This is a genomic window from Frigoribacterium sp. VKM Ac-2836, assembly GCF_013248995.1.
Classification (GTDB): domain Bacteria; phylum Actinomycetota; class Actinomycetes; order Actinomycetales; family Microbacteriaceae; genus Frigoribacterium.
Genome location: NZ_JABRPK010000002.1, coordinates 111470 through 169140 on the forward strand (window position 1 = coordinate 111470; position 57671 = coordinate 169140).

Below are 57671 nucleotides of genomic sequence, written 5' to 3' on the forward strand. Positions count from 1 at the left end.
CGGGATCACGGGCCGCGATCGCCTCGAAGACCGCACGGTGCTCGCGGTAGGCGGCCTCGGCCTGGTCCTTCTCGCTGAGCCCCCGCTCGACCCACAACCGCAGCAACGAGCGGGTGCTCTGCAAGAGGTCCTTGAGCACGACGTTGTCGGCGCTGACGGCGATCTGCAGGTGGAACCTGATGTCCGCCTGGAGGAAGGCGTCGAGGTCTTCCAGCGACGAGGCCATGACCTCGATGTAAGCGCGCAGCTTCTCGACGTCGGCGTCCGTGGCCCGCTCGGCGGCGTAGGACGCCGCCTGGATCTCGAGCCCGCCCCGGACCTCGATGAGCTCACGCGTGCGTGCCGCGTTCAGCATGAGACCCCAGCTGAGGGTGGTCGGCAGCAACTCCGAGGTCTGGTCGCGCAGGTAGGTGCCCGAGCCCGGACGCACGGTGACGATGCCGAGGATCTCGAGGGCGGCCAGGGCCTCGCGGACGGCCGACCGTCCGACGCCGAGACGTTCGGCGAGCTGCCGCTCGGGTGGGAGGCGCGACCCGGGGGTCAGTTCGCCGGCCGTCAGGAGGGCCACGAGCTGCTTGACGACCTCGCTGACCGCCGTGCCGCGCGGGACCATCTCGAGCTCGAGATCGAGGCTCGTGGGGTCGCTCTCTGGGTATGCCGGCACGGTGCGAGCTTAGTCAGCGGGGCCCAGGGGTCCACCTCTTCGGGCGCTCCCTCCGTCTCGTCACGTCGCTAAATTGGTCAACCGGTTGACAGATATCGGGGAAAAAGGCACGATGGTCCCTGCGCGCCACCGGCACCGGTCGAAGGCGTCATCCAACAACGTCGTTAGATCCGAAGGAGTCGATGTGGACACCACCACCCGAACGAGCGCGCCACAGAGCGCGGTCGAGAAGTCCGCGATCAAGAAAGTCGCCGTCCGGCTCGTCCCGTTCGTGGCGTTGATGTTCTTCATCAACTACCTCGACCGCACCGCCATCGGCTTCGCGGCGCCCAACGGCATGGAGTCCGACCTGGCCCTGTCGGCCGCCCAGTTCGGCTTCGCCTCCGGCGTGTTCTTCATCGGCTACATCCTGTTGGAGGTGCCGTCGAACCTCGCCCTGCACAAGTTCGGTGCCCGCAAGTGGCTCGCCCGCATCATGGTGACCTGGGGCATCGTGGCGTTGCTCTTCACCTGGGTGCAGAACTTCGAGCAGCTGGTCGCACTGCGCTTCCTGCTCGGCGTCATGGAGGCCGGCTTCTTCCCCGGCGCGATCCTCTTCCTGAGCCTGTGGGTGCCGGCCGCCCACCGCAGCAAGATCCTCGCCCTCTTCTACCTGGCGCAGCCGCTGACCACCGTCATCGGCGCCCCGCTCGCCGGCTGGTTGATCAGCCACGACGGCATCTTCTTCGGCCTCGAGGGCTGGCGCTTCATGTTCATGGGCGTGGCCATCCCCGCGATCGTCGTCGGGATCGTCGCCTGGTTCTACCTCAAGGACAAGCCCGCGGACGCCAAGTGGCTCACGAAGGAGGAGCAGGTCTGGCTCACCCAGGCGCTGGTGAAGGAAGCCTCGACGAAGACGGGTGCCGTCTCGACCACCGGCAAGCACCCGGGCCTCGGCGTCGTCTTCAAGAACGGCCGTGTCTGGATGCTCTCGTTCATCTACTTCGGCTTCATCTACGGCCTCTACGCGCTCGCGTTCTTCCTGCCCACCATCATCGGCGGCTTCCAGGAGCAGTTCGGCACCGAGTTCACCGTCACCGAGCGCGGCTTCATCACGGCCATCCCCTACGTCCCCGCGGCCATCGCCCTGTACTTCTGGTCGCGTGACGCCTCGCGTCGCGGCCTCAAGACCTGGCACATCGTCATCCCCGCCGTCGTGGGCGGTCTGAGCATCCCGCTGGCGCTGTACGCGCAGTCCCCCGCCCTCACCATCGCGGTGATCGCGGTCACCGCCATGGCGATCTTCGCGGCCCTGCCCAACTTCTGGACCCTGCCCACGCAGTTCCTGACCGGCGCCGCGGCGGCCGCGGGCATCGCGCTCATCAACACGGTCGGCAACCTCGCCGGCTTCAGCGCCCCGTACATCACCGGCCTGGTCACCGACGTCACCGGCGACTACCGGGCACCGATGTTCATCGTCGGGTTCTTCATGCTGCTGTCGGCGGCGCTGATGATCGCGCTCAGCCGGATGAAGAAGCCCGAGGGCACCCTCAGCCCCCGCGAGCAGGCCGACCTGGCGGCGACCGCCGGGCTCGACTGACCGACGCTCGCCCCTCTCCCCTGCGGGGCCCGGACGATCACCGACCCGGGCCCCGCCCCTCTCCGCACCCCGTCGTCGTGTCCGCGCGCCGTCGACCGGACCACCGCCTCCTGGAGTTCTCATGACACGCCTCTTCAACGATCCGGGCGACTTCGCCGACGAGATGATCGACGGCTTCGTGGCCGCCAACCAGCGCTGGGTGCGACGGGTCCACGGCGGCGTGGTCCGGGCGACCCGCTCGGCCCCCGGCAGCGTCGCGCTCGTCGTCGGCGGTGGCTCGGGTCACTACCCGGCCTTCGGCGGACTCGTCGGGCAAGGGCTCGCCCACGGCGCCGCCCTCGGCAACCTCTTCGCCTCGCCCTCGTGGCAGCAGGTCAGGTCGGTGGCGAAGTCGGCCCAGAACGGCGGGGGTGTCCTGCTGAGCTACGGCAACTACGCCGGTGACGTCCTCAACTTCGACAAGGCCCAGCAGAAGCTGATCGACGAGGGCATCGAGACACGCACGGTCGCCGTCACCGACGACATCTCGAGCGCGCCGATCGCCGACAAGCACAAGCGTCGCGGCATCGCCGGCGACCTCACCGTCTTCAAGTCCGCCGCGGCCGCCGCTGAAGAGGGCGCCGACCTCGACGACGTCGTCCGCGTCGCCGTCAAGGCGAACGAACGCACCCGCAGTGTCGGCGTGGCCTTCTCCGGCTGCTCCCTGCCCGGAGCCGACGAACCGCTCTTCACCGTGCCCGAGGGCCGCATGGCCGTCGGCATGGGCATCCACGGCGAGCCCGGCATCGGCGAGACCGACGTCCCCACGGCGGACGGCCTCGCCGAGTTGCTCGTCGAGGCGCTGCTCGCGAACGACGAACTGCCCGACGGGGTCGACGAGGCGCGCGGGCGCAAGGTGGCCGTGCTGCTCAACGGACTCGGCTCGGTCAAGTACGAGGAGCTCTTCGTCGTCTACGCCCGGGTCGACGCCCTGCTGCGTGAGGCGGGCGTCGAGGTCGTCGAACCCGAGGTCGGCGAGCTCGTCACGAGCTTCGACATGGCCGGCGTCTCGCTGACCCTGTTCTGGCTCGACGACGAACTCGAGCGCCTCTGGGCGGCCCCGGTCGACGCCCCCGCCTACAAGAAGGGCTCCGTCGACGTCGCGCTGCGGGCGGACGACGCCGAGCAGGAGGCGCGGGTCGCGGTCACGATCCCGCCCGCCACCCCGGCGTCGCAGCAGGCCGCCCAGCTGGTGCTGAGCGCCCTCGAGGCGGTGCGGACCACGGTCGAGGAGAACGTCGACGAGCTCGGACGCATCGACGCCGTCGCCGGGGACGGCGACCACGGCATCGGCATGCAGCGCGGGGTCCACGCCGCCGTCTCCGCCGCTCGCGAGGCCGTGCTCGCCGGCGCGGGGGCGGGCACCGTCCTCGACCTCGCCGGCGACGCCTGGTCCGATCGGGCCGGGGGCACCTCCGGGGCCCTCTGGGGCGCCGCCCTCGCGAGCCTCGGCGCGGCCGTCGGCGACGAGGCGGCCCCGGACCGCGCCTCCGTGTCCCGCGGCGTCTCCGCCGCGACCGAGGCGATCCTCGAGTTCGGCGCCACGGTCGGCGACAAGACCATGGTCGACGTGCTCGTCCCCTTCGAAGCGGCCCTCACCGCGGCGGTCGACGACGGGGCCGACCTCGCCACGGCCTGGGCCACCGCGGCCGAGGTGGCCGTGACGGCGGCCGCGGCGACCGCCGACCTCCTGCCCAAGATGGGCCGCGCCCGGCCGCACGCCGAGAAGAGCCTCGGCACACCCGACGCGGGCGCCACCTCGCTCGGGCTCATCACGCGGGCCGTCGGGCGCGTCCTCGCGCCGCAGCCCGCCGCGTGACCCCTCCCTCCCCACCCTCCACGAAAGGCACCACCATGGTTGACCAGCTGCGCATCGTCGTCGGATCGGACGACGCCGGGTACGACTACAAAGAGGTCCTCAAGACGGACCTCGAGGCCAACGACGGGGTGGCGAGCGTCACCGACGTCGGGGTCGCCTCCGACGGTCACACCGCCTACCCGCACGTCGCCGTCGAGGCGGCCCGCATGGTCGCCGACGGCCGCGCCGACCGCGCGATCCTGATCTGCGGCACCGGACTCGGCGTCGCCATCGCGGCCAACAAGGTGCCCGGCATCCGGGCGGTGACCGCGCACGACACGTTCTCGGTCGAACGCGCCGTCCTCTCGAACGACGCCCAGGTGCTCTGCATGGGCCAGCGCGTGATCGGCGTCGAGCTCATGCGCCGTCTGGCGAAGGAGTTCCTCACCTACCGCTTCGACACCTCGAGCGCCTCGGCCGAGAAGGTCGCCGCCATCTGCGGCTACGACGGGTCGGGCGAGCCCGTCGGCATCGACGCGGCGTGAGCGACCTGGTGACCGCACCCGTCCGGCCCTCCTCGGCCCGCTTCACGATCGGGGTGAGCCTCAAGATGTACTTCTCGCACGCGAGGACCCTCGCGTGGAGCACCGAGCTGGCCGAGATCGCGCGGCGCCACCCGGCCGTCCGGCGGGGCGTCGTCGACCTGTTCGTCGCGCCGACGTTCCCGTCGCTCGTCCCCGTGCAGGAGGCGCTGGCCGGCACCTCGGTCCGCCTCGGCGCGCAGGACCTCGCGACCGATGACACCGGCGCCTTCACGGGCGAGGTCAGCGGCGTCGAGCTGGCCGAGATCGGCTGCACCCTCGCCGAGATCGGCCACGCCGAACGACGGACTCTCTTCCACGAGGACGACGCGGTCGTCGCGGCCAAGACGGCGGCGGCGCTGCGCCACGGCATCACCCCGCTGCTCTGCGTGGGTGAGGCCGATCAGACGTCGCCCGCCCTCGCGGCACTCGAGGTGACGGAGCAGATCGACCTCGCCCTGGCTGCGGCCGACGAGGCCGGCCTCCCGGGTGCCCTCGTCGTCGCGTACGAGCCGCTCTGGGCGATCGGCGCTCCGGTCCCGGCGTCCGCGGGACACATCACCGCGGTGGTCGCGGCCGTCGAGCGACACCTCGCCGGGCTGCCCGACCGCGCCGGCAGCCGGGTGATCTACGGCGGCAGCGCCGGTCCGGGGCTCTTGACCGGTCTGGGCGGCCAGGTCCGAGGGTTGTTCCTCGGTCGCTTCGCCCACGACGCCTCCGCGGTGGAGCGCATCCTCGACGAGGCGCTCGCACTCGACGAGGCGCTCGCGCTCGACGAGGCGCCGACTGCCGACACCGAACTCCGAGACGAGGTGGCGTCGTGATCGGCCTCAGCACGTACGCGTACTTCTGGCGGGGCAGCGACCACGTCCCGCAGCCGATGACCCTGGACGACATGCTGCGCGACACGGCCGCGCAGGGCGTCCGGCTGTTCCAGATCTGCGACCACGAGGCCCTGACCGGCTACGGCGACGAGCAGCTCGCCACGCTGCGCGACCTAGCCGACGAGCTCGGGCTGACACTCGAACTCGGCACCCGGGGCACCGGGCCGACCGTCCTGCGGACGTGGCTGCGACTCGCGGTCGCGCTGCGCGCCTCCGTGGTCCGCAGCATGTGGACGGCGGGCGACGACCGTCCCGACGCGGCCGAGACCGAGCGTCGCCTGCGCGAGGTGCTGCCCGAGTACGAGAAGGCGGGGGTGACCCTCGCCCTCGAGACCTACGAGCAGGTCGCCTCGACCGAGCTCGTGGCCGTCGTCCGGGCGGTCGCCAGTCCACGGCTCGGCATCGTGCTCGACCCGGCGAACACCGTGGCGAACCTCGAACATCCGGCCGACGTGACGGCCCGCTGCCTGCCGTTCGTCGCGAACTGGCACGTGAAGGACTTCGCGTTCTCGCGGAAGGACGGCTGGGTGGGTTTCGCCCTGACGAGCACCCCGCTCGGCGAGGGCCGGCTCGACTACGACGGCATCCGGGCGGCGCTCGACGAGCGCGACGGCGGCGCGACGAGCGTCAACCAGGTCGTCGAGCACTGGCTGCCCTGGCAGGGCGACCCCGAGACCACCACGCGGCTCGAAGCCGAGTGGACGACACGAACCATCTCTGAACTAAGGAGCAAGAACAATGACTGACACCCTCGACACGACCGCCCCCGAGAGCACCGTCACGTACGCCGACGGCCAGGGCTCGGCCGACGTCACCGTCGCCGTCATCGGCGCCGGCGGCAAGATGGGCCAGCGCGTCTCGAACAACCTCGCCAAGAGCGCGTACACGACCCTCTACAGCGAGGCGTCGCCCGCCGGCGTCGAGCTGATCGAGTCGCTCGGCCGCACGGTCACCGCGACCGACGTGGCCGTGGCGGACGCCGACGTGGTCATCCTCGCCGTACCCGACGTGGTCCTCGGCACGGTGTCCGAGCAGGTCGTCCCGGCGATGAAGACCGGCGCCGTCATCCTCACCCTCGACCCGGCGGCCGCGTACGCGGGCCTTCTCGCCGTGCGCGAGGACATCCACTACGCGGTGGCGCACCCCTGCCACCCCAGCGTGTTCCTCGAGCGGACCACGAAAGAGGAGTGGGCCGACACCTTCGGTGGCGTGGCCGCCCCGCAGGAGGTCGTCGCCGCGCTCGAGGGCGTGGCCGAGGACTCGCCCGTCCGCGAACTCATGACGCAGGTCATCTCGACGATCTACGCGCCCGTCATCGCCGTGCACTACGTGACGGTCAAGCAGCTGGCCGTGCTCGAGCCGACGCTGGTCGAGACGATGGCCTGCATGATCGGGGCGTTCCTGAAGGAGGCGCTCGAAGAGACCGTCGGCGGCGTCGGGGTCCCCTACGAGGCCGCCCGCGCCATGCTCTACGGCCACACCTGGATCGCGCTGACGAACGGTCTGCGCGGTTCGAACCCGTTCAGCGACGCCTGCCACATCGCCATGGACTACGGCCGCGAGTCCATCGTCCGCGACGACTGGAAGAAGATCTTCGACGACAGCCAGCTCGACTCGGTCATCGCGCGCATGCTGAAGATCGACGCCGTGCGCCGCTAGGCGACTCTCGTTCGGCCTGTCGACGGGCGCCCCTGCACCGCGGGGGCGCCCGCCCTCGTCGCAGGATGCCGCTAACGTAGGCGGCTGCCCCGCTCTCGAACGACAGGAACCCTCACGTGTCGCGACCCGACGACAGGACCACCCCGCCACCCGCCGCCCGCCGCCCCGTGCGGCGCGTGATCCGTGAGGTGATCGACCCGGACCCGATGCACCCCGCCCTGATCCCCGGCATCGGCGTCGAGTCGACGGGTCGCACTTTCCGCACGAGGCGGACCGTTCTCGGCATCGCCGGGGCCCTGACCGTGGCGGTCATCCTCTGGGCGATCATCTCGCCGGACTCCATCTCGACCGTCGGGGCGGCCTCGCTCGACTGGGTCACCGAGAGCTTCGGCTGGCTCTTCACGGTGCTGACGATCCTCGTCGCCGGCTTCATGCTCGTCGTCGGCTACGGCCGCACGGGCGGCGTCCGCCTGGGCGCGGACGACGAGAAGCCCGAGTTCTCACGGGTCTCGTGGATCGCGATGCTCTTCTCCGCCGGCATCGGAATCGGCCTGCTCTTCTACGGCCCGATGGAGCCCCTCACCTTCTTCTTGACCCCACCACACGGTTTCGACGTCGAGCCCGGCAGCGTCGACGCCATGCAGACCGCCCTCGCGCAGACGCTGCTGCACTGGGGCCCGATGGCCTGGGCGTACTACGCGCTCGTCGGTGGGGCGATCGCCTACGCCTCCTACCGACGGGGGCGCGCCCCGCTCATCTCGTCGATCTTCGACTCGGTGTTCTCGCAGCGGACGCAGGGCGTCTTCGGCCCCGTGATTGACATCTTCGCCATCGTCGTCACGCTGTTCGGCACGGCCGTGTCGCTCGGCATCGGCGCCCTGCAGATCGCGTCCGGCACCGAGATGGTCACCGGCATCGGCGAGCTCGGCAACGGGTTCCTGATCGGAGCGATCGCGGTGCTCACCGCGCTCTTCATCATCTCGGCCGTGTCGGGCGTCAAGCGAGGCATCCGAATCCTCTCGAACGTCAACATGGTCGTCGCCGGCCTCCTCGGCCTGTTCGTTCTCGTCGCCGGGCCGACGCTGCTGTTGGCCGATCTGATCCCCGCCGCAGCGGTGACGTACTTCAGCGAGCTCGGCACCATGCTCATGCGCAACAACGCGAACGGTGCCGACACGCAAGAGTTCATGCAGGCATGGACCACCTATTACTGGGCGTGGTGGGTGTCGTGGACGCCGTTCGTCGGCATGTTCATCGCCAAGATCTCGCGCGGCCGCACCCTGCGTGAGTTCGTGACGGTCGTCGTGGTCGTGCCCTCGATCGTCAGCCTGCTCTGGTTCGGCATCGTCGGCGGTACGTCGATGTGGCTCGAGTCGCAGGGTGGCGGCATCAGCGAGGCCGGCTCGCCCGAGGCGATGCTCTTCACGATGCTCGATCAGCTGCCCCTCGGCACGATCACGAGCATCGTCGCCCTGCTGTCGATCGTCATCTTCTTCGTGACGAGCGCCGACTCGGCCTCGATCGTCATGGGTTCGATGAGCCAACAGGGCCGGCCCGAGCCGACCCGCGGGGTGACGATCTTCTGGGGCCTGATGCTCGGCCTCATCGCGGCGTCGCTGCTGCTCGCCGGCGGGCAGGACTCGCTGTCCGGGCTGCAGGCGATCATGGTGGTGACCGCGTTGCCGTTCGCCTTCGTCGTGCTCGCCATCATGTGGGCCTGGGCGAAGGACCTCCGGGCCGACCCGTACATGCTGCGCCACCGCTATGCGCGAGCCGCCATCGCCGAGGGAGTCAGGGCAGGCATCGCCGAGCACGGTGACGACTTCGTGTTCAGCGCGAGCCAGAGCGACCCCGAGCACGGGGCCGGGTCGTGGCTCGACACCGAGGACCCCACCCTCACCGACTGGTACACGGATGCCACCACCGGGTCGATCCCCGTCCAGCCCGAGGCCGACGAGCAGGCCACGCGCGACCAGGGGCACGACGAGAAAGCCGACGCCTAGAAGGCCCTGCCTCCTGTCGGCCCCGGTGGCCCCGCGGGAAGCCGCTGACCGCAGGAGGCGCGGGTCACGTGACCCGCGCCTCCTGCAGTTTCACTGCGACGCGTCCGCCCGAGTCGTCGTCTCCGACATCGGGGGAATATACCCCCATGGGGTATAGCTTGGACTCCTTCACAGGACGTTCTCCACGCCCACGTCGAGGGAAAGGGCGGCAGCCTTGTCACAGCCGATGCACGACCACGCCGGTCGGTTCAGACGTCTGTTCTGGGTCATGCTCGTCCTCGCCGTCCCGGTGGTCGCGTTCTCGAGCCTGTTCGCCACGCTGCTCGGCTACTCGTTGCCCGCGGCCACCTGGGTGTCGTGGATCTCACCCGTGCTCGGAACGGTCATGTACCTCTGGGGTGGTGCCCCGTTCCTGACCGGTGCCGTCTCCGAGCTGCGGTCGCGCACCCCCGGCATGATGCTGCTGATCGCGCTCGCCATCACCGTGGCGTTCGTGGCGTCCTGGGGTGCGAGTCTCTCGTTGCTCGACCATCAGCTCGACTTCTGGTGGGAGCTGGCGCTGCTGGTCGTGATCATGCTGTTGGGTCACTGGGTCGAGATGCGTTCCCTCGCCCAGACGAGCAGCGCCTTGGACTCGCTCGCCGCGCTGCTGCCCGACGAAGCGGAACGCGTCGTGGGCGAGGACACCGAGACGGTGGCCCCGTCGGCGTTGGTGGTGGGCGACGTCGTCGTCGTGCGTCCTGGTGGCCGGGTTCCCGTCGACGGCGAGATCGTCTCCGGCACGGCCGGCATGGACGAGTCGATGATCACCGGCGAGTCCCGACCGGTGCAACGACACGAGGGTGATCCCGTCATCGCCGGAACGGTCGCCACGGACTCCGGTCTGAGGGTGCGCGTCGCGGCGATCGGCGACGACACGGCCCTCGCCGGCATCCAGCGGCTCGTCACCGAGGCGCAGGCCTCGTCCTCTCGCGCGCAGCGCATCGCCGACACCGCCGCGGGCTGGTTGTTCTGGTTCGCCCTCGGCTCCGGAGTCGTCACGGCGGTCGTGTGGAGCCTGGTCGGATCCCCCGAGCAGGCCGTCGTCCGCACGATCACGGTCCTCGTGATCGCGTGCCCCCACGCACTGGGCCTGGCCATCCCCCTGGTGGTCTCGATCGCCACCGAACGAGCGGCCCGGGGCGGAGTCCTGATCACGGACCGCCTGGCGCTCGAGAGCATGCGAACCGTCGACGTGGTCGTGTTCGACAAGACCGGAACCCTGACCCGGGGCACACCGGCCGTCACGGCGATCGCGACCACCGGCAAGCGCACCGAGAACGATCTCCTCGCCTACGCCGCGGCAGCGGAGAAGGACTCCGAGCACCCGCTGGCGACGGCGATCGTGGCCGCGGCGTCCGACCGTGCGCTGAGTCTCGGCCAGGCCACCGCCTTCTCGTCGTCGCCCTCGGTCGGGGTCGCCGCGACCGTGAACGGCAGTCACGTCGAGGTCGGCGGCCCGGCACTGCTCGACCGAAACGACGCCCGCGAACTCGAGATCGCCGACTCGTGGCGCGACGACGGCGCGATCATCCTCCACGTCCTGGTCGACGGGGTCGTCGCGGGGGCGTTGGCCCTGGCCGACGAGGTGCGTCCCGAATCCCACGATGCCATCCGCGCCCTGAAAGCGTCGGGTGTCGAACCGGTGATGATCACCGGTGATGCCGAAGCCGTCGCCGCCTCGGTCGCTCGCGAGCTGGGCATCGATCGCTACTTCGCCGGGGTGCGCCCCGAGGACAAGTCCTCGAAGGTGTCGCAGCTCCAGGCCGAGGGGCACGCGGTGGCCATGGTCGGTGACGGCGTCAACGACGCCCCGGCTCTCGCGCAGGCCGACGTCGGCATCGCGATCGGTGCGGGGACGGACGTCGCGATCGCCTCCGCCGGCGTCATCCTGGCGTCGGACGATCCCCGCTCGGTGCTGTCGGTCATCGAGCTGTCCCGTCGCAGCTACCGCAAGATGACGCAGAACCTGTGGTGGGCCGCCGGCTACAACCTCCTCTCGGTGCCGTTGGCCGCGGGCGTGCTCGCTCCCGTCGGTTTCGTGCTGCCCATGTCGATCGGGGCACTGCTCATGTCCGCCTCCACGATCGTCGTCGCAGCGAACGCGCAACTGCTCCGCCGCCTCGACCTCTCCCCCGGCACGAGCGCCGCCCGGCTCCTCACCCCCAGGGGCACACCATGAACCGCACCACGACTCTCGTCCTCGGCACCACCGCCGTCATCGCCTCGTTGGCACTCGCCGGCTGCGCCGACACCACCGAGAGCTCATCACGGACGTCGACGTCGACGTCGGCTTCTGCTCCGGCTTCGGCGAGCCCCGGAGCGAGCGCCGGAAACGCAGACTTCGCCGACCAGGACGTCCTGTTCGCTCAGATGATGCTTCCGCACCACGAGCAGGCCGTCGAGATGGCGAACGACATCGTCACCTCTCAGACGGCGCAGATCGAGCAGATGGCCACTCTCCTCAGGTCCCTGTAGCCGCTCACACCTGCAGCCCGGCCATTCGCTGTCGTACCTGTTGCCCTCGGTCACGTGCGCTTCCCGGGCCGACCATGCCGCACCCTTCCTCGTCCCGACCGAGGGACTCAAGGGGACTGCCGTCCCCCTGCGCTTCGTGTACGTCCCCGCCGACGCGACCTACGCGGCAGCGAGCAGACCATCACCGCCAACTTCATGAAGGCCCAGGTGGACCCGATCATCAAGCGGTGACGCCACGGGCGGAGCCCGGACCGACCGCAGGAGGCGCGGTGCGCGATCGTCGCGCACCGCGCCTCCGTAGGATCGGGGCATGCCTCTCGACCAGCGGTACGACGACGCGAGCCCAGCGCGCGAATCGGCACGTCCCGACGAGCGGAGGGCCGACGCGCACGAGATCGTGCACGTGGTCCTGGTCGAGTGGTCCGAGACCGCCCCGGCCGATGCGTCGGAGCAGGCGTCGCGGCTGTCGACCGAGCACCTGACCGGCATCGACGGTGTGCTCTCGGTGTCCAGCGGTGAGAGCGTCAGCCCCGAGCAGCTCGAGGCCGGCTTCGACTGGATGCTCGTGGTGCGGTTCCGTGACACCGCGGCGCGGGACGGCTACCTGCCCCACCCGTCGCACCTGCCGGTGGCGAGCCACCTGCGTGACGCGTCCGCCCGCGTCGTCGTCTTCGACGTCGAGGCGTGAGCTCATGAAGGTCCTGGCCGGCATCGTCGCGGCACTGCTCGTCGTGTCGGTGCTGTTGGTGCTCGCGGTGCGGGCCGACCCGGACGTGCCGCTCGTGCTGTCGGGTTCCGACGCGCGCCTCCCCTCGTGCACCACGTACGACCCGGTGATCGTGGCCGACCTCAGGACGGAGGCCCTCCCCGCCTGCGCACCGCACGGGGTCGAGATGCGGTTCCCCGACGGTTTCGTCATCGACCTGCCCGACGAGCCCGGCACCGGCAGCCGGTCCGGCGGAGGACACGACTACACGTACGTCGACGTCGGCGCTTTCGGCATGTACGCCTCCCAGGCCGATCGCGCCTGCGAGCAGATCGAGCAGTGGGGCACGCCCGAGGCCATCCGCCGCGTCACCGAGGCCTTCGGCGACGACTACGCCTGCGCGACCGGGCACCGCTGACCCGAGGAGGCGCGGGTCGGTGGACGCGGAGCCAAGTCGTGATGAGTCGCGATGCTTTTCATCCGGGCACCGATCGGTTGAGAAGACACAGGGGCGTCCGCACCGGGCGAGGCCGATCGATCGATCGACAGGGTGTCCAAGAACCTCAGTCACTCCCCCGTGACGAGCACCTCACAGATCGGTCCCTACGCCGCTGCCACTAGTTCCAGGCGGCAGGGTCCACAGTCACGTGCAACCGCGCCGTTCCGGGATTTTCCTGACGGTTCGCCTCGAACGCAAAGATGTCGAGGAGTAATTGCTCCACGAATTTCGCCTGCCTGTTGCTGCCGCGCCAGGTCGTGACCTCGACCGGCATACCGTTTCCCAGACGCTTGGCCTCGAGGTGTCTGCGCAGTCGTGTGCCGATCCCGATTCCGGTTTTCCCGACGTAGACGGCGTCGTAGACCTCCTTGTCGTGCACGTCGCAGAAACCGATGGCCCGCCAAAGTACGTAGACGCCGGATTCCTTGTCGAGTCCGAGACCTTGGACGAACTTCTTGATGCCGTCTTCCGAGGGCTCGAGATACCACCCGTCGTGATTGTCGAGCAGATCCGTCAAGTTCACGCCGAACTTGGTCTCTACGGCCATGGCTTCATCGAAGAGTCGATCCGCTGCGCGATCGAGGCAATTGAATTCGCACGTCTGAACGTCGTTGTCCTGCATGAAGCTCCCCCGCGTGGTCGTCGTGACCCAGACGATACCGGCAGAGACGTGTCATGCGGTGTCACAACAGGAGGCGCGGGTCGCCCTCACTGCAACACGATCGAGTTGCCGATCGTCGCGGATCGGAACCGCTTCGACCATGCGAGGATCGGCAGCCCAATGGCAGGTAGTTCTGTGAGGCTAACGGCTAACCGTTCGGCGCGACGAGCACCTTCGCGTGCTGGGTCTTGCCGCTGTCGAGCTCGTCGAGGAGGTCCGGCAGATCGTCGAGCCCGACCGTCCCCGTGATCAGCGGCCCGGCATCGACCGAGCCGTCGGCGAGCGCGCGCATCGCGCCGACGAAGTCGGAGTGCGTGTAGGCGAGGCTGCCGATGACGGTGAGCTCGCGGCTCTGCCAGTCGCCGTACGAGACCTCGGAGGTGGTCATCGGGTAGCCGAGCAGGGCGAGGGTCCCGCCGCGGCGCACCAGCTCGGCGCTGGATTGGAACAGCGAGGAGGCGCCGGTGCACTCGTAGAGGACGTCCGCGCCGAGTCCGTCGGTCAGGTCGAGCACCCGAGCCGTGAAGCCCTCGCCGGGTGCGTGGACGTCGGTGAAGCCGAGGCGGCGGGCGGTCTCGCGCCGCGCCTCCGTGGGTTCGACGATGACGACGGCTCCGGCGCCGGCGTGGCGGGCGTGCTGGGCGGTGAGCAGGCCGATGGGGCCGGCACCCTGGACCACGACGACCGAGCCGAGGCGCTGGCCGGCGCGGCGGACGGCGTGGAAGGTGACGGCGGTGGGTTCGACGAGGGCGAGCTGTTCGTCGCTGAGGCCGTCGAGGGCGCGTTGGACGCGGCGTTCGTGGACGGTGACGTGCTGGGCGAAGGCTCCGTGGGTGGGGGCGTCGGGTGAGATGCCGTTGGCTTCGGCGAAGGCGGTGTCGCAGTGGTCGGGGTGTCCGGCGCGGCACATGGCGCAGCTGCCGCAGGGCGGTCCGACGCTGGCGACGACGCGGTCCCCCACGGCGACAATCGTGACCTGGCTGCCGGCGGCGAGGACGGTGCCGGTCCACTCGTGGCCGAACACCGCGGCGGGGATGAGCCCGCCCGACGCCCACCCGTGCGTGTCGGTGGCGCAGACGCCCGTGTAGCGGATGCGCACGACGACCTGCCACTCCCCCGGAGCCTCGAGATCGGCCTCGGCGAAGGCGACCGAGCGCTCGGCGTCGACGGTGGCGAAACGGGTGCGGGCAGGCAGGTCGGTCATGCAGCCCAGGGTAGACGTGGGCGACAGGTGTTGCCCTATCAAGCGCGCGTCACGAGGACTCACCCTAGTTGCGCCGCGACCACTCGGACGCCTCAGATCATCGAGTAGAAATTGCTCTCGGACTCCGACCCCACCGTGTTGGCCGATGCAGGCAAGCCGCTTCCGAACACGAACGCCACGACTGCGGAGGCGGACCACGCGCCGCTAGTCCGTCGTCAGCCTGGCTCGACGCAGCGGCCCGATGAAGAAGGCCACTGCGGCAGCGACGACCACGAGGCCTGCACTCGTCATGAAGGCGGCGTCAAGGCTGGACAGCGCGACACCCTGGCCGAAGAGGACGTAGGCAACCGGGGTGAGGCCGAGTGCCGAGAAATTGACGAGCGCCATGACACGTCCCAGGTATCGACGTTCTGTTCGCGCCTGGATGAGGCCGACGAGCAGTGCGCTTCCCGGGCCGAAGGCGAAGCCGGCGAACGCGACGGCGAGCGCGGCGAGCGGCAGGTTCGGCGCGAGAGGGACGAGCCCGATGGCGAATCCACCGAGCATGATCCAGACGAGCGCCACGAGGGCCGGGCGCTGGACGCGCTTCTGGAATGCGACGGTCAGCGCACCCGAGATGGCACCGAGGGCGTAGGCGCTCAACACCAGGCTGTACATCGCCGCTCCCCAGCCCCTCTCGCCGCTCAGGAGGACGAGACCGACGTTGAGCGGCCCTGCCAGGCCGAGGTTCAGTGCGGTCACGACGATCAGCGTGCTGAGCAGGGCCTTGTCCGTAGCCGCGAACCTCAACCCGCCCGTCAAGGAGGCCCAGATCGATTCGTCGACGGCGTTTTTCTCGGAGAGCTTCGCGGGGCGGTCCGTGACTCGACGGAGGGACCGCAGCATGAGCCACGCCACCGAGAACAGCGCCACGTTGACGACCATGGCGGCGGGTAGTCCACCGAACGCGACGACGAGGCCACCGAGGGGCGCTCCGGCGACGAGAGCTCCTCGCTCGAGGGACTGGACGAACCCCTGCCCGGCGGGCAGGTCGTCCGGCTCGAGGAGTTGAGGCGGGAGAGCGGCCGCGGCCGGCATGTGTGCCGCGTCCAGCACGCCGAACAGCAAAGCGATCACGAGCAGCGGCCACAACTCTCCGGCACCGACGACGAACACGAGCACCGCGCCGGTCGCCATCAAGAGGATGCGGCCGATCTGGCTTGTGAGCGCGACCGTGAGCGCCCCGAAGCGATCCGCCGCCGCCCCACCGACCAGCAGGAGCAGCGCTCGAGGAACCGAGCCCGCGGCCATGACGAGAGATGTCTGGCCCGGTGAGCCCAGCTGACTCGCCGCCCAGGCCAGGGAGACGAACCAGATCTGATCGCCGATGAGGGAGGCCCCGAAACCACCGATGTAGAGCTGGAACGGCCTTTTCCGTGCGGCGTTGCCGCGCCTAGGTTCCTTGCTCATCGGGACCGCCACCCTCCGAGCCGATCGGGAAGGCGTGGAAGAACGTGAAGATCCGTGCTCGGGCGGGTGCGGCCTTGTCGGGTGGCGTCGCCTTCGCGGCCCGTGAACGATCGACCCAACGTGCAACGACGGTCTCCATCTCGGCCCCGAACTGCTCGAGTTCGTCCTGCGACAGGGTGAGCATGGAGTCCGAGCTGCGAGCGGCGGCGGACCAGGCAGGTCCCCACTCGGCCGAGCCCGAGTCGAGCCATTCTCGGAGCCGCGCGACTCGACGGGTCGCGATGACGTGTTCTGCAGCTCGGAGGACGGCGCGCGACCCCGGCGAATCGGGGAAGTCCTCGGCCGACCAGTGCAGCCCCCCAGGGGATGCGCGCCACCATCGTTCGCGCCCGTCTCGAGAGAGGTCGTCGGCCTCGTGCACGAGGTCGTGGCTGGAGAGCTGACGGAGGTGGTAGCTCAGGGTGTTCGACGGAATCGACAGCTTTCGTGACAACTGGGTGGCCGTCGACGGGCCTTCGGTGGCCAGTAGCTCGTACAACCTCACGCGGAGCGGATGAGCGATCACCCGAAGGGTCTCGAGTTCTCTGATCCGCCCGGTTTCGTCGGTCATGAGCCCGCCTCTCAGTTACGCAAACAATATTGCGCAATCGGTCTTGCGTCCACTTTCGACGGCCATCTAGCGTCAGGTATATGAGGTGAGAGGGGGTGGGGAACATGGAGATCGACGTCTACGAGATGGAAGACGAAGCGCGCGACGTCTGCGGCGTCAAGGGCTGAACCAGGGCTCGACCGGGGCCCGAGGCCGCTGAACTCGTCGGCTTCCCGCCTTGCCCGACCGTCGAGTGGTCCTCCCCCGACCAGGAGGACCACTCGATGATCGGTCTCGAACAACGAGAAATGAGAGGCTCATGAACCAAGCCACCGTCGAACGAGTCGTAGACGATTCCATCCGAATCCTTCCTGGCGCCGGAGGGTGGTGGGCTGTCTCCGGATCGCAGATCGCGCGGCTGCCCCGACAGGCGGTGCCCGACGGCACATCGCGCCGTCTGACCGAGGTCGCGATGTCAGCGCTGGCTGAGAAGGGTTTCCCTCGCCTCGTCGAGGATTCCAACTACGCCGTCACGGTCTTGACCGCCACGGCCTGCAATCTCGGTTGCGCTTATTGCTTTCAGAACACCGCCTTGCCGCGAGAAGGAAGCTCCGCACCGCCCCGCATCAAGACAGCCGTCCTGACCCCTGCTCTCGTCACGCAGGTGGGCGCCTTCGTCAGACAGCAGATGACCCGTAGTCATCTGGATACCAGCAGTGTCCTCATCTTCGGCGGGGAGCCCCTCCTGAATCCTCGAGGGGCTCTCGGGGTCCTGCACGAATTCAGGCAGAACAACATGCGCATGTCCGAGATCGTCACCAACGGCGTGCTCCTCAAGAAGCAGCTGTCCCGAGAACTCGAAGACGCGGGTCTACATCGCGTCCAGATCACCTTCGACGGTCGGCGGGACGTGCACGACACTATCCGCGTCACGCGCAATGGACGGCCGACCTACGACAAGATCCTGTCGAACGTCGCCGACGCCGTTGCCTCGACCGATCTCACATGGAACTTCAGGGTCAACGTCTCGCACCGGAACTTGGACGACCTCGAGACGGTCATCGACGATCTGCAGCAGGCGTTGTCTGGCAAGACAGCCAGCTTTCATCTGGCCCTGATCGACGACGTCGGCCTGGGCTACGACAACGACGTCGTCTACAGCGCGGAGCACGCCGAGCGTTTCATCGAACTCAACTCGCGAGCCATCGGGGCAGGGATGACCATTCCCGTGTCAAAGCCGCTCAAGGATTGTCCCTATTGCGGAGTCAAGGGCGGCTCCCAAGGTGCCGTCGTGAACGCCGACGGGGTCCTCTACAGCTCGTGGGAGACCGCCGGCCGAGCCGAGTGGGCGGTGGGCACACTCAGTGACGGCTATCGACCGACGGGCGAACTCGACGATCTCTGGGTCGCGTGCGACTTCGACATCGCGGAGCACGGTTCGACCGAAGAGACGCGGGGCTTCTTCGACCGCGTCGACGGCGCCGCTCTCGACGACATGTACCGGACCGAAGACCCGACGAGTGCACCGATGCACGTGACCACACAGGAGCGATCATGACCAGTTTCGACACCATCATTCGAGCCCTCGGCGGCCCGGACACCTTTCGTGCTGCCTTGGGCGAGCGTCACCTCGTCGGGGTGACTCCCGTCGACCCTTCGACATTGATCTCGTGGTCAGATCTGGACGACCTGATCACTACGCGTCGACTCGTGCCGCCCCACCTGAAGGTGGTGAACGACGGTCGGTCGTTCCCCGCGAGCGCCTACCTGGATCAGACCAGCTCACCCCGCCGTCGGCAGCAACCTGTCGTCGACGCGGCGAAGCTTCAAGCCCTCCTCTCGAAGGGAGCGACGCTCGTTATCAATGACCTACAAGAGATCGCACCCAGGGTCACGGAGGCGGCTCAAGCGCTGTCCGAGCTGACCCACGAACGGGTCCAGGCGAATTCGTACGCCACCTGGGGCAAGACACGCGGGTTCGATCCGCACTGGGATGACCACGACGTCCTCATCGTTCAGGTCGAGGGCCAGAAACACTGGGATATCTTCGGGCCCGGAACGCAGGCGCCCCTCGATCATCAGGTCGATGCCGACAACGAGCGCCCCTCCCTCCCCGTGTGGCACGGCAATCTGCTCCCCGGTCAGGTGGTCTACCTTCCTCGGGGATGGTGGCACGCCGTCCGGGGTTCGGGCGATCACTCCTTGCATCTGACCTTTGGTTTTCAGCGGCGTAGTGGTCTCGATTACTTCCGTTCCCTCATCGGCCACCTCGAACACGAACCTGCGTTCAGAGAAGACCTCCCGGCCTTCGGAACCCCTCGAGAGAAGGAGGCGCACCAACAGCGAATGTTGGGAGCCCTGAGCGCCGTCCTGGCCAACCACGACAGCCAGAGCTTCCTTGACGACTTCCGACAGCTCCTCCAGCCCACGCGGCCACTCGACCTCGGCGCGATCGCCCCCTCTCGCGAGAAGGCGCCCGAGGAGGGCGTGGTCGACGAACACCCGATTCCCGCCCCTGCAGCTGTGTAGCCGTGTCGCCCCAAATCGAGGCGCTTGCCGAGGGATGACCGCGTCACCAGCGGTCCCCCACGGTGACGGTGCCCGTTCACTTGCAGCCGAACGCCTCGGCGAGGATGCCCACCCGTGGGTGTCTCGCGCCCACACGCCCGTGAAGCGAATGCGCATCACGACGTGCGACTCCCCGATGCCTCGAGATCGGCCTCGGCGACGATCCCGGCTCGAACCCGTCGCCGTACGGCGGTCATCCGCCTCAATGACCGTAGGGCGCAGTGCGACCCCTAGGCGGCCAGGGAGAGAACTTCGGCGCGTAGTAGAGGAGCGCTAGCTCCGCGTGCCGAAAGTCTCGGAGGAACCGCTGGCGTAGCCACTCGAACGAAGACCTGGAGGTGGCTACGAGGAACCGCAGCGACCGAGCAGCCGAAGGCTGCACGGCAAACAACGGCCTTCCAGTGCCACACGGCTCGGGGCGCAGCGGCGACTCAGTTGGGAGCGCCGCGAGTGGGCTAGGCCGTTGCTTCATCGGACGACATTCGCCGGGTGGGGTGGTCCGCCGTGCTTGTACGGTTTACGAAGCCCCGACCAGCAGACTGTGCCTGCGGGGTGGTAGTCACGGAGAAGTGGCAGAGTGGCCGAACGCGGACGACTGAAGATCGTTAGACGGCACAGTCGTTTGGGCCTTCAAATCCCCCTTCTGGCCCTCTGCCGCTCCCTGGTGCTCGGTCTCGATCACGCTTTGACCGCAGCGTCGCAGCGGAGCCGACAACCAATCGGTCACCGAGCACCGGTGGAGGCTGGCCACTCCCTCGCAGCTACGGTGCCGGCTGTCTCGATAGGTCAGGCCGAAACGGATGTCGATGAACGATCCCCTACCGGGCGGCCTCCGCGGCCGGCTCAGGAAGGCTCATCATCGCGTCACCCTTTAGTAACAAGCTCCACCTGAGTAGCCCACAAGTGCCAATGCATGCGAGCGTGCATCATGCATCATGCATCATGCGTCTTGAAGAAACCTCAGCCTCTACGCCTCGCGCCCGGAAAATAACAATCGTTGGGGTAGCGCTCGTCCTGGCCACCGTCTCTCTTGGGCTAGCTCCGATAAGCGCGCACGCTGTAGGCCCAAAACAAGTGAGCTACATCCTCGCGCCGCATCCTGATGACGAATTTCAGTCTTGGTCACTTGTTGAAAACTCGCCCGACAATTACAAGGTGTTCATCACAGCAACCCGCGGCGAAGAAACAAGTCTTTGCGAACCGGGCAACTACAACGCCGCTTTGCAAGCTTCGCTTGGGGAAACTGCGCAGTCTCCGTCACCTGCGGGCAGATGGACCACCAGTTGCGTGGCGGCAAGGCAGGAATCACAGATTCGATTCCTGACCCAGATGTCAAGTGCCGACGCAAGTATTCCTGGCTCGTTCGGCACCAAAACTACGGTCGGCCCATTTGCGGCAAACGGCGCCAGCCTCTGTCGGTCGGACAATGGCGTAAATTCCTGCAGCGCCGCGCAAAGGACCGCGGATGTGTGGATCGACTCTCAAGGTCGCGGAGCCGTCGTCAGCTTCGACCTGGGAGACGGCGATCTTAATGCCGCTGAGGTTGCCTGGACGGTTGCTACGGTTCGCGACAACCGTGGTGCCCTCGGCATCAATTCGTCCCTGCCCAACTTCAACGTCGTCGGAGCGTTCTCGAACACCACCACTGCGTGCGTGGCATACCCGCACGTGGACCACCGCGCAGTTCATCAGGCGCTTTGGAACACCGACTTCGGGTTCCGTTGGCAAGCCGCCGCCACATGCGCCGGCGACCCCGACCAAAGTCGGGCTGGCACGGTTTCAGCGAATGCCGTTCAGTCAGCGTTCGCGATGAGCGGGTCTGACCAAGATTCTCTATCTGCAAATCGCCTCGGTGCCCACGTCAAACAATATGGTTGGCTCGCAGGCGACTATTACCACGTAGACCGGAACGGTCAGTCATTGCTCTTCCACTCCCACCAAAATTTCTGGATCCGATTCTTGAGATAGGAGTTGCTAAACGGACTAGTAGGGGCTCCAAGCCATTACGGGGCAAATCGCGTCCAGAAGTACTGATTCTGGGTGAATAGCTCCGTCTGCCCACGTCGGTCGACGGGGTAGTACGTCGCGTCCAGCCAGCCATAGTTGTAAGTGTGAGCGCCTTGCCTCACGCCGTTGGCGTCGACGGCAAAGGCGGCCTCGACGACATCGTCGCTGACCTTGCGGTGAATCACGCCGGCTGGGTCGTCGGCGCACGTGGCTGCTAGTTGCGGACCGGCGTTGAAGTTGGTCGACCAGAGGGCGTCGTGGACCGCGACGTGATCGGGGTGCGGGTAGCTGAAGCAGTCATATCGTGAGTTTGCAAAACTCCCGAAGATTCCTCCGTTCGGCAGCGTGTGCTCGAGCCCGAGGCTTTCCCTGTTCGCCACAACAGTGGAGACACCCCAGCGGACTTCATCTGCGGTCAGGTCACCGTCGCCGAGATCAAGCATCACCACGGCGCCGCGTCCCTGTCGATCGACCCAAACCTGGGCGTCGTGGTCTTCGACGGTGCAGTCGGGCCCGTCCTTCCGGCACACTGTGCCAGCTTCTGCCGGGAAGGGGCCTGCCACCGCTGGCGCGGCGAAGTCTCCAGGGATGGTCGGGTCCGTTTTGGCCATCCCTGAGATGTAGTCGATCAATGAATGAGCTCGTGCCTCGCCACATTTTTCCCCATTGCGCCCATCCGGAATGGGGTCTGCTGCAGCCTCGAGACCAGGTTGGTAACTGGCTGCATAGCCGCCGGGCTCGCAGTACTGCGTCTGTTCACCATTGGTGAGGACCAGAAAGACTTTGTACTGATCCGGTGTGTCTTCGATGAGTGACCATGCCTGGAACTCGTCGTCCGGGTGAGGCACGACGATATAGGTCACCTCACGGGGTGTGGTGTCGTGCATCCTCGACACCTGCAATGCCGAGGTCGTGCCGGTGATCAGCACGGCGACCACGACGATCCAGCCGATCCATGCGCGATTCCGGGTTCCGGCCCGTCTTCTGGCCATTTTCCGTTCTCCAGTTTTCTTGGTCACGGGCGTAGGTAGATCTTGTGGCGGTGCAGAACGCTTGCGAGTCCGATCCAGAAGAGCAACAGCACAAGGGTCCATGTGGCTTGACGGTGTCCGGCGATCGCAATCGCCGATGCCCAATCGAGCGCAAGACTCGATCCGGATGCCGTCGGGCGCGATAAGACACTCATCACGACGTGTGAGCCGAAGTACACGAGCAGACTGTTTCGACCCAGGCCGAGCAAAGGGAAGCTTCCGATTGCTAGGCCCTTGCCCACTTTGTCTCGATCCAAGATCAAGTGACCGATTAGCAGTGCGATAGCAGCTCCCGCACCCACCCGAAAAGCGAAGGGTGCAGTCCACAGTCTCTTCATTGCTGGCAGTTCGACTCCGCCCAGGAGAGCGGGCAGTTGGGCAGCTAGTTCTCCAAGGAACAGGGCAGCGAGGCCCAGCCCGAGAAGAGGTACGACAGCGGCGCGCACACCGCTACCTGTTCGCTGGCCACGATTACGCATGGCCAGCATGAGATGGCCAATGCAAGCCCCTATCGAGGCGCTGACAAGAGCCCCGAAAATTGCCACAAGCCCTTCAGGGTCGTGCCCTGCCAAACCAAGCCGGTACACGTGATTGGCGCCGAAAATAGCGATATCGATGGGGCCGGCCGGGTTACATCCGGGTGTGAGCAGGCCCGCTGGGCAACCGAGTGCGTAAACGGCAAGAAGGGTCGAATGCGCACCCGCGAGAAGAATCGTGATGACAGCCCAACCAATCCACGAGCGCGTCACGAGATGCAGCAAACCCATTGCGGCGACCACGACGGCATAGAGCTGAAGTACGCCAGTCACGCGCCAGGTGTCTAACTGCCAGGAGTTGAGGACGATTGCGTTGTAGAGCAGGCCAGCTAGCAACAAGACCAGCATCCGGCGCAACAGCGGGGCGACCTTCACACGCCGGTGCATTGCAAACGCCAGGCCACAGCCGGAGAGGGTCACGAAGAGGGGAAAAACGAGGTCGAGTGGATGAACTGAACCCCAGGCGGCGTGATCAAACCATTCGGGCGTCATGAGCAGGCTGTTCACTGCGACGCTGACGACAAGCATGATCCCGCGAACCAGATCTAGGCTGGCGATTCGGGGCCGTGGCGAATTCGGGGGCGCTGTTGCGCCAGTAGAGGCGGGCCTTTTCTGTGGTCGTTGAGCCACTTCCCCGGAGCCAAGGTCGTCAAGAGCCAACGGGGACGATTCGAGATCAGCCGTGGCGAATGGCTTCTCGCCATCCAAACCTTTATCCGGCCAAGAGCTGGTGGTCATTAAACCTCGAAAGCCATGATCGACAGACGTCCACGCCTCAAAACGTGCGCCCGGCGGCCTCGAAAGAGGCCTTCAGTCAAGACTACCTCGGCACGTTTCACCCAATCTAAGTGAGCCCAGTCGAAGGCTGTGGCACGACGGCCACCAAGCCAAAGCATCAGACCTATTTGGGCCCGTCTCGCTAGACGATCGATCACCGACCGCCGGCGGGTGCTGGCCAGTCCCCCGCAGCTACGTGGTACCGGATGTCTCGATAGGTCCGTCCGAAACTGATCCCGGTGAACGATCGGCTATCGGGCACTCCGACGCCCTCAGGCGAGCTCGGATCAGACGAAGTTCGCTTCCACCTGGAGCGCACGCCTGAATTCCCCGACCACGCGCAGTAACCGATGGCTCTTCGTTCCTAACCGTTGCTCTCGCCACCATCTGGAATTTTCTCAAGGCCGGCCGGAAAAAGGCCCGTGCCGCCGCCTGGCTCGAGAACTATGAACGCATACTCACCCGACGAGGCGCACTGCCCGGACGGTCCGGCCAAACTGGGCGGCAAGCCCACCCCCTCCTGAGCCAACGGGGTAATCCGGGGGTAATCGGAGTGCAATTTCGGAGGTGATGTGTCTATGATCGGGCCATGCCTACAAGCACAGTCACTGGTCAGCACACGAGAACCGCTCGAATGGATATCCATCAAGTGGCCGATGAACTTGTCCGCGGGCTGGGTCCCACTCTCGTTGCCGCACTGACAGGCTCCAGAGATCGCAAATTGCCGGCGAAGTGGGCAAAGCCCGATGGCCCCACCCCGACGGTGGCATTCACTCAGCGCCTGCAGCTAGGGCATCGAGCTTGGGCGACCCTTGTCACTGATGAAAGCGCGCATATCGCTCGCCAATGGTTCATTGGCGGCAACCCTCTTCTTGGCGAGGACACCCCCCTCACCGCGATCCGAGAGGACAGAGGAAAAGAAGTCATTGAGGCTGTCGCGGCGTTCTTGAGCGATGAGCCGGACGCTTAAGCGTGGGCGGGGGAACGACATGTTCGGTAACTGGATTGCACTTGGTGCCCGAGCTGGGGGAAACAACCTTCCGAATCGCCAAACCTAAGTTCGGGCCCCTGTCCGCGCCAGAACGGACAATCCGAACAGCGCGAAAGCGCTGGGGCCGATACGACTCTGGAGGAAGCACTCTGTACTTGGCTCGGGAAGCAGAGACGGCCTTTGCCGAGGTCCTGTCGCCGTTCAAGCGCCAGCTTGCATCAACAGATCCACTGGAAAAGGATGCTGCGGAGCTCGGTCTCACTCGGAGCGATTTCCTCGAGATCGTGTCCGCGGAATGGGACGAAGAACAGTTCATGGGCATGGGCGCCGTCCCCCAGCAGTGGCGCGTTGATCGGTGCATCTACCAGGTCAACGGCGAGGGAGACGGCTGGTGGATCGACGTTGAGCACCCCGACTCGCTCGCACTTCTGGAGGAGCAGCTCGAACCCGTCCTCATTCGGCAAGGCGTTAAGAGCCTGACTACCGCTGTCCTGCGGGGTGAGAACCGAATTGTGACCACAGCCATCGGTGCGCACCTTCGACACCTTCCGGTCCTCGGCGGATCACCGGCGCGCGGTTTGCAGTTCGGAAGTAAACACGGTGGCGGGTGGTGCCGCGCGGCGTGGCTGCCGAGCCCATACGACTCTTGGACGGCGGATTTCATCGCCACTAGCGGGGAACCAATCCTTGTCACCAACGAACATCTCGCCCGGGCAAGCGAACGGTTCCGCATCAAAGTCTTCTGACGCTCTGACCGGCTAGCGCCGTTGTGCTCGATGGCCGCTCAGAGGTGGTTCCGGATCCAGTCGTTGACTTCTTTCGACACTCCGTGCGTCGCCCAGGATTGCCCGGTGACGGTGACGACGGCAACAGCGTCGTTGCTGTCAACGATCTCGCTGATGCCGTCGCGCAGCTGCTTCGCGGTGAGGTCAGTGTCGACGAAGTAGCTGCTCTTCGCTGGCCGCGCCCAGCTCCGGTGCGACTTCAAGTATGTAATAAGGGCCTCGTACTTCTGCCCGGTGGTGTTCAGGTCGTAGTTCACCCAGTGAACGGCCATGGTTGTTCTCCTATCAATGCGATGCGCTCTAGTGAGCGGGTGGGCTGCGAGAAGGTCGCAGCCCACCCGCCGCTGATTACTTTTCGTTCCGGACACCCTTGTGCTGGTTCGCGCTCCCGTTGAGGATGCGACCCGTGCTGGTATCCCGCTTGAACCACTGACCGTTGTGCTGGAACTCGCTGCGTCCCTTGACGGCACCGTTGCGGTGCCCGTTGCCGGTGTTCTTTGCCACTGTTGTATTCACCTCCGCTCTGAGCGAGAGTCGGCGGTTTCGCCACGCTCACTCAGTAGTCGGAAGGACAGTCGCCGAGTTAAGCCCCTAGTGCAGATACTTCCGCGACATGTCGGCACGGCGGTGCAGCAAAGAGCAGGGAGACATCGAAGGAGTGGAGCTGCAGAGCACGACGCCCCGCGCCATGCGGCGGCAGGCTACTGGCAGTCGATGCAGACGCCCGTGTCGTTGATGAGGTGTGAGTTCTTCAAGATTCCGCATTCAGCGCATGCGCGGGCGCGGGCGGCGTTCCGGTCGCAACGGCACTTGCCGCAGACCGGGCAGTGCGGTTCCCGACACGTCGCGCACGGCCACCCGCGCACAGACACCGGCCCCTGACAGCAGGAGATGCCAATGGTCGGCCGTTGATCGTAGTCGCGTTCGCCGATCGCCTGGGCGGCGCCGTTGCCGTCGTTCCAGATATTTGCGTCTGCGAAGACGGCGAGGACATATCGTCCGTCGCGGACAGCGTCGACCCAGAAATCCGCTTGCGCTCCCCAAGGAGCACGCCAGCCGATTCGCCGTCGAAGGGGTGTTTCTTCGTGGAGTTCGAGGAGGGGGTTTCCAGGGTCGAGGATCTGGTTCCGCCAGGGGTAGACCGTTGGCCATCCGTGCTCTGGATCGGGATGCACTGAGGCGTGCGCGACGGCGCCGTATTCGGGGTCGATCATCGCGATGGCACCGAGCCCTCGGAGTTGCGCGGTGAGGGCGATGATGCAGACCGGTCGACTTGCGCGCGTGGTGCGGTACAGGTCGATGACGTCGGCGGCTTGCAGGGGCCGCTGTAGCGGCGGCAGTGTCGCCGCGGGAAGCAGCAGCGCCTGCGCGATGCGGTCGCAGAGCATCTCGAGCAGATGTTCCGGACGGTATTGGTTCGCGATCCAGTCGTAGAGGCCAGCGTTCGTGACGAGGATGTGCGCGAACTCGTGGGCGAGTGTGAATTGGTCGCGGTCGCTGTTCGAGGAAGCGGCGTAGAGCACCACCCCGTCTTCGAGGAACGACAAACCGTCACAGGTACCATCGGCCGCACGTTGGATGCCGAGGTGTTCGACCTGCTCGACGATGAGGCCGAACTCGTCCTGCATGGTTGCGGCGGGGTTGGCTGCGAATCGTAGTCGTTGCTCATCGGGCACGGGCTGCAGTGCTTTCGCGACAGCCCGGGTTAGGTTCATCGTCCTTCTCTACTTTCTAGCGCGCTGATGAGCGCCTCAATCGAGGAGAGCGTGTCCTCGACGTCTGTCCGAGCTCCGCGGTGCACAGTGCTGAGGGCACGACGTTCTAGGGCGCCCCGGGCCTCCGGAGCGGTCATATGACGCAGTCGCGCCCACCGTGTGACGAGCGAGGTAAATCGGGGGGAACGGCGGAGCTGCTGGACGAGGTCATCCTGCTCCGCAGGCGCGGACGCACTAATGATCTGTTCCTCTGAAGTGTTCAGCAGTGCGGCGAGAGCGGTGATGACAACGGGCGGCACCTCAGCGGCGTTTGTGGTCTCCCACCGCATCACGTCCGCCGGAGTGAAAGTCCACCCACGTCGGTTGAGCTCGGTCGCGACGTCGCTGACGGTGCGCTGCCGACGTTGCCGCTGCGCGCTGAGGAGGCGACCGTCTAGGCGTTTCTCCGGCGACGGTACGAGGCCAAGGAGCTTCGCCGACCGGTCTTCCTCAAGCGCTGGAGCGCCTGCGTACCGGGCGAGGTTCTGAAGTTCGTCCACGATCGCGGCGAAGGGTCGCAGGTCGGCGGAAAGTTCGGGCAGCGGAACGGGCGCTGATCCGTCGTCGCGGTTCATCCGACCGGTCGCCATTAGTCGGGTGACGAGGTCGTCGTTGTCGGTGGTCATCGTTTCGCTCCTTCCATTCGTTGCCGCAGCTTCTTTAGTGCTTTCGTAAGGATCTGGGAAATGCGGGCCGGGGTGACCCCGAGCGCCCGCGCGACGTCCTTCTGCGGCTCGTTCCGGATCGATACGCGGGCGATGACGTCCCGTTCCCTGTCGGTCAGCACGTCCCACGCGTCCCACACCTCGGCAACGGCCAGGCCCTCATCGAACGCGTCCTCGACCTCTACGTACGCGTCAACGGGGTGCGAGAGACCCTCGAGGGCTTCCGGCGCGCCGGCATACTGCTTCGGATGCAGGCTCCGAATCGCGTCGATGGCGCGGCGCTTCGTCATCGTGATGACGAATGCCTCCGGATCCTCCACACCGGTGGGACGCTTGCGGAGCAGTTCCTCGACGACGGTGAGCACGACATCTTCTGCGTCGCGTTCAGCGCCGACCTTTGCCAGCTGCGCGGCCGCGATGCGGTGGAGTATGTCTTTGTGGGCGCTGTAGAACGCCGCGATACCTTCCGGAGTGGATAGGTCCATCGGTCCCCCAACGTCTCAACGACTGCCATGCCGGCTGCAAGCTACCTTCACATCATGGAGTCGTCGTTCGCCCCGCGGAAGTAAGCCCCCTGAACTCACGGGCGTGTCACGGTGAGATGAGCACCCAAAAGGGGCTCCATAGCCGCCGGATATCCGCACCCCCAAACCAGAACGTCCCATGGCTGCCTAAGACCCGTCTGCGTGCCGATGGAACCACCGTCGACTAGCTCGAACTGCCAAGGGTCACCGCGTCGTGCTCGAGGAGTTGCACGACGAGTGGCGGAGCGGGGCTCATGAAAGGGCAGGGGCACTTAGGTACCCCTGCCCCCGAGCCCCAAGCTGCTGACGCATCTATTGCAAGACCGGCGCCGTACCGTCGAGATCGTCTACCGGGCATCGCCTTGTGCCCGTAGCGGCTCAGAAATGACATGTGCTCATACGCTGAGCTCATGACAACCGCGCAGGACATCGCCCATTGGCTACTCGAACAGATTCAGGACAATGGGCAACGGCGCACATATCAAGAACGAATCGTGAGGATCATCCGGAACGACTTTGGGGAAGCCTGGTCGTACCGCAATCAAAACGGGAACTGGGCTATCGACAGGACGATCTTGCGCGAGTTTGGCAAGCTCAAAAGCGACCACCTCATCTGGGATAGATCAGATCAGTCGTGGCGCATCGTGACCGACGATCAGTTGGACCTCATCAGGCAGAGGGAAGAGCGTTCTAAGGAGCGGCGCGCGGCCATCAAAGTGGCTGGGGAAGCGCGTATAGCCGCGCTGACTGACACCGAGCGCGCAGCACTGCAAGCACGGAAAGGCGAGGCCGCGGCACGGCGAGCGAAGTATCGAGCCGACCGTGCAGTCGAGTGAGCTTGCACCCAGAACCAGGCCAAAGTGACCCGCGAAACACTCAGACCATGTCTGCCCTATGGACGGCGCGATAGACCGTCGAGCGGGCGACGCCGAAGAGCTCGGCGATCTCGCTCGTCGTGTGCGCGCCGGTGCGGTGTAGCTGCACGAGGTGCTTCTCCTGAGAGGCGGTGAGCTTGGGCTTGCGGCCGCGGAGCTTGCCGGCGGCCTTCGCGATCGCCATACCCTCCCGAGTACGAGCACGGATGAGGTCGGCCTCAAACTCGGCCACCATTCCGAGGACGTTGAACAAGAGCCGGCCGACAGGGTCGGTGGGGTCGTAGACCGCTCCCCCGAGGTTCAGCGCGACACCCTTCTTCGTCAGCTCATCGGCAATGTCGGTCGCGTCCCGCAGCGACCTGGCGAGGCGGTCGAGCTTCGTCACGACCAAGACGTCGCCGGCCCGACACGCGGCCAGCGCTTCACGCAGACCTGGCCGTGCTCGAGTGGTGCCCGACAGGCCGTGATCAACATGCACGTGTTGATCGTCAACACCGAGTGCTGCGAGACCGTCACGTTGTGCTGCGAGATCTTGTCCTGAGGTCGAGACGCGGGCGTATCCGATGAGCATCCGATGACTGTAGCGTTTAGACCCCCGTCACCGGGCATTTTTGCGGGACAGGCATACGCGAATCCGTAGGCCAGACGCCACTTGACCTCAGCCGGTCCGGGACAGCTCGAGAAGGTGTCCCGATGAACGACCGCCTAACGGTGGGCTGTGAGGAAGCTAGCGCCTCACCTGTTCGAGCACCATCCAGCCTCGAGGCACGACCGCGGAGTTGCGACCCAGAAGCGTAGGGTGCAGGAACTGCACACTGTCGCTGTGCGGACGACGACGTCCACGAGGAGATCCACTTGCGTTCGAAGCCCCTTCGCCCACCGAGGAGGCGGCGCAGCCTCGCAGCCGCTCTCGTCACCTTCACCACCCTCAGCACCATCGGCCTCGCGGCACTGCCCGCCCAGGCCGCCACCCCTGAGAGCCGCGCGGTTGTCTCGGGCGAGGCCCGCTTCGAGGTGCTCTCCCCCACGCTCATCCGCACCGAATACGCCGGTGATGCTCAGTTCACCGATCGCGGCACGTTCAACGTCGTCGGCCGCGACGACTTCGCCGAGACACCGTTCACGCAGAGCGTCGACGACGGCTGGCTGACGATCGACACCGGCTCCATGATCTTGAGGTACGAGCAAGACTCCGGCAGATTTGCCGAGGACAACCTGTCCGTCGCCTTGACCACCGGCGCCGGCCAGGAGGTCACGGGTTCGCCGTGGACGACCACCCCGACGCCGACCTGCGCGGTGGACACGCTCTGCGAGGCCGAGTCGCTCGGCCTGACGGGGCTCTCGCCCGCGTCGGACCACACCGGGTTCACCGGCACGGGCTTCGCCGCCGGCTACGAAGCCGCTGGCAACGCCATGACCTTCGACACCACCGTCGCCACGGCGGGCCCCCGTGACCTGACGCTCCGCTACGCGAACTCGCAGGGCGGCGACGGCCAGGTCACGACCCGCACGCTGAGCGTCGTCGTGGACGACGACGCACCCGTGACGATCCAGCTCGCACCCGGCGCCGGCTGGGACGACTGGCAGTCCGCGTCCGCTGCCCTCGACCTGAGCGCCGGTGACCACACGATCAGCATCATCCGGAATCCCTCCGACTCCGGACAGGTGAACGTTGACAGCCTCGCACTCACCGCCCCGGGAGCCGCCTACCCGGCACCCGTGGCCGCGGGCGAGGGCACGGACTGTGCCTTCGGCGTGGTCTGCGAGGCGGAGGACGCCGGCAAGACGGGTTCCGCCACGCAGGCCGACGACCACAACGGCGCCTCGGGCGACGCGTTCGCCGCCGGCCTGTGGAGCGCCGGTGCCGCCCTGACCACCCACCTGGTGGACGTCCCCGCGGAAGGCGACTACCGCCTCCAGGTCCGGTACGCCAACGGCGGTGCCGCCAGCCCAACGCTGACGGCTGACGACGGCACCGACGACGCGGGCACCGTGGCGCTACCGCCCACCAGCGGCTGGGACTACTGGAACACCGTGAGCGTGCCCGTGCACCTGACCGCCGGCTCGAACGACGTGCAGCTTAGCTGCCCGTCGACCGACGGCAACTGCAACGTCAACATCGACACGATCGCAGCTGTTGACGCCGACTCCGCCATCCTTGCCCCGCATGCCGCGCTCGGCGGGTACCGGCGTGACCTCGACACGGCCGACGGCGACGTCACGACCAACCCCGGCCTGCTTTACCAGGACGGCTGGACGCTGCTCGACGACACCGCCTCCGCCCTGTACGACCAGGAGTCCGACACGGTCACCCCGCGCCCTAACCGTGGTGACGTCGCGATGCAGGACGGCTACGTCTTCGGATACGGGAATCAGTACACGACGGCGCTGAGTGACCTGGCGACCCTGACTGGCCCGACAAAGCTCCTGCCGCGTTGGGCGTACGGCGTCTGGTACTCCGAGTACTACGACCGCTCGCAGGCGGACTACCTGGCGATCGCGGACGACTTCGCCGAGCGGGGCGTCCCGGTCGACGTCATGGCGATCGACACCGACTACAAGATCGGCAGCACGACGAACCAGGGCGACAGCAAGTGGAACGGCTGGAGCGTTGACCCCGCACGCATCCCTGACATGGAGGCGCTGCTCGCCGAGTGGCACGCCGCGGGCATCCACAACACGCTCAATATCCACCCCACCATCTCAGGCAGCGACCCGAAGTTCCCGGACGCACAGGCCACGGCCCAGGGGAAGCTCACCAAGGGCGACGGCGACCGCTGGCTCTTCGACTGGTCGGATCCCGACCAGCTCCAGGCCTACTTCGACCTCCACGACGACACGCAGGCCGAGGGTGTCGACAACTGGTGGCTCGACTGGTGCTGCAGCGAGAACTCGCGGTACTCGGCGAACGGCGTCACCCCCGACGCGTTCATCAACCAGCAGTACGCGAACTACCTCGACGCGGCCACCGACGGCTCCGGCTTCGCGTTCTCGCGGGCGTATGGCTCGTTGACCGCAGGTGGCTACGGCAACCCGCAGCCCGTGTCCACCGGACCGTGGGCCGACAAGCGGACCACGCTGCACTTCACCGGCGACACCACGTCGTCGTGGGCGATGCTCAAGACCCAGGTCGGGTACACACCCGGAGAGTCGGCCTCGACCGGGCTCGCGGCCGTCAGCCACGACATCGGCGGCCACAACGGCGGCCAGTACGGCATCGCCGGAGCCGAGGAGGGCACGACGCAGCTGCCGGAGGACCTCTACGCACGCTGGGTCCAGATGGGCGCGTTCCAGCCAATCGACCGCCTCCACAGCAACCACAGTGACCGGCTGCCGTGGCAGTACCCCGATGCGGCGAACGCGTCGGCGACGAAGTTCCTGAACTTGCGTGAGGACCTGATGCCGCTGACGTACACGCTCGCCGCGCAGGCGACCGCCACCGGCACCCCGATCACGCAGCCGCTGTACCTCCAGTACCCGGACCAGCAGGAGGCGTACTCGGCCGCCGGGTCCGAGTACCTGTACGGCTCTGACGTGCTGGTGGCCCCGGTCACCACCGCAGGGGAAACCGCCACAACCTCGGTCTGGTTCCCGGCAGGTGACACGTGGACCGACTGGTTCACGGGCACGACCTACGAGGGTGGCACCACCGCCAGCATCACGACGGACCTCAACGCCATGCCGGTGTTCATCCGAGGCGGCGGCATCGTCCCGACCCGCTCGGAGCACGTTGCGAACGACGCGCAGGGCCCGCTCGACGCGGTAACCCTCACTGTCGCGACCGGCACCGACGGCACGTTCTCACTGCACGAGGACGCCGGCAAGGGATCCGGCCCAGTAACCGCCGACGCCGCCACCACCGCGGTCACCTACACCCAGCAGCCCAACGGCGGTCAACTCGACGTCGCACCGGCCGATGGCTCCTTCGACGGCCAAGTCACCGATCGCTCCTGGATCGCGACGTTCACGAACGCCGACGAGCCGGCGTCGGTGCTCGTCGACGGGGAAGCGATCCCTGCGTCGGGCTGGACCTACGACGCCGCAGCGCGCACGATCAGCGTGCCCGTCACCAGCCGGCCAGTCACGGAGAGCACCACGGTGCAGTTCTCCTCAGTGGCCGCCGTGGACCCGGCGCCGACACCCAACCCCGCACCCGTCCCCGGTGACCCTAGTGACGGCGCGTCCGAGACGCCCGGCGCAGGCGCAGGCGCAGGCGCCGGTCCTGGGTCCGCCGGGTTCGACGCCGGAGCGACCCCGGTCGCCAGCGACCCCGACCGTTCCAACGACGGTGGTCCGCTCGCTTTCACCGGCACGGACCTCGTGCCGATGGGGCTCCTCGCACTCGCGCTTCTCGCGGCCGGCGGGACCATCGTCTGGTCCAGGAGGCGCGCGCGGCGAAACTGACCACGTAACCAACGGGAGCCCCGGTGCAGTGAGCACCGGGGCTTCCCACGTGTTGCGGCAGAGCCGTCAGCAACTGTGCCCCTAAAAGCCCGCGGGTCTCGGCCGGGGCCGAGTGCTCATGTCGACCAACGAAGTCGGAACCCAGCAGGTAACCACGGATCTTTGACATTCCAGGACGGGTCGTTGAGAAAGGCATGCTCGGTCGTTCCCAGCAAATTCTTGTCTCAGAACTTGCCCTCGCCCTCGGCACGTCCACGGACGATGCTGAAACGGTTCTCCTGGACGTCCCTCGGACACCAGCCCTCTAAGACCAAGCCGCCCAAGGCCTCAAGAGGCCATTGCCTGTGGCTACGATGCGTGGGCGAGGGTCACCTCGTGTTTCCACGCCCCCTCCCAGGTCCCGCGGAAACGAGACACCCCACACCCAGAACCGTGTGGGGTGTCTCACTCACTCCCCCACCGCCTCCTCGGCTGCCTGGCTGCGTGCGATGGCCCGGTACAGCGTCGTCCGGTCGATCTGCAGATCCCGGGCAACCTTGGCCTTCGGCACCCCGGACTCGATCAACCGCTGCGCCTCGACAAGCTGCTCGGCGGTGAGCTTCTGCGCGCGGCCCCTGTACTTCCCGGCCGCCTGCGCGAGCCGGATGCCTTCCCGCTGCCGTTCACGGATCAGGGTCCGCTCGAACTCCGCGAACGCCCCCAGCAAGTTCAGCATCAGCCGGCCGATCGCGTCGTCGGTGTCGCGGCTGTAGGTCTACTGCTCCTTGACGAACACCACCGAGGCACCCTTCCCCGTGATCTCGTCCACGATCTCCCGGAGATCCCTCAGCGACCGAGCCAGCGGATCCATCGAAGCAACCTTCACAACGTCGCCCTCGCGGACGTATCGAATGCAGTCGATGAGCGCAACCCGATCGACTCTTGACCCGCCCGAGACCTTTTCCTCGAAGACCCGATCGACGTCGCCGACGGCCTCGAGCTGCCGACCGAGGTTCTGATCCACCGAGCTCACCCGGACGTACGCGACGACCTGCGTTTTTTGCTGCACCATTCCTAGACCCGGACACACACCTGTGGCACAAGCAGCGAAACACGCTCTAACGCCACGCGCGCCGCAACTCCTGGTGCTTGTGGCGCTGGGGTGTACCCAAATTAAAACCGATGTCCTGTTCGAGGACTGCTCATATAATGTGGCCATGGTGAAACTGACGACGGGGGTCTCTGCAGCCGCACTCGTACTGGTGCTGACAGGGTGTGCCGGGATGAGCGGCGAGGCAGGCGGCCCGCCCAGCTCGAGCGGCACGGCGACGACCGCGGCCGGGGTGCCGGACCGGCAGGCCGTCCTCGACGCGCTCGGCGCGCCTCCTGCCTCGGGGCCACCCGACCCGGCCCGCCTCGCCGAACTGCGGCAGGAAGCCACCGACCAGCGCTGGGCCCAGGTGACACAGCAGTTCCCCGACGCGGTCCGACCCGAGGTCGCCCTGGTCCATGAGATCGAGGGCGGCGACCTCGACCCGCTCACCGCGTGCCTCCGCGAGGCCGGCCTGCCCGTGGTCGACGACGTCGGGAGGGGCGAGGACGGCTCGACCTCGCAGGGCTACTCGTTCGAGATGCCCGACGGCGGGCCGTTACGCGAGCAGGCCGAGCTCGCCAGCTACCGCTGCGACGTGATGTACCCGGGCCCCGTGACTGAGACGCTCACGGTCGAGCAAGCGGCGTGGTTGTTCGACTACCTGACCATGTTCCAGTTGCCGTGCCTTGAGGCGCTCGGAGCCCCCTCGACCGAGCCGGGCATGACCCGCGAGGAGTTCGCGTCGACCTGGCCCCACCAGGGCTGGTACCCGAGCGCTGGATCGGAATCCAGTCGAGGGCTGACGGACGCCGAAGTAGACCGGGTCGACAAGGCCTGCCCGGCGCCCGACTCGAATACCTTCGGTTAAGGATGCCGTAGCAGCTGGAGGCAACGCAGACTCGAGCCAACACATCCAGCCACCAAGGATTCGTCCGGTAACCCACCGTTCATCGGACACGTCAGACACACGGCTCAGTCCGCTCAACTGCAGGTCAGATCGTCACCTTCCGTCAAAAGCGACAAGCCAAGCAGCATTTCGACAAACTAAATCGCGAACGACAACGACAACGACAACGACAACGCGCTAGCTAGGCATGTCCACGAACCGCGAGAACATCCCGTGGAACGCCACCGTGATGGTGTCGGTGGGGCCGTTGCGGTGCTTGGCGACGATGAAGTCGGCCTCACCCTGGCGGGGGTTGTCTTTCTCGTAGGCGGACTCGCGGTGCAGCAGGATGACCATGTCGGCGTCCTGCTCGAGCGAACCGGACTCTCGCAGGTCGCTGATCGCGGGCTTCTTGTCGGCACGCTGCTCGGGGCCACGGTTCAGCTGCGACAGCGCGATCACCGGCACCTGCAGCTCTTTCGCCATCAGCTTCAACGCACGCGAGAACTCCGACACCTCTTGCTGACGGCTCTCGACCCGCTTGCCCGACGTCATCAGCTGCAGGTAGTCGATCACCACGAGCTTCAGGTTGTGCTGCTGCTTCAACCGGCGGCACTTCGCCCGGATCTCGACCAACGTCATGTTGGGCGAGTCGTCGATGAACAACGGCGCGTCGTTGATGCGGCCACGCACCTGCGCGATGTTCGTCCAGTCACGCGCGTCGACCGTTCCCTTACGCATGTTCTGCAGCGGCACACTCGACTCCGCCGACATCAGACGCATCGCGATCTCGCTTCGCCCCATCTCGAGCGAGAAGAACACCGAGGCCTGCCCGTGCTTGATCGACGCCGCCCGCGCCAGGTCGAGCGCCAACGTCGACTTACCGAGCGCCGGTCGCGCCGCCACGATGATCAGCTGACCCGGGTGGAACCCGTTCGTCAGGGCGTCGAGCTGCGCGAACCCCGTCGGCACACCCGTCATCTGGCCGTCACGACCCTTGGCCGCCTCGATCTCGTCGATCGCGACCGTCACCGCCTCGTTCAGCGGCACGTAGTCCTCGGTCTGCACTCCCCCGGCCACGTTGTAGACCTCGGCCTGCGCATTGTTGACCAGGTCGACGACCTCGCCCTCGCTCGCATAACCCATCTGCACGATGCGCGTGCCGGCCTCGACCAGACGACGCAGCACCGCCTTCTCGGCGACGATCGACGCGTAGTACCCCGCGTTCGCCGCCGTCGGCACGACTCCGGTCAGGGTGTGGAGGTACTCCGCTCCCCCGGCCCTCGACAGGTCGGCCGACTTCATCAGCTCGTCGCTAACCGTGATGACGTCGGTGGGCTCGCCGTGCGAGTACAACCCGAGGATCGCGTCGTAGATGACCTCGTGCTTGGGCACGTAGAAGTCCATGCCGCGGACCGTCTCGATGACGTCGGCCACGGCGTCCTTGCTCAGCAGCATGCCGCCGAGCGCGCTCTGCTCGGCCAGCAGGTCGTGCGGCGGGACGCGGTCCATGTTGACGGGGCCACCACGGTCGCGATCACGGTTGTTCGACGCATCGGGAGCAAGACCGAGATGGGCGATCGACATGGGTCCTCCAGCGAGAATCGGGTGGGTGCGGGGCAGCACCGAAGACGCTCAAGGCAGTTCTACGACGAACCCCCGACATCCCCTTGCCGAACCGCCGTGACCCACCCCTATGAGCGCGGGTACACCTTATGGACACCGAGTTCTCCACAGCAAATGCACCTGTGGATAACTCTGGGGAGAACCGGTGAGCAACGCCGGACGACCCTGGGGAGAACTGTGGATCACGCTGTGGACAACGAGATACTTCAGTCGACTTAGGCGCCTCTGACCAGGTATTTCGCGATTCCACACCTGTGTGGAGAAAATTGTCTAAACCGGGGGTTGAGACATCCGATTTGACATCTGCCTGTGCACAAGAGATTTGACTTTGACCCTTTTCAACCGATACCGACGCAGCCCGCGTTCAGCTTCCCGTAACCCCCGAAGACGGGCCGTGCGAAGGGCCTGGTCAGGGCGGTATCGGGGTCCGGCACCGCGCCTCCCGCCGGTCCCGGACGACGAAGAACCACAGCGGGGACGATGCATCACCCCGAAGAGTGGTTCATCGTCCCCGCTGTGGTTCGCGGGGCCAGCTGCCTCAGAAGGGAACGCCGCAGCGCAGGACCACGTTCGCGTACGGCGTCGCCTCGCCCGTCCGGACGAGGAGGCGCGCCCCACCCGACAGCCGCTTCAGCTCGTCGTGCGACACGTACGCCACGTCGTCGAAGCGGGACGTGATCCAGTCACCGGCGGGGGAGTCGTGGCTCTCGTCCGCGGCCGTGCAGGCCTCGAACACCACGTCGGTGGTCAGCGCGTCCAGCACGTCGGCGAAGGCGGGCAGACCGTGGACGACGGCGAGGTCGACCACGGGGACCCCGGCCGGCAGGGGCAGGCCGCAATCCGCGACGACGACCAGGTCGCCGTGCCCGAGACCGCTGACGGCGTGGTTCAGCTGCGCGTTGAGCAGCCCGCCGCGCTTCACGAGGTCACCCCGGCAGCAGCAGCGGCAGGCAGCTCGTCGTCCAGCGTCGGGTACGACGCCTGCGTGCCCACACCCGTCACCGAGAACGCCCCGACGCGCACGGCGTCCCGGGCGGCCTCGACCAGCGACGCCCCGGCGGCCAACCCGGCGGCCAGAGCGCCGACGAAGGCGTCCCCTGCCCCGGAGGAGTCGACCGCCGCGACGCGAGGCGAGGCCACCAGAACGGTGCCCGAGGCGTCGGAGACGATCGCCCCGGCGGCACCACGGGTCATGACGACCGAGGTGACCCCCTGGGCGCGCAGGGAGGCGACGACCGACTCGTCGTCGACCCGCGCCTCCTCGTCCGAAGCCGAAGACGACACCGACGCCGACGCCGACGCAGAAGCCGACACCGCGCCCGCAGCCCCGGAGGCGGAACCGCCCCACGCGGCCAGCAGCAGCCGACCCTCGTGCTCGTTCACGACCAGCGGATCCGCGGCCTTGACCACGTCCGACGGCACGTCGATCACGGGTGCGAGGTTGAACACCACGCGACCGCCGGCGTGCTGCACCGCGGCGGCGATGCCGTCCACGGGGATCTCTCCCTGCAGCACGACGACCGCAGCCTCGGCCAGCACGGCCGAGTGCGACCCGACCGCCGAAGCCCCGACGGCGCCGTTCGCCCCGGGGACGACGACGATCGTGTTCTCGCTGTCGCCCCCGACGCTGACGATCGCCAGGCCGGTGGGCCCGGGTACGGTGGCGACGCCGCTGACGTCGACACCGCTCGAGCGGAGGTGGGGCAGGGCGTCGTCGGCACGTCCGTCGTCGCCGACCGCACCGATCATCACGGTGCGGGCGCCGCGGTGGGCGGCGGCGACGGCCTGGTTGGCGCCCTTGCCGCCGGGGGAGAGGGTCATCGACGAGCCGATCAGCGTCTCTCCGGGCAGGGGGAGGCGGTCGACGGTCACGACCTGGTCGACGTTGATCGACCCGACCACGACGACCGTGCCGGCCGAGCCGACCCCGCCGGCACCCTGCGATTCAGAACCGGTCATTCGGTGAAGTCACCCACGTTCTCCTTCGTGACGGTGATGACCTCGACGGCCTGGTCCGAGGGGCCGTCGTCGCCGCTGCCACCCTTGACGGCCTTGACCGCCTGGTCGACCGCGAGGGCGCCGAGCTCGGCGGGCTGCTGCGCGATCGTGCTCGAGAGCGTACCGGCCTCGATGGCCTTGAGGCCGTCCTCGGTGCCGTCGAACGCGGCGACCTTGACGTCGCTGCCGGCGCGCGAGCCGAGCGCCTGGATCGCTCCGAGGCCCATCTCGTCGTTCTCGGCGAAGACGCCCACGGCGTTCGGGTGCGCCTGCAGCAGGTTGGTGGTCACGTCGAGCGCGGTGGCGCGGTCGAAGTTCGCGGTCTGCTGCGCGACGACGGTGATGTCCGGGTAGGCCGAGATGCCCTTGGTGAAGCCCTCACCGCGGTCGCGGCTGGCCGAGGTGCCCGCGACACCCTGCAGCACGATGACCTCGCCCTTCTCACCGATCGCCTCGGCGAGGGCCTTGGCGGCCTGCTCACCACCGGCGACGTTGTCGCTCGCGACGAACGAGGCGACGTCGGCACCGTTCACGGCGCGGTCCACGGCCACGATCGGCACGTTCGCGTCGTTCAGCGCGGCGGCAGCGGGGCCGGCGGCGTCGCTGTCCACGGCGTTCAAGATGACGGCGTCGGCGGTCGAGGCCGCGGTCGCCAGCTGGTTGGCCTGGGTGGCCGAGTCGTTCTGGGCGTCGACGATCTCGAGGTCGACGTTCTGCTTCTTCGCCTCGGCGGTCGCGCCGTCACGCAGCTCGACGAAGAACGGGTTGTTCAGGGTGCTGAGCGACAGGACCACCGTGGGGCGGTCCGCCTCTCCGGCGGGGGTGCGGTTGCAGCCGGCGGTGCCGGTCGCGACCAGGGCGGCGATCGCCGTGACGGTGGCGGCCTTGCGGAACGAGGTCAACTTCATCGTGTGTCCTTCGGGTTGGGGTGGGTTGGGTGATTCACGGGAGAACGAGGAGGCGCGGGTCGGCTGGTGACCGCCCGTCGCCGTGGGCTGCGCCGCAGCCCCAGGGCCGGGCCCCGCAGCTGCCGCCGCTCCGCCGAGACGCGACGCCGCCCGTCCGGGCCGCACCGCGCCTCCTCGGCTCGGAGGCTGTCGGTGCGACCTAGCTGCTGCGCGTCTTGCGCCGCAGCACGTCGACGCCCACGGCGAGGGCGATGACGAGGCCGATGACGACCTGCTGCCAGAACGACGTGACGTTCAGCAGGTTGAGGCCGTTGCGGATGACGACGAGCACGAGGGCGCCGATGATCGTGCCCGAGATGCGGCCGACGCCGCCGGCCAGGCTCGCGCCGCCGATGACCACCGCGGCGATGGCGTCGAGCTCGTAGCCCGAGGCCGCCTGCGGCTGGGCCGAGTCCAGGCGTCCGGCGAGCAGCAGTCCGGCCAGGGCCGCGAACAGCCCGGCCAGGCCGAAGACCGTGACGACGATGCGCTTGACCGGCAGACCCGAGAGGCGCGCGGCCTCGGCGTTGCCGCCGACGGCGTACATCGACCGACCGATGACGGTGCGGTTGAGGATGAACGACGCGACGATCGCGGCCAGCACGAGAACGATGATCGGCACGGGAACCGGCCCGATGCTGCCACCGAGGAACGAGACGGCCGGGGGAGTCGCGATCGGGCGCCCGTCCGAGACGACGAGGGTCAGGCCGCGCGCCACGCTGAGCATGGCGAGCGTCGCGATGAACGACGGCAGCTTGCCGTACGCGCTGGCGAACCCGTTGACGAGGCCGGCCACGAGGCCCGTGCCGAGGCCGAGCGCGAGCGCCAGACCGCCGGGCAGCCCCGCCGTGGCGAAGAACCAGCCCGAGACCATCGCCGACAGCGCGGCGACCGAACCGACCGAGAGGTCGATGCCGCCCGCGACGATGACGAAGGTCATGCCGAACGCGAGCACGGCCACGGTCGACACCTGGATGCCGATGTTCAGCAGGTTGCGGCCGGTCAAGAAGTCCGGGGTCGCGATGAAGAGGGCCAGGCACAGCACGACGAGCCCGACGAGGGCCCCGTTCGCGGCCAGGAAGGTCTTGATGTCGAAGGAGCGTCGCTGCGCCTTCACGGTGGTGGTGGTCATGGGTGTCGTCCTCGGGTCCGTGCTTCTCGGGTCAGTTCGTCGGGGGGACGTCGCGCGCCGCGAGCGTCATCAGGGTGTCTTGGGTGGCGTCGGCCGCGGCGACCTCGCCGGCGACGACCCCGTCGCGCATCACGAGGATGCGGTCGCTCATGCCCATCACCTCGGGCAGTTCGCTGCTGACCATCACGACCGCGCCTCCTGCGTCGGTGATGCGGTTGACCAGCTCGTAGATCTCGACCTTCGCGCCGACGTCGACGCCACGGGTCGGCTCGTCGAGCAGCAGCACGGACGAGCCGGCGATGATCCAGCGACCGAACACGGCCTTCTGCTGGTTGCCGCCCGACAGCGAACCGATCTCTTGGTCGATGTCGCGCATGCGGATACGCAGGGTCGAGGCGACCTCGTCCGCCTTGGCACGCTGGCCGGCGAAGTCGACCAGTCCGGCCTTCGCACTGCTGGCGAGCGTCGCGTAGCCCAGGTTGTCGTTGACCGAGGCGCCCAGCACGAGCCCCTGGGCCTTCCGGTCTTCGGGGACGTGGCCGACGCCTGCGGCGATGGCCCCGGCGACGTCGCCCTTCTTCAGGCGCTTGCCACGCACGGTCACGCTGCCCGAGTCGTACTTGTCGACCCCGGCGATCGCGCGGACGACCTCGGTGCGACCGGCGCCGACGAGTCCGGCGATGCCGAGCACCTCGCCCGCCCGCACCTCGAACGAGACGTCGCGGAACGTCTTCGAGGTGAGCCCGCGGACCTCGAGTACGACGGGGGAGTGGGCCTCGCTGCCGGGGGTGCGCGGGTACTGGTGCTCGATGTCGCGGCCGACCATCAGGCGGACGAGTTCGTCCTCGCCGGTCGATGCGGGCACCTCGGCGACGAACGCGCCGTCACGCAGCACGGCCACGGTGTCGCCGATCTCGGCGATCTCGTCGAGGTGGTGGCTGATGAACAGCATGCCGACACCGCGGGCTCGCAGCTGCCCGACGACACGGAACAGGATCTCGGTCTCGTGCCGGGTCAGCGCCGCGGTCGGCTCGTCGAGGATAAGGATGCGCGCGTCGATGCTCAGCGCCTTCGCGATCTCGACCAGCTGCTGGCGGGCGATGCCGAGCTCGCCGACCTTCTGGTCGACGTCGACGTCGAGCCCGATCAGGTCGAGGGCCGCGCGGGCGCGCTTCTTGAGCTCTGCGCGGTCGACGAGTCCGAATCGCGTCGGGAACCGCCCCATCATCACGTTCTCGGCGACGCTGAGCGAGGCGACGAGGTTGAGCTCTTGGTGGATCGTCGCGATGCCGAGCTTCTCGGCGGCGTGCGTGTTGGGCAGGTGGACGGCCTCGCCGTCGACCAGCACGCGTCCGGCGTCGGGCTGGTACACGCCCGACATCATCTTGATCAGCGTGGACTTGCCGGCGCCGTTCTCACCGAGCAGCACCTGCACGCGGCCGGGTCGGACGTGCACGGTGACGTCGTCGATGACCCGCACGGGGCCGAACGACTTGCTGACGTTCTCGAGCGTGAGCAGGGGGCGATCGTCGTCGATCGAGTGGGGCATGGGTCAGTTCCTGCCGAGGGGTCGGGGTCGGGTGGGGTCTGTCGGGGACGAGGAGGCGCGGGTCGCCTCGCTCGAGGAGGCGCGGGCCGCGTCACCGCCGGAGGCGCGGGTCGTCGACTCGCGCACGATCAGTTCGCTCGGCAGGACGACCGAGTCGGGCGTGCGTCCGTCGATGACCTCGTGCAACAGCTGGACGGCGATGCGGCCCATCTCCTCGACGCTGTGCGCGATGACGGTCAGAGCCGGGTCGAGCAGCGAGAACCACTCGATGTCGTCGAAGGCGATCACCGAGACGTCGGTCCCCATGCGCTTGCCGAGTCGGTTGAGCATGGCGATGGCGCCGACGGCCATGAGGCTGTCGGCCGCGAGCAGAGCGGTCGGCGGCTCGTCGAGCTCGAACAGGGCGTGCACGGCGGCCGAGCCGCTGGCCGACTGGAAGTCGCCGACGTAGACCAGGTCGGGGTCGGTGCTGAGGCCCAGCTCTGCGACGGCGGCCGTCCACGCCTCGAGTCGTTCGCGCCCGGTGGACACGCTCTGCGGCCCCGCAATGTAGCCGACGCGCTCGTGGCCGAGGTCGACGAGGTGCTGCACGGCGGCCCGGATGCCGGGGAGGCTGTCGGTCGTCACGCTCGGCACGTCGACGCCGGGGATCGTGCGGTCGACGAACACCGTCGGCACCTCGCGGGCGAGCAGCGAGTCGATGCTGGCCGAGTCGGTGCCCTGCGGGGCGACGATGACGCCGTCGACACGACGCGAGATGAGGGTGTCGAGGTAGCGGTCCTGCTGCTCGCGGTTCTCGTTGGCGTTGCCGAGCAGGGTGACGTAGCCGAGCTCGAGCAGGGACTGCTCGATGGTGTGGGCGAGGTCGGCGAAGAACGGGTTGCGGACGTCGGAGACGAGCAGTCCGACCGTGTCGGACCGGGTCGAGCGGAGTGCCCTGGCCTGCGCGTTCGGCCGGAAGTCGAGCTCGCGCACGGCCTGTTCGACCTGGGCCCTGGACTCGGCCGAGGTGGCCGGGTTGCCCGACAGAACACGGGAGGCCGTCGCGGCCGAGACGCCGGCGCGCTGCGCCACGTCCCTGATCGTCACGGTGTTCATCGGGCTCTACCTCGTCGTAGTGGTGCGGGTCACGGGCCTGGTCGGCCTTGCGTGGAATCGATTCCATGGAACCGATTCCACGACAGTAGACGACCGGCCCGGCCCTGTCAACGCGAGGCCTGGAGGAGGCGCGCCCTCGCCCCGTCCCTCGACTGCCGGCCCATGAACCCCGTTCCGGACAATGAACCCTGTTGCAACGGGGTTCATTGTCCGGAACGGGGTTCATCGCGACCCGCCCCCGGCACGCAGAAGAGCGGCGGCCCCCGAGGGGAACCGCCGCTCTCGCGTACAGCAGGCGCCGAGGCGCCCGGGTGCTACTTGGCCGAGACGACCGTCAGCGTGATCGTCGCGATGACGTCCTCGCGCAGGCGGAGCGTGGCTTCGTGCTCACCCGTCACCTTGATGGTGGTGGGGATCTCGACCTTGCGCTTGTCGATCGTCGCGACGCCCTGGGCGGTCACGGCGTCGGCGACGTCGGCCGGGCGAACCGAGCCGAACAGACGGCCGTCGGCACCGGTCTTCACCGTGAGACGGATCTTCTGGGCCTCGAGGCGCTGCTTGAGGTCGTGGGCCTCTTCGATCGTCTTGAGCTCGCGGGTCTCGCGGGCCGTACGGATCTGAGCGACCTGCTTCTCGCCACCGCGGCTCCACGCCACGGCGAAGCCCTGGGGCACCAGGTAGTTGCGGGCGTAGCCGTTCTTGACGTCGACGACGTCACCGGCGGAACCGAGGCCGGAGACCTCGTGGGTCAGGATTACCTTCGACATGGTGGTCCTTCCGATCAGCGGCCGGAGCCGGCGTAGGGGAGGAGCGCCATCTCACGGGCGTTCTTCACGGCACGGGCGATGAGGCGCTGCTCCTGGACGGAGACGCCGGTGATGCGACGGGCGCGGATCTTTCCACGCTCCGAGATGAACTTGCGCAGGGTCGCGACGTCTTTGTAGTCGATGACACCGACGCGGATCGACTTCGCGGGAGCGGCGTTCTTGCCGCCCTTACCGCGGAGGGGCTTGCGGCGGTCGCCGCTGCTCTTTCCAGCCATTGGTTTCTACTTTCGATGAAGAAGGAAGTACTAAAAGGGAACGGTGACGCCTAGGAGGGCTCTGAGCCCTAGAAAGGCGTCTCGTCGTTGTAGGTGCCGTTGCCACCGGGGGTGTTCCACACGTCGCCACCAGAGGTGTTGCCACCCTGCTGGCCACCGGCGGGCTGACCCCACGGCTCTTGCGCCTGACCGCCGCCGACCTGGGCCGGCTGGCCACCACGGTTGCCGCCGCCGTTGCCGCCCCCGAAGGAGCCGCCACCGGCAGCGCCGTCGCGGGACGAGGAGGCGCGGGTCACCTGAGCGGTCGCGTAACGCAGCGAGGGGCCGATCTCGTCGATCTCGAGCTCCATGCTGGTGCGCTTCTCGCCCTCTTTGGTCTCGTACGAGCGCTGCTTGAGGCGGCCCTGAGCGATGACCCGGCTGCCCTTGGTGAGGCTGCTGGCCACGTGCTCGCCGAACTCACGCCACACGCTGGCACGGAGGAAGAGCGCCTCGCCGTCCTTCCACTCGTTCGACGCGCGGTCGAACGTGCGGGGGGTCGACGCGATGGTGAAGTTCGCGACCGCGAGCCCGTTCTGCGTGTAGCGCAGCTCGGGGTCACTGGTGAGGTTTCCCACCACTGTGATGACGGTCTCGCCTGCCATCGGACTACTCGGCAGCCTTCTCGGCGGCGGGAGCAGCCGGAGCGGCAGCGGCGTTGGCGGCCTTGCGGGCGGCCTTCTCGTCGCTGACCTTCTTGGCGGCGGCGACCATGGCGATCGCCTCTTCGGCACGCAGGACCTTGGTGCGCAGCACGGCCTCGGAGAGACCCAGCTGGCGGTCGAGCTCGACCGTGGCGGCCGAGTTCGAGGTCAGGTTGACGACGGCGTAGATGCCCTCGGTCTTCTTGTTGATCTCGTAGGCCAGGCGACGACGTCCCCAGATGTCCACGTTGTCGATCGTTCCGCCATCGTTGCGGATGACGTTGAGGAACTTGTCCAAGCTCGGGGCGACGGTGCGCTCATCGATCTCGGGGTCCAGGATGACCATCAGTTCGTACTGGTGCATGACTAACCCACCTCCTTCGGACTTAACGGTCACAGACGGTCTGTGACAGGAGGGTATTCATGTCGCGACGTCGGCCGTGAGGCAGACGCAACCTTCCCAGCGTAGCCGAGCGCGCCTCCTGAATCAATGCCGGCTCAGCGGCCACAGGCCGCGAAGAGCCGAGGAGGCGCGGGTCGACACCCGCAGGACGGGTTACGCCCCAGCACCCTCGCGGGCCTGCCACCAGGCGAGCAGGCGCTCGGTGGCGGCCTCGGCCCCCAGCGGCCCCTCGTCGGTGCGCAGCTCGAGCAGGAAGCGGTACGCCTCGCCGACCTCGCGGCTGGGGCCGATGCCCAGGACGCGCTGGATCTCGTCGCCGTTCAGGTCGGGCCGCAACGAGTCGAGCTCTTCGCGTTCGCGCAGCTCGGCGATCCGCGCTTCGAGGTCGTCGTAGGCGAAACCGAGCCGGTCGGCCTTGCGCCGATTGCGCGTGGTGACGTCGGCACGGGTCAGCATGTGCAACCGCTCGAGCTGGTCACCGGCGTCGCGGACGTACCGGCGGACGGCCGAATCGGTCCAGGCTCCTTCGGTGTAGCCGAAGAATCGGAGGTGCAGCTCGATCAGGCGGTACACGGCGGCGATCGTGTCGTTGTCGAAGCGCAACGCCTTCAACCGCTTCTTGGCGAGCTTGGCACCGACCACGTCGTGGTGGTGGAAGGTGACGACCCCGCCGGGCTCGAGACGTCGCGTGGCGGGCTTGCCGCAATCGTGGAGCAGGGCCGCGAGGCGCAGGGTGAGGTCGGGGGCCTCGCCCGGGTGCCGTTCGCGCTCGTAGCCGATGGCCTGATCGAGCACGGTGAGGCTGTGCTCGTAGACGTCTTTGTGGTGGTGGTGCTCGTCGACCTCGAGGCGCATGGCGGCGAGCTCGGGCATGACGTGGTCGGCGAGTCCGGTGTCGACCAGCAGTCGGACACCGTCTCGAGGGGTTTCGGTCTTGAGCAGCTTGGACAGCTCGTCGGCGATCCGCTCCACCGAGACGATCGACAGGGTCTCGGCGCGCGCCGTCATCGCCTCGCGCACGTCGTCGGACACGGTGAAGCCGAGCTGGGCCGTGAACCGGGCCGCCCGCATCATGCGCAGGGGGTCGTCACGGAACGAGTCGACCGCGGTGCCCGGGGTGGCGAGCCGTGCCCGCAGCAGGTCGTCGACGCCGCCGGACGGGTCGACGAGTACGCGCTCGGGCAGGCGCAGCGCCATCGAGTTGACCGTGAAGTCACGACGGACGAGGTCGCCTTCGAGGGTGTCGCCGAACTCGACGGCGGGCTTGCGGGTCTCGCCGTCGTAGACGTCGCTGCGGTACGTCGTGATCTCGACGGTCTCGCCGTCGACCCGGGCGGCGATCGTGCCGAACACCCGACCGACGTCCCAGTGCGCCTCGGCCAGTGGCACCACGATCGCCAGGATCTCGTCGGGGTCGGCGTCGGTCGTGAAGTCGAGGTCGTTGACCGGGCGTCCGATGAAGGCGTCGCGCACCGGACCGCCGACCAGGGCCAACTCGTGACCGGCCGCGGCGAACGCGGCGGCGAGCTTCTCGATGCGGGGGGTGGCGGCCAGTTCGTCCAGCCGCTGCAGGGCCCGTGCGACGCTGTCCATGACGAAACAGCTTGCCACAGCCGAGGAGGCGCGGGCTGAGTCCCCGGCGGCGCCTCGCGACCCCGTCCGCCCACCTCGCAGGCGCTTCGCCGCTGCTTCTTGGTCGGCGTTGCCTAGACTCGGCATGCTCGAACGGCCCCTGTCGCCGTCGGCACCTGACGCCTATGAGACTCTTCTTCGCCGTGATCGCCGCCCTGTTGGCGGTGTTCGTCGTGTCGGCGGGGCTGCCCGCGACGTCGGCACGCGCGGCGTCCGTCCCCTCGGGCGACGGCGTCTCGATGACCGTCGAACCGGCGTCCGACGGCGTGCTGGCCCCCGACGACGACCTCACCCTCGGGGTCACGGTCTCGAACGGAGGCGACACCGACCTCTCGGCCACGACGGCCCGGATCTACCTCGACCGCGAGCCGTTCACCACGCGGAGCAAGCTCGCCTCGTGGCTCGACCCCGACGACGTCTCGGGCGACGACTACCTCGGGCGTCAGCTCGTCGCGGTCGACGTGCCGGCGGTCCCGGCCGGGTCGTCCGTCGCCCTCGACACCGTCGTGGTCCCCGCCGACCGCCTGGGGCTGGCCGGCCGCGCCTTCGGTGCGCGGGCGCTCGGGGCCCGCGTGCTCGACGCGTCGGGCAGCCAGGTGGCCCAGACCCGCAGCAGCGTGGTCTGGTACCCCGCCGACAGCTTCCAACCGACCCGCGTCGCCGTCGCCGTGCCGATCACGACTCCCGAGAGCGAGACGGGCGTCCTCGACGCGTCCGCCCTCGCCGCCTACACCTCGGACGGCGGGGTGCTCCGTCGCGAGCTCGACGCCGTGGCCGGCACGGGGGCGACCCTCGGCGTCGACCCGATGATCGTCGCGTCGATCCGACTGCTCGGCACCGAGGCCCCGCAGTCGGCCATCGACTGGCTCGCCGAGCTGCAGGCCCTGCCGAACGACATGTTCCCCTTGGCGTACGCCGACGCCGACGTGGCCGGGCTGCGACAGGCCGGTGCGGCGACCGTCCCCACCGTCACCTCGCTCGGCACGCTGGTCGACCCCGACCGCTTCGAAGACATGCCGGCACCGACCGGCACCCCCACCGAGGCACCGACCGAACCGGCGCCGGGGGCAGGTGACGGCTCGGACACGGGCGTCGCGGGCTCGGATCCCTCGGCCTTCCCCACCGGCGGGGCCACCGACACGCCGACCGACGAACCGACGCCCTCCGAGACGCCGACCGACGGGGTCGTCCTGCCGACGACCGCACAGCTGCTGGACTTCCCCTGGACCCAGCGCGACGTCGTCTGGCCCGTGGAGTCGTCCGTCGTGGCCGCCGACCTGACGGCGTTCGCCGCCGGCCCGTACACGTCGACCATCCTCTCGAGCGGCAACGTGGACCTCGACGGCGACTCGACCGAGAACTCCGCGGTCACGGTCGGTGGCGTCCCGGCCGTCGTTTCGGACGACCCGCTGTCGACGCTGGTCACCCAGGCGGCCGAGGCGACGACCCTCGCCGAGTGGCAGGCCACGATGGCCCGGCTCTCCGCCACCGTCGCGACCGTCGCCTACGAGCGGCCGAGCGACGCTCGCACCCTGTTGACCTCGCTCGAGCGCGAATGGCCGTCCACCGGGCAGTTCCTCACGCGGACGCTCCAGGCCCTCAACGGCCTGCCCTGGGTCAGCGGTGCCACTCTGACCGACGCGCTGGCGAGCACGCCGTCGACGGCGACCGTCGTGGACCGTCCCGAGAGCGATGCCCGACTCGAGCGCTTGCGCGACCTGGTGGGCGCCGACGAGAGGGTCGTCGACTTCTCGACCGCCCTCGACCAACCGCAGCTCGTCACCGAGTCGGCCCGACTGCGCACGATGGCCCTGGCTTCGCACGCCTGGCGTGACAACGTCGACGGCTTCCCCGCCGAGGTCGCCTCGGCCGTCGCCGACGCGACCGCGACGTCGGGTCTCGTGGCCGTGGTCCAGGGCTCTCCGATCTCGATCCTCGGCGACCGCTCGGCGCTCCCGCTCTACCTCGAGAACAAGACCGACTCGGTCGCGACGGTGCTGTTGAACCTGACGCCGTCGAACTCGATCCTCTCGATCGAGCGCAGCCCCATCGAGGTGACCATCCAGCCGCAGTCCCAGACGCGCGTGAGCGTGCCCGTGCAGTCCGTCGCCAACGGGACGGTCTCGGTGCAACTCCAGCTGGTGAGCCTCTCGGGCGTGGCGATCGCGACCCCGGTCGACATCCCCCTCTCGGTGCAGGCCGGGTGGGAGACCGCCATCACCTGGATCTTCGGCGTCGCGTTCGCCGCGCTGTTCGTGGGTGGCCTGTACCGCACCTTCCGCAAGCGCCGTCGGGCCCGCGACGAGGCCCGGTCCTCCCGCAGCGGCTCGTCATCCGATGCGGCCACCCCGCCGCCCGTCCAGGAGTCCATGTGAGCAACCAGGGCGGTCTCGGTCGCGCCAGCATCCTCCTCGCGTCCGGGACGATGGTCTCGCGCGTCCTCGGCTTCGTGAAGGCGGCCGTCCTGGCCGCCGCGATCGGGCAGTCGGCCAGTCGGGCGGCCGACTCGTTCGCCCTCGCGAACCAGCTGCCGAACAACATCTACGCGCTGATCGCGGGTGGACTGCTCAGTGCCGTGCTCGTGCCCCAGATCGTGCGGGCGGCGACGTCGGACGACGGGGGTCAGCGGTTCATCAACAAGATCGTGACCCTGGGCACGATCGTCTTCGCGGCCGTCGGCCTGGCCGGCACGCTGCTCGCCCCCGTGCTCGTCCGGCTGTATGCGCAACAGAGCTCGGACGGCGGGGCGGGGTTCACCTCGGACCAGCTCGCCCTGGCTACCGCCTTCGCCTACTGGTGCCTGCCTCAGATCTTCTTCTACGCGATGTACTCGCTGCTGAGCGAGGTGCTCAACGCCCGGCAGGTCTTCGGCCCGTTCACCTGGGCACCGGTGCTCAACAACGTCGTGGCCATCGCCGGCCTGGTCGTCTTCATGGTGATGTTCGGCGGCGCCGTCGAGAACTCGGCGGTCGACGTCTGGACCGGCGACCGCATCTTCGTCATCGCGGCCACGGCCACCCTGGGCGTCCTGGCCCAGGCGGCCTTCCTGCTCTTGTTCTGGCGCCGCGCGGGCCTGACCTTCCGCCCCGACTTCCGCTGGCGGGGCGTCGGCCTCGGTGCGACGGGCAAGGCGGCCGGTTGGCTGTTCGGCATGGTCCTCGTGACCCAGCTGGCCGGGCTCGTGCAGAGCCGCGTGGCCACCCTGGGCAGCGAGGTGGGTGCCTCGAACGCTGTGCTCGCGAACGCCTGGTTGCTCTTCATGCTGCCGCACGGCATCATCGCCGTGTCGATCGGCACCGCGTACTTCACGCGCATGAGCGGCCACGCCTCGCGTGGCGACCTGCGGGCCGTCCGCACCGACATGTCGCAGTCCCTGCGGGCGATCGGAATGTTCATGGTCTTCGCGGCCATCGCCATGTGCGTCGTGGCCTACCCGTTCGCCCGGTTCTTCGAGGTCGACTTCGCCGGATCGACCCGGACGGCCGAGGTGATCCTCGGGTACATGCCCGGTCTCGTCCTGTTCAGCGTGCTCTTCATCGTGCAGAGGGTGTTCTACTCGATGCACGACCAGCGCACGCCGTTCTTCCTGCAGTTGGTCCAGTCGGGCATCTTCGTGGCGGGCGTGGCGGTCTCGGCCGCGGTGGTGCCCCCGGAGCGCATCGCGATGGCCATCGCCATCACGACGTCGATCGCCGGGTCCAGCCAGGCCGTCGTCGCACTGTGGGTGGTCAAGAAACGCCTGGGCGGCATCGACGGCCGCTGGGTTCTGCGGCGCTACGTCCAGTTCTTCGTCTTCTCGATCGTCGCCGGCGCGGTGGGCCTCGTCGTCGTGACCGTCCTGGGGGGTTTCTCGGCCGACGGCTTCGCGCAGTCCGGCCGTGTGCCCGGTGTGCTGACGGTCGTCGTGGCCGGCGCCGTCATGGGGCTGGTCTACGGAGCGCTGCTCTGGTTCGCGCGGATCCCCGAGCTGCGGGTGCTGACCACGCCGGTGACGGCACGTCTCGCACCGGCCGTCTCGCGCCTCCTGCGCCGTTGACCGGCCCGGACCGACCCGCACGCCGAGCCGAGGGAATGCCCCGTCGGTAGGATGCGTTCCACCAGACGACCGAGGGATCCGACCGCCCGAGCCACCGCTCGACGATCGTCTTCCCGCTCGTGAAGTTCTCCCCCAGGAAGGTGCCCATGCGCCAGGTCATCATCATCGGTTCCGGCCCCGCCGGCTACACGGCCGGCATCTACGCCGCCCGGGCCGGTCTGCGTCCCCTCATCGTCGCGAGTTCGGTCGAGGCCGGCGGCGAGCTCATGAAGACCACCGAGGTCGAGAACTTCCCGGGCTTCCCCGACGGCATCCAGGGCCCTGAGCTCATGTTCAAGATGCAAGAGCAGGCCGAGAAGTTCGGTGCCGAGGTCCTGCTCGACGACGTGACCGCCGTCGACCTGACCGGTGACGTCAAGAAGGTCACGCTCGGCGACGGCACGGTCGAGGAGAGCCTCACGGTGATCTTCGCCACGGGCAGCGCGTACCGCAAGCTCGGGCTCGCCGACGAAGAGCGCCTGAGCGGTCGCGGCGTCAGCTGGTGCGCCACCTGCGACGGCTTCTTCTTCAAGGAGAAGGCCATCGCCGTCGTCGGCGGCGGCGACTCCGCCATGGAAGAAGCGACCTTCCTCACGCGCTTCGCCTCGAAGGTCTACGTGATCCACCGCTCGAGCAGCCTGCGCGCGTCGAAGATCATGCAAGACAGGGCGCACGCCAACGACAAGATCGAGTTCCTGTTCGACAAGCAGGTCACGGCGATCCTCGGCGGCGAGAAGGCCACCGGCGTCACCCTGACCGACACGGTCGACGGCAGCACGAGCGACCTCGACCTCGACGGGCTGTTCATCGCGATCGGTAACGACCCCCGCGTGCACCTCGTGCACGGCCAGGTCGACCTGACCTCGGACGGCACCATCGCCGTGCAGGGCCGCAGCTCGAAGACCAACCTGACCGGTGTCTTCGCCGCAGGCGACGTGATCGACGCCACCTACCGGCAGGCAGCCACCGCCGCGGCCTCCGGCACCGTGGCGGCGCTCGACGTCGAGCACTACCTGGCCTCGCTCGACCAGACGTTCCTGGCCGAGCAGACCGTCGGTTCGGCCGAGGGCGTCGAGACGTCCGAGTCCGTGGTCGCCTGACCCGCGCCTCCCGACTTCCACCAGATCACCCTGACGAAAGGAACACCATGAGCAGCGCCAAAGCAGTGACCGACGCGTCCTTCGAGGCCGACGTCCTCAACTCCGACAAGACGATCCTCGTCGACTTCTGGGCCGAATGGTGCGGCCCCTGCCGCGCCGTCTCGCCGATCCTCGACCAGATCGCGGCCGAGCACGGCGACAAGATCGAGATCGTCAAGCTCAACGTCGACGACAACCCGCAGACCGCCATGAAGTACCAGATCACGTCGATCCCGGCCATGAAGGTCTACCGCGGTGGCGAGGTCGTCAAGACCGTCATCGGTGCCAAGCCCAAGCCGGCCCTCGAGGCCGACCTGGCGGAGTTCATCGCGTAGTCGACACCGACACCACGACGAGAGCCCGCCCAGCACACGCTGGGCGGGCTCTCGTCGTCCCCGGCCCGGCCGGGCATAGTCTTGACCGAATCACCCTCTGACAGAACAGGGACACCCATGAGCGACAAGGGCACCAACCTCGACCCGTGGTACGACTCGTACGCCGACCGCACGGCCGGTCTCAGCGCCTCCGAGGTCCGAGCCCTGTTCGCCGTCGCCTCCCGTCCCGAGGTCGTCTCGCTGGCCGGTGGCATGCCCTACGTCTCCGCCCTGCCCCGCGAGCTCGTCACCGGTGCCATCGACCGCGTCATGGCCGACGGGGGAGCCATGGCGATGCAGTACGGCAGCGGCCAGGGCACGCCGGCGATCCGCGAACACATCATGCAGATCATGGCGATGGAGGGTATCCGAGGCAGCGCCGACGACGTGGTGGTCACGACAGGCTCGCAACAGGCCCTCGACCTCGTCACCCGCCTGTTCGTCAACCCCGGCGACGTGGTGCTCGCCGAGTCACCCAGCTACGTGGGGGCCCTGGGAGTCTTCAAGGCCTACCAGGCCGACGTCGTGCACGTCCCGATGGACGAGCACGGGCTGGTTCCCGAGGCGTTGCGCGAGGCCATCGCGGCCGTGACGGCTCGTGGTCGGCGCATCAAGTTCCTCTACACGATCCCGAACTTCCACAATCCGGCGGGCGTGACGCTCACCTGGGCCCGCCGGGTCGAGATCCTCGAGATCTGCCGATCAGCCGGCATCCTCGTCCTCGAGGACAACCCGTACGGTCTGCTCTACTTCGACCAGCCGGCCCCCCAGGCCATGCGCTCGATCGACGACGAGGGCGTCATCTACCTCGGCTCGTTCTCGAAGACGCTGGCGCCCGGCTTCCGGGTGGGGTGGGCACTCGCCCCGCACGCCATCCGCGAGAAACTCATCCTCGCCAACGAGTCGGCCACCCTGTCGCCCAACTCGTTCGGGCAGTTCGTCATCACCGAGTACCTCGACCAAGCCGACTGGCGAGGCCAGATCGAGACCTTCCGCGCGTTGTACCGCGAGCGACGCGACGCGATGATCTCGGCGTTGGGCGAGTACCTCCCCTCGCTCACCTGGAACGTGCCCGACGGGGGCTTCTTCGTCTGGGTCGGCTTGCCGCCAGAGCTCGACTCGAAGGCCATGCTGCCGCGGGCTGTCAAAGAACTCGTCGCCTACACACCCGGAACAGCCTTCTTCGCGGACGGTGACGGCCGACAGAACATCCGCTTGTCGTTCTGCTACCCGACACCGGAGTCGATTCGCACCGGCGTCGCCCGCCTCGCCAACGTCGTGAACGGCGAGATCGACCTGCTGCGTACCTTCTCGCCGGCACGTCTGGCCACTCCCGTCCCACGCCGCCAGAGCGTCGTAGTACCACCGCCCAACACCAACTGACCAGCATTTTCGATGGCTGTGGACCCGTCGGCCAGAGGGCCGTCCCGTCGTGACACGAGGAAGAGACCGAGACACCACCATGGCATCGAGTGAGCTACGAACCGTCACCGTTCTCGCCGGAGGAATCTCGCACGAACGCGACGTCTCCCTCCGATCCGGGAGGCGCGTGGTCGACAGCCTCGTCACCCACGGCATCGAGGTCGAACTCCGCGATCCCGACGCGACGTTGCTCGGACACCTGACGGTGTCACGGCCGGACGTCGTGTGGCCGGCTCTGCACGGTGCCAGCGGTGAAGACGGAGCCCTGCGCGGTCTGCTCGAGGCGCTCGACGTGCCCTTCGTCGGCAGCACGGCTGCAGCCGCCCGATTGGCCTGGGACAAACCGACGGCCAAAGAACTCGCTCGACGCGCAGGCGTGTCCACACCGCGGGGGATCACCCTGTCGCACGACGCGTTCCGCGAGCTCGGTGCCGTCGGCGTGTTGGCGGCCATCGCCGAGGAGCACCCGGTGCCCGTCGTCGTGAAGCCGGCGCGGGGTGGCTCGGCACAGGGAGTCACGGTCGTCGACGAGGTCGGTGCCCTGCCCAGGGCCATGGTCGACGCCTACACCTACTGCGACGACGTCATCGTCGAACAGAAGATCACCGGCACCGAGATCGCCGTCGGCGTGATCGACACCGGCGACGGTCCGATCGCCCTGCCTGCTGTCGAGATCGTGCCCCGCCAGGGGTTCTACGGGTTCGAGGCTCGCTACAACGCGGGGGAGACCACGTTCTACACGCCTGCTCGTCTCGACCCGTCGGCCGCAGAAACCGCCGCCACGGCCGCCGTGGCCGTCCACGAGGCACTCGCTCTGCGTCACCTGTCGCGGGTGGACCTCATCGTCGACGCGGCCGGGACGCCGTGGTTCCTCGAGGTCAACGTACTGCCCGGCCTCACAGAGACTTCGCTCGTTCCTATGGCTCTGGAATCGGCAGGCTACGAACTGGGCATGTTCTACGCTGCCCTCGCAGAGAAGGCCGTGACCGACCACCGTCGCTGACGGAAGACATCGTCGATGTTTCACGTGAAACGTCGAAGACACGCGGGACTGCGCGGCCCGTCTACGGTCGATCTCGACCCTTAACTGAGAAAGGGGTCAGGTGGCCACGGACTGCGACATAGTGAGCCTACGACGACCACGGATACTCCGACGAATCCGCCTTTCGACATCGCTTCGGTGGGACATACAGGAATGAGCCGCGACGGTACCAGTCCAACACCCTCGACCTAGGGCCCGTTGACCAGGGGGGACTGTCCGTTCGGTGTCGGTGCAGGATGCGGCGGCTCGACACGGCACGCAGGCCGAAGAACCGATCTTCTCAAGCCCTGCCGGAGGTCGAAGTTGCCCAGTGGACGCGCCACACCTGTTGCGGCCACGTGAGGTCAGTCATCACCCCCTCGTCGTGGACCACGACCAATCAACCGGTTCGATCAATACAACGGCGGGCCGTGCGACCCACCGGAGTCAGTGTGAGTCACGAAAACTCAGATCGGACCGTCGGAAGTCAGGGCGTATCGCCCTCCTCAGCGCACGAGACCGCCATTCGACCTCAGCTCCACACGCACCAGCGGCAGACATGTCGGTCACGTGACCGGTCCCGGGAGTCCGCCGGGCTTTGAGCGTTGGGGTGTGCGGTCGTCCGGATGGACAAAGCTTCACTTGTCAGCCACGACTAGATGGACGTGATAGTTCTCCCACCGTGTGGAGACGCCCTGGTGCCGCCGAGACCCGCGTTTCACGTGAAACATCGACAACTGCGAGGACCGCACGTCATTTAGCTCTAACCCTCACCGGGAGAGCTAGCCAGACAGTGTTTCACGTGAAACGACGCGGAGGCCGCGCGTGGATCTGTCTGTACTAACCCTCTTGTTCGTGCCCCAACTCGCCGAGAATACGCTTGAGGTCCTGCATGGATGCGAAGTCGATGGTGATCGACCCCTTCCGCGCACCGAGTGATACCTTGACCCGAGTCTCGAAGCGATCCCCCAGGCTTTCGGCCACCTCGTCGAGATGCGCCTGGTGCTGCCCCGGGGTCGCTGTGCGAGTCGTCTTGGGCTTGGCACTACCGCCAGCCGCGATCGCCTCAGCAGCCCGGACGCTGAGGTCTTCGTTGACGATGCGGTCCGCAAGGCGAGCCATCAGCACGGGGTCGCCTGTGCTCAGGATGGCGCGCGCGTGACCGGCCGTGAGGACTCCCGAGGCGACCCGGCGCTGGACGGCCGCCGGCAGGCGCAACAACCTCAAGGTGTTCGTGATCTGGGGACGGCTTCGACCGATGCGTGTGGCCAACTCGTCCTGCGTGATGCCGAAGTCGGCAAGAAGTTGCTGATAGGCGGACGCTTCTTCAAGCGGGTTGAGTTCAGCGCGGTGCAGGTTCTCGAGCAATGCGTCGCGCAACATGGCATCGTCCGCCGTGTCTTTGACGATGGCCGGGATCGTCGCGAGCCCCAATTCTTTGGTGGCACGGAGACGACGCTCGCCCATGACCAACTCATACTGAGCTGTACCTTTGCCGCCCTTCTTGATGGGACGGACCACGATGGGCTGCAGCACGCCCACCTCACGGATGGACGTCACCAGTTCAGCGAGCTCCTCCTCACGGAACTCGGCTCGAGGCTGCTGCGCATTGGGCGTGATGTCGAGCGGGTTCAAGTTGGCCAGACGGGCCCCCGGTACGGCGATGAGCTCGTCGGCCGTCTGCTGCGCAGTCGGGAAGAACACGTCCACGGGACGGTCCTGGCTCTCGTCGGAGACAGGGATGAGGGCGCCGATGCCGCGCCCGAGGCCGGTTCGCTTGGTTGCCATTACTGGGGTGCTCCTCGACGTGCTAGTTCGGCGGC

General features: G+C 67.7%; 51 protein-coding genes and 2 pseudogenes (2 of these 53 running past the window's edge). 25 read left to right on the top strand and 28 right to left on the bottom strand.

From position 1 onward, the window contains the following. Positions 1–664, bottom strand: partial view of a FadR/GntR family transcriptional regulator gene (locus tag HRF36_RS06840; RefSeq protein ID WP_371740061.1) — the 5' portion only. Its footprint begins 74 nt before the window's first position; only the first 664 of its 738 coding nucleotides appear in the window; its start codon is at positions 662–664; its stop codon lies off the left edge, out of view. Positions 665–848: 184 nt separating this feature from the next. On the opposite strand from HRF36_RS06840, the gene HRF36_RS06845 reads away from it, so the two are divergent. The 11 genes from HRF36_RS06845 (at position 849) to HRF36_RS06895 (ending at position 12848) form a co-directional block, all read left to right on the top strand. After that, positions 849–2243: an MFS transporter gene (locus HRF36_RS06845; RefSeq protein ID WP_371740062.1), complete on the top strand. Its 1395-nt coding sequence runs from the start codon at positions 849–851 to the stop codon at positions 2241–2243. A gap of 121 nt (positions 2244–2364) precedes the next feature. Beyond that, complete coding sequence (locus tag HRF36_RS06850; protein ID WP_173208311.1) at positions 2365–4101, top strand: dihydroxyacetone kinase family protein; 1737 nt, start codon at positions 2365–2367, stop codon at positions 4099–4101. A gap of 35 nt (positions 4102–4136) precedes the next feature. Further along, on the top strand, positions 4137–4625 hold the full coding sequence (locus HRF36_RS06855) for a ribose-5-phosphate isomerase (protein ID WP_173208314.1): 489 nt from the start codon (positions 4137–4139) through the stop codon (positions 4623–4625). After that, a complete protein-coding gene (locus HRF36_RS06860; RefSeq protein WP_371740063.1) occupies positions 4622–5485 on the top strand; it encodes a triose-phosphate isomerase in 864 nt (287 codons plus the stop codon). Before HRF36_RS06855 ends, HRF36_RS06860 begins: the two co-directional genes overlap by 4 nt. Next, a complete protein-coding gene (locus HRF36_RS06865) occupies positions 5482–6291 on the top strand; it encodes a sugar phosphate isomerase/epimerase family protein (protein ID WP_371740064.1) in 810 nt (269 codons plus the stop codon). Before HRF36_RS06860 ends, HRF36_RS06865 begins: the two co-directional genes overlap by 4 nt. Further along, complete coding sequence (locus HRF36_RS06870) at positions 6284–7204, top strand: phosphogluconate dehydrogenase C-terminal domain-containing protein (RefSeq protein ID WP_173208316.1); 921 nt, start codon at positions 6284–6286, stop codon at positions 7202–7204. The genes HRF36_RS06865 and HRF36_RS06870 overlap by 8 nt, the downstream gene beginning before the upstream one ends. A gap of 116 nt (positions 7205–7320) precedes the next feature. After that, a complete protein-coding gene (locus HRF36_RS06875; protein ID WP_371740065.1) occupies positions 7321–9207 on the top strand; it encodes a BCCT family transporter in 1887 nt (628 codons plus the stop codon). A gap of 226 nt (positions 9208–9433) precedes the next feature. Beyond that, positions 9434–11428, top strand: coding sequence for a heavy metal translocating P-type ATPase (locus tag HRF36_RS06880; protein ID WP_173208318.1), 1995 nt, complete (start codon positions 9434–9436; stop codon positions 11426–11428). Continuing rightward, complete coding sequence (locus HRF36_RS06885; protein ID WP_173208321.1) at positions 11425–11724, top strand: DUF305 domain-containing protein; 300 nt, start codon at positions 11425–11427, stop codon at positions 11722–11724. Before HRF36_RS06880 ends, HRF36_RS06885 begins: the two co-directional genes overlap by 4 nt. A gap of 310 nt (positions 11725–12034) precedes the next feature. Beyond that, on the top strand, positions 12035–12412 hold the full coding sequence (locus HRF36_RS06890; protein ID WP_173208324.1) for a Dabb family protein: 378 nt from the start codon (positions 12035–12037) through the stop codon (positions 12410–12412). Positions 12413–12416: 4 nt separating this feature from the next. Beyond that, positions 12417–12848, top strand: coding sequence for a hypothetical protein (locus tag HRF36_RS06895; protein ID WP_173208327.1), 432 nt, complete (start codon positions 12417–12419; stop codon positions 12846–12848). A gap of 199 nt (positions 12849–13047) precedes the next feature. On the opposite strand, the gene HRF36_RS06900 is transcribed toward HRF36_RS06895, so the two are convergent. The 4 genes from HRF36_RS06900 to HRF36_RS06915 all read right to left on the bottom strand — a co-directional run bounded on the left by HRF36_RS06900 (position 13048) and on the right by HRF36_RS06915 (position 16853). Beyond that, a complete protein-coding gene (locus HRF36_RS06900; RefSeq protein WP_173208330.1) occupies positions 13048–13551 on the bottom strand; it encodes a hypothetical protein in 504 nt (167 codons plus the stop codon). A gap of 187 nt (positions 13552–13738) precedes the next feature. Beyond that, positions 13739–14794 (bottom strand): zinc-binding dehydrogenase, encoded by a 1056-nt coding sequence (locus HRF36_RS06905; protein ID WP_173208333.1) that lies wholly within the window; start codon positions 14792–14794, stop codon positions 13739–13741. A 204-nt stretch (positions 14795–14998) separates the two neighbouring features. Further along, complete coding sequence (locus HRF36_RS06910; protein ID WP_173208336.1) at positions 14999–16243, bottom strand: MFS transporter; 1245 nt, start codon at positions 16241–16243, stop codon at positions 14999–15001. Then, positions 16227–16853 (bottom strand): transcriptional regulator, encoded by a 627-nt coding sequence (locus HRF36_RS06915; protein WP_173208339.1) that lies wholly within the window; start codon positions 16851–16853, stop codon positions 16227–16229. The genes HRF36_RS06910 and HRF36_RS06915 overlap by 17 nt, the downstream gene beginning before the upstream one ends. A 298-nt stretch (positions 16854–17151) precedes the next feature. On the opposite strand from HRF36_RS06915, the gene HRF36_RS06920 reads away from it, so the two are divergent. From HRF36_RS06920 to HRF36_RS06930, 3 genes are all read left to right on the top strand, one after another. After that, positions 17152–18390 (top strand): radical SAM protein, encoded by a 1239-nt coding sequence (locus HRF36_RS06920; protein ID WP_173208342.1) that lies wholly within the window; start codon positions 17152–17154, stop codon positions 18388–18390. Next, positions 18387–19361: a JmjC domain-containing protein gene (locus tag HRF36_RS06925; RefSeq protein WP_173208345.1), complete on the top strand. Its 975-nt coding sequence runs from the start codon at positions 18387–18389 to the stop codon at positions 19359–19361. The genes HRF36_RS06920 and HRF36_RS06925 overlap by 4 nt, the downstream gene beginning before the upstream one ends. Before the next feature lie 1113 nt (positions 19362–20474). Beyond that, complete coding sequence (locus tag HRF36_RS06930; RefSeq protein WP_173208348.1) at positions 20475–21368, top strand: hypothetical protein; 894 nt, start codon at positions 20475–20477, stop codon at positions 21366–21368. A 35-nt stretch (positions 21369–21403) separates the two neighbouring features. Here HRF36_RS06930 and HRF36_RS06935 read toward each other — a convergent pair whose 3' ends face one another. Further along, on the bottom strand, positions 21404–22426 hold the full coding sequence (locus tag HRF36_RS06935) for a hypothetical protein (protein ID WP_173208351.1): 1023 nt from the start codon (positions 22424–22426) through the stop codon (positions 21404–21406). Then, positions 22423–23712 carry a heparan-alpha-glucosaminide N-acetyltransferase domain-containing protein gene (locus HRF36_RS06940; protein WP_173208354.1) on the bottom strand — a complete coding sequence of 430 codons (1290 nt, stop codon included), beginning with the start codon at positions 23710–23712 and terminating at the stop codon, positions 22423–22425. Before HRF36_RS06940 ends, HRF36_RS06935 begins: the two co-directional genes overlap by 4 nt. Before the next feature lie 1053 nt (positions 23713–24765). Here HRF36_RS06940 and HRF36_RS06945 point away from each other — a divergent pair. Continuing rightward, complete coding sequence (locus HRF36_RS06945; RefSeq protein ID WP_371740134.1) at positions 24766–25488, top strand: RES domain-containing protein; 723 nt, start codon at positions 24766–24768, stop codon at positions 25486–25488. Between the two features lie 38 nt (positions 25489–25526). Here the strand turns inward: HRF36_RS06945 and HRF36_RS06950 are convergent, their stop codons facing one another. The 5 genes from HRF36_RS06950 to HRF36_RS06970 form a co-directional block, all read right to left on the bottom strand. Continuing rightward, positions 25527–25799 (bottom strand): hypothetical protein, encoded by a 273-nt coding sequence (locus HRF36_RS06950; protein ID WP_173208359.1) that lies wholly within the window; start codon positions 25797–25799, stop codon positions 25527–25529. Positions 25800–25875: 76 nt separating this feature from the next. After that, positions 25876–26031 (bottom strand): hypothetical protein, encoded by a 156-nt coding sequence (locus HRF36_RS06955; RefSeq protein ID WP_173208362.1) that lies wholly within the window; start codon positions 26029–26031, stop codon positions 25876–25878. Between the two features lie 197 nt (positions 26032–26228). Further along, the gene (locus HRF36_RS06960) at positions 26229–27242 is read right to left on the bottom strand and encodes an ImmA/IrrE family metallo-endopeptidase (RefSeq protein ID WP_173208381.1); all 1014 of its coding nucleotides are present in this window, start codon (positions 27240–27242) and stop codon (positions 26229–26231) included. After that, on the bottom strand, positions 27239–27907 hold the full coding sequence (locus HRF36_RS06965) for a hypothetical protein (RefSeq protein WP_173208384.1): 669 nt from the start codon (positions 27905–27907) through the stop codon (positions 27239–27241). Before HRF36_RS06965 ends, HRF36_RS06960 begins: the two co-directional genes overlap by 4 nt. Next, on the bottom strand, positions 27904–28431 hold the full coding sequence (locus HRF36_RS06970) for an RNA polymerase sigma factor (protein WP_173208387.1): 528 nt from the start codon (positions 28429–28431) through the stop codon (positions 27904–27906). Before HRF36_RS06970 ends, HRF36_RS06965 begins: the two co-directional genes overlap by 4 nt. Before the next feature lie 449 nt (positions 28432–28880). Between HRF36_RS06970 and HRF36_RS06975 the strand changes: the two genes are divergently transcribed. Beyond that, positions 28881–29306 carry a hypothetical protein gene (locus HRF36_RS06975; protein WP_173208390.1) on the top strand — a complete coding sequence of 142 codons (426 nt, stop codon included), beginning with the start codon at positions 28881–28883 and terminating at the stop codon, positions 29304–29306. A 40-nt stretch (positions 29307–29346) separates the two neighbouring features. Here HRF36_RS06975 and HRF36_RS06980 read toward each other — a convergent pair whose 3' ends face one another. Further along, the gene (locus HRF36_RS06980; protein WP_173208393.1) at positions 29347–29916 is read right to left on the bottom strand and encodes a recombinase family protein; all 570 of its coding nucleotides are present in this window, start codon (positions 29914–29916) and stop codon (positions 29347–29349) included. 284 nt (positions 29917–30200) lie between these two features. On the opposite strand from HRF36_RS06980, the gene HRF36_RS06985 reads away from it, so the two are divergent. Both HRF36_RS06985 and HRF36_RS16260 read left to right on the top strand, forming a co-directional pair. Beyond that, positions 30201–33749, top strand: coding sequence for a TIM-barrel domain-containing protein (locus HRF36_RS06985; protein WP_173208396.1), 3549 nt, complete (start codon positions 30201–30203; stop codon positions 33747–33749). Positions 33750–33934: 185 nt separating this feature from the next. After that, positions 33935–34057 (top strand): annotated as a pseudogene (locus HRF36_RS16260) (CarD family transcriptional regulator); the annotation flags it as partial. Positions 34058–34197: 140 nt separating this feature from the next. Here HRF36_RS16260 and HRF36_RS06990 read toward each other — a convergent pair. Continuing rightward, positions 34198–34800: pseudogene (locus tag HRF36_RS06990) on the bottom strand (recombinase family protein). A gap of 145 nt (positions 34801–34945) precedes the next feature. On the opposite strand from HRF36_RS06990, the gene HRF36_RS06995 reads away from it, so the two are divergent. Then, entirely contained in the window at positions 34946–35689 is a 744-nt protein-coding gene (locus HRF36_RS06995; protein WP_173208398.1) for a hypothetical protein, read from the top strand. 216 nt (positions 35690–35905) lie between these two features. Here the strand turns inward: HRF36_RS06995 and dnaB are convergent, their stop codons facing one another. The 12 genes from dnaB to HRF36_RS07055 all read right to left on the bottom strand — a co-directional run bounded on the left by dnaB (position 35906) and on the right by HRF36_RS07055 (position 47778). Further along, on the bottom strand, positions 35906–37294 hold the full coding sequence (gene dnaB, locus HRF36_RS07000) for a replicative DNA helicase (protein ID WP_054145742.1): 1389 nt from the start codon (positions 37292–37294) through the stop codon (positions 35906–35908). 577 nt (positions 37295–37871) lie between these two features. Further along, positions 37872–38255 (bottom strand): D-ribose pyranase, encoded by a 384-nt coding sequence (gene rbsD, locus HRF36_RS07005; protein ID WP_173208412.1) that lies wholly within the window; start codon positions 38253–38255, stop codon positions 37872–37874. Then, positions 38252–39292 (bottom strand): ribokinase, encoded by a 1041-nt coding sequence (locus HRF36_RS07010; RefSeq protein ID WP_173208415.1) that lies wholly within the window; start codon positions 39290–39292, stop codon positions 38252–38254. The genes rbsD and HRF36_RS07010 overlap by 4 nt, the downstream gene beginning before the upstream one ends. Continuing rightward, the gene (locus HRF36_RS07015; protein WP_173208418.1) at positions 39289–40239 is read right to left on the bottom strand and encodes a substrate-binding domain-containing protein; all 951 of its coding nucleotides are present in this window, start codon (positions 40237–40239) and stop codon (positions 39289–39291) included. Before HRF36_RS07015 ends, HRF36_RS07010 begins: the two co-directional genes overlap by 4 nt. A 199-nt stretch (positions 40240–40438) precedes the next feature. Continuing rightward, on the bottom strand, positions 40439–41410 hold the full coding sequence (locus HRF36_RS07020; protein WP_173208421.1) for an ABC transporter permease: 972 nt from the start codon (positions 41408–41410) through the stop codon (positions 40439–40441). A gap of 31 nt (positions 41411–41441) precedes the next feature. Beyond that, positions 41442–42959, bottom strand: a complete 1518-nt coding sequence (locus tag HRF36_RS07025) for a sugar ABC transporter ATP-binding protein (protein WP_173208424.1) — start codon at positions 42957–42959, stop codon at positions 41442–41444. A gap of 3 nt (positions 42960–42962) precedes the next feature. Then, the gene (locus HRF36_RS07030) at positions 42963–44057 is read right to left on the bottom strand and encodes a LacI family DNA-binding transcriptional regulator (RefSeq protein WP_217271081.1); all 1095 of its coding nucleotides are present in this window, start codon (positions 44055–44057) and stop codon (positions 42963–42965) included. A 314-nt stretch (positions 44058–44371) separates the two neighbouring features. Continuing rightward, on the bottom strand, positions 44372–44824 hold the full coding sequence (rplI, locus tag HRF36_RS07035; RefSeq protein ID WP_043595329.1) for a 50S ribosomal protein L9: 453 nt from the start codon (positions 44822–44824) through the stop codon (positions 44372–44374). A 14-nt stretch (positions 44825–44838) separates the two neighbouring features. Beyond that, positions 44839–45099 (bottom strand): 30S ribosomal protein S18, encoded by a 261-nt coding sequence (gene rpsR, locus HRF36_RS07040; RefSeq protein WP_043595327.1) that lies wholly within the window; start codon positions 45097–45099, stop codon positions 44839–44841. A 68-nt stretch (positions 45100–45167) separates the two neighbouring features. Beyond that, on the bottom strand, positions 45168–45743 hold the full coding sequence (locus HRF36_RS07045) for a single-stranded DNA-binding protein (RefSeq protein WP_123519826.1): 576 nt from the start codon (positions 45741–45743) through the stop codon (positions 45168–45170). A gap of 4 nt (positions 45744–45747) precedes the next feature. Continuing rightward, the gene (rpsF, locus tag HRF36_RS07050; RefSeq protein WP_054145729.1) at positions 45748–46146 is read right to left on the bottom strand and encodes a 30S ribosomal protein S6; all 399 of its coding nucleotides are present in this window, start codon (positions 46144–46146) and stop codon (positions 45748–45750) included. Between the two features lie 192 nt (positions 46147–46338). Continuing rightward, positions 46339–47778, bottom strand: a complete 1440-nt coding sequence (locus HRF36_RS07055) for a CCA tRNA nucleotidyltransferase (protein ID WP_173208427.1) — start codon at positions 47776–47778, stop codon at positions 46339–46341. Between the two features lie 164 nt (positions 47779–47942). On the opposite strand from HRF36_RS07055, the gene HRF36_RS07060 reads away from it, so the two are divergent. From HRF36_RS07060 to HRF36_RS07085, 6 genes are all read left to right on the top strand, one after another. After that, a complete protein-coding gene (locus HRF36_RS07060) occupies positions 47943–50192 on the top strand; it encodes a DUF6049 family protein (protein ID WP_173208430.1) in 2250 nt (749 codons plus the stop codon). Beyond that, positions 50189–51853, top strand: coding sequence for a murein biosynthesis integral membrane protein MurJ (gene murJ / locus HRF36_RS07065; RefSeq protein WP_371740067.1), 1665 nt, complete (start codon positions 50189–50191; stop codon positions 51851–51853). The genes HRF36_RS07060 and murJ overlap by 4 nt, the downstream gene beginning before the upstream one ends. A gap of 146 nt (positions 51854–51999) precedes the next feature. Then, a complete protein-coding gene (gene trxB / locus HRF36_RS07070; protein ID WP_173208432.1) occupies positions 52000–52992 on the top strand; it encodes a thioredoxin-disulfide reductase in 993 nt (330 codons plus the stop codon). Between the two features lie 47 nt (positions 52993–53039). Next, positions 53040–53366, top strand: a complete 327-nt coding sequence (gene trxA / locus HRF36_RS07075; protein WP_043595317.1) for a thioredoxin — start codon at positions 53040–53042, stop codon at positions 53364–53366. 117 nt (positions 53367–53483) lie between these two features. After that, positions 53484–54788 carry a PLP-dependent aminotransferase family protein gene (locus HRF36_RS07080; RefSeq protein ID WP_173208434.1) on the top strand — a complete coding sequence of 435 codons (1305 nt, stop codon included), beginning with the start codon at positions 53484–53486 and terminating at the stop codon, positions 54786–54788. Between the two features lie 79 nt (positions 54789–54867). Continuing rightward, complete coding sequence (locus HRF36_RS07085) at positions 54868–55830, top strand: D-alanine--D-alanine ligase (RefSeq protein ID WP_173208436.1); 963 nt, start codon at positions 54868–54870, stop codon at positions 55828–55830. Positions 55831–56688: 858 nt separating this feature from the next. Here HRF36_RS07085 and HRF36_RS07090 read toward each other — a convergent pair. Next, positions 56689–57636 (bottom strand): ParB/RepB/Spo0J family partition protein, encoded by a 948-nt coding sequence (locus HRF36_RS07090; protein ID WP_173208437.1) that lies wholly within the window; start codon positions 57634–57636, stop codon positions 56689–56691. Further along, positions 57636–57671 carry the end of a ParA family protein gene (locus HRF36_RS07095; RefSeq protein WP_371740135.1) on the bottom strand. 867 nt of this gene lie beyond the right edge of the window, so 36 of the gene's 903 nt are visible here — the last part of the coding sequence; its start codon lies off the right edge, out of view — the gene reads right to left on this strand; its stop codon occupies positions 57636–57638. Before HRF36_RS07095 ends, HRF36_RS07090 begins: the two co-directional genes overlap by 1 nt.

Excerpts from the sequence above, each read along its gene's own strand:
- HRF36_RS06880 (WP_173208318.1), top strand. The coding sequence starts at position 9,434 with ATGCACGACCACGCCGGTCGGTTCAGACGTCTGTTCTGGGTCATGCTC.
- HRF36_RS07055 (WP_173208427.1), bottom strand. The coding sequence starts at position 47,778 with ATGGACAGCGTCGCACGGGCCCTGCAGCGGCTGGACGAACTGGCCGCC.
- HRF36_RS06900 (WP_173208330.1), bottom strand. The coding sequence starts at position 13,551 with ATGCAGGACAACGACGTTCAGACGTGCGAATTCAATTGCCTCGATCGC.
- HRF36_RS06890 (WP_173208324.1), top strand. The coding sequence starts at position 12,035 with ATGCCTCTCGACCAGCGGTACGACGACGCGAGCCCAGCGCGCGAATCG.
- HRF36_RS06960 (WP_173208381.1), bottom strand. The coding sequence starts at position 27,242 with ATGAACCTAACCCGGGCTGTCGCGAAAGCACTGCAGCCCGTGCCCGAT.
- HRF36_RS06940 (WP_173208354.1), bottom strand. The coding sequence starts at position 23,712 with ATGACCACCAGCTCTTGGCCGGATAAAGGTTTGGATGGCGAGAAGCCA.
- HRF36_RS07090 (WP_173208437.1), bottom strand. The coding sequence starts at position 57,636 with ATGGCAACCAAGCGAACCGGCCTCGGGCGCGGCATCGGCGCCCTCATC.
- trxB (WP_173208432.1), top strand. The coding sequence starts at position 52,000 with ATGCGCCAGGTCATCATCATCGGTTCCGGCCCCGCCGGCTACACGGCC.
- HRF36_RS06920 (WP_173208342.1), top strand. The coding sequence starts at position 17,152 with ATGAACCAAGCCACCGTCGAACGAGTCGTAGACGATTCCATCCGAATC.
- HRF36_RS07080 (WP_173208434.1), top strand. The coding sequence starts at position 53,484 with ATGAGCGACAAGGGCACCAACCTCGACCCGTGGTACGACTCGTACGCC.
- HRF36_RS06950 (WP_173208359.1), bottom strand. The coding sequence starts at position 25,799 with ATGGCCGTTCACTGGGTGAACTACGACCTGAACACCACCGGGCAGAAG.
- HRF36_RS06895 (WP_173208327.1), top strand. The coding sequence starts at position 12,417 with ATGAAGGTCCTGGCCGGCATCGTCGCGGCACTGCTCGTCGTGTCGGTG.
- HRF36_RS06855 (WP_173208314.1), top strand. The coding sequence starts at position 4,137 with ATGGTTGACCAGCTGCGCATCGTCGTCGGATCGGACGACGCCGGGTAC.
- HRF36_RS07020 (WP_173208421.1), bottom strand. The coding sequence starts at position 41,410 with ATGACCACCACCACCGTGAAGGCGCAGCGACGCTCCTTCGACATCAAG.
- HRF36_RS07025 (WP_173208424.1), bottom strand. The coding sequence starts at position 42,959 with ATGCCCCACTCGATCGACGACGATCGCCCCCTGCTCACGCTCGAGAAC.
- HRF36_RS06870 (WP_173208316.1), top strand. The coding sequence starts at position 6,284 with ATGACTGACACCCTCGACACGACCGCCCCCGAGAGCACCGTCACGTAC.
- HRF36_RS06995 (WP_173208398.1), top strand. The coding sequence starts at position 34,946 with ATGGTGAAACTGACGACGGGGGTCTCTGCAGCCGCACTCGTACTGGTG.
- rpsF (WP_054145729.1), bottom strand. The coding sequence starts at position 46,146 with ATGCACCAGTACGAACTGATGGTCATCCTGGACCCCGAGATCGATGAG.
- HRF36_RS07060 (WP_173208430.1), top strand. The coding sequence starts at position 47,943 with ATGAGACTCTTCTTCGCCGTGATCGCCGCCCTGTTGGCGGTGTTCGTC.
- HRF36_RS07030 (WP_217271081.1), bottom strand. The coding sequence starts at position 44,057 with ATGAACACCGTGACGATCAGGGACGTGGCGCAGCGCGCCGGCGTCTCG.
- HRF36_RS06980 (WP_173208393.1), bottom strand. The coding sequence starts at position 29,916 with ATGCTCATCGGATACGCCCGCGTCTCGACCTCAGGACAAGATCTCGCA.
- rplI (WP_043595329.1), bottom strand. The coding sequence starts at position 44,824 with ATGTCGAAGGTAATCCTGACCCACGAGGTCTCCGGCCTCGGTTCCGCC.
- HRF36_RS07010 (WP_173208415.1), bottom strand. The coding sequence starts at position 39,292 with ATGACCGGTTCTGAATCGCAGGGTGCCGGCGGGGTCGGCTCGGCCGGC.
- HRF36_RS06965 (WP_173208384.1), bottom strand. The coding sequence starts at position 27,907 with ATGACCACCGACAACGACGACCTCGTCACCCGACTAATGGCGACCGGT.
- HRF36_RS07045 (WP_123519826.1), bottom strand. The coding sequence starts at position 45,743 with ATGGCAGGCGAGACCGTCATCACAGTGGTGGGAAACCTCACCAGTGAC.
- HRF36_RS07085 (WP_173208436.1), top strand. The coding sequence starts at position 54,868 with ATGGCATCGAGTGAGCTACGAACCGTCACCGTTCTCGCCGGAGGAATC.
- rpsR (WP_043595327.1), bottom strand. The coding sequence starts at position 45,099 with ATGGCTGGAAAGAGCAGCGGCGACCGCCGCAAGCCCCTCCGCGGTAAG.
- trxA (WP_043595317.1), top strand. The coding sequence starts at position 53,040 with ATGAGCAGCGCCAAAGCAGTGACCGACGCGTCCTTCGAGGCCGACGTC.
- HRF36_RS06910 (WP_173208336.1), bottom strand. The coding sequence starts at position 16,243 with ATGAGCAAGGAACCTAGGCGCGGCAACGCCGCACGGAAAAGGCCGTTC.
- HRF36_RS07015 (WP_173208418.1), bottom strand. The coding sequence starts at position 40,239 with ATGAAGTTGACCTCGTTCCGCAAGGCCGCCACCGTCACGGCGATCGCC.
- HRF36_RS06885 (WP_173208321.1), top strand. The coding sequence starts at position 11,425 with ATGAACCGCACCACGACTCTCGTCCTCGGCACCACCGCCGTCATCGCC.
- HRF36_RS06975 (WP_173208390.1), top strand. The coding sequence starts at position 28,881 with ATGACAACCGCGCAGGACATCGCCCATTGGCTACTCGAACAGATTCAG.
- HRF36_RS06850 (WP_173208311.1), top strand. The coding sequence starts at position 2,365 with ATGACACGCCTCTTCAACGATCCGGGCGACTTCGCCGACGAGATGATC.
- HRF36_RS06905 (WP_173208333.1), bottom strand. The coding sequence starts at position 14,794 with ATGACCGACCTGCCTGCCCGCACCCGTTTCGCCACCGTCGACGCCGAG.
- HRF36_RS06915 (WP_173208339.1), bottom strand. The coding sequence starts at position 16,853 with ATGACCGACGAAACCGGGCGGATCAGAGAACTCGAGACCCTTCGGGTG.
- dnaB (WP_054145742.1), bottom strand. The coding sequence starts at position 37,294 with ATGTCGATCGCCCATCTCGGTCTTGCTCCCGATGCGTCGAACAACCGT.
- HRF36_RS06925 (WP_173208345.1), top strand. The coding sequence starts at position 18,387 with ATGACCAGTTTCGACACCATCATTCGAGCCCTCGGCGGCCCGGACACC.
- HRF36_RS06970 (WP_173208387.1), bottom strand. The coding sequence starts at position 28,431 with ATGGACCTATCCACTCCGGAAGGTATCGCGGCGTTCTACAGCGCCCAC.